The organism is Flavobacterium gossypii, from assembly GCF_014138495.1.
Lineage (GTDB): Bacteria > Bacteroidota > Bacteroidia > Flavobacteriales > Flavobacteriaceae > Flavobacterium > Flavobacterium endophyticum.
This window is the reverse complement of sequence record NZ_JACJIS010000001.1, coordinates 1,257,879-1,315,549: the sequence shown is the minus strand read 5'-3', so window position 1 is coordinate 1,315,549 and position 57,671 is coordinate 1,257,879. Positions and strand designations below refer to the sequence as shown.

The 57,671-nt window shown below is 41.8% G+C and carries 54 protein-coding genes (1 of these 54 only partly in view); 24 read left to right on the top strand and 30 right to left on the bottom strand.

All coding sequences use genetic code 11. The annotated features are described in order from the left end of the window. The 4 genes from GGR22_RS06160 to GGR22_RS06145 all read right to left on the bottom strand — a co-directional run. Positions 1-973, bottom strand: partial view of a PKD domain-containing protein gene (locus GGR22_RS06160; RefSeq protein WP_182492954.1) — the 5' end (the start) only. It extends 1,040 nt beyond the left edge of the window; the window shows 973 of its 2,013 coding nt (coding positions 1-973); the start codon lies at positions 971-973; the stop codon falls past the left edge of the window. A gap of 81 nt (positions 974-1,054) precedes the next feature. Next, positions 1,055-2,020, bottom strand: a complete 966-nt coding sequence (locus GGR22_RS06155) for a hypothetical protein (RefSeq protein WP_182492953.1) — start codon at positions 2,018-2,020, stop codon at positions 1,055-1,057. A gap of 63 nt (positions 2,021-2,083) precedes the next feature. Beyond that, positions 2,084-2,683, bottom strand: coding sequence for a hypothetical protein (locus GGR22_RS06150; protein ID WP_182492952.1), 600 nt, complete (start codon positions 2,681-2,683; stop codon positions 2,084-2,086). Between the two features lie 51 nt (positions 2,684-2,734). Beyond that, complete coding sequence (locus tag GGR22_RS06145) at positions 2,735-3,175, bottom strand: hypothetical protein (RefSeq protein ID WP_182492951.1); 441 nt, start codon at positions 3,173-3,175, stop codon at positions 2,735-2,737. 194 nt (positions 3,176-3,369) lie between these two features. Here GGR22_RS06145 and GGR22_RS06140 point away from each other — a divergent pair, with 194 nt between their 5' ends. Further along, positions 3,370-3,951, top strand: coding sequence for an RNA polymerase sigma factor (locus tag GGR22_RS06140; RefSeq protein ID WP_182492950.1), 582 nt, complete (start codon positions 3,370-3,372; stop codon positions 3,949-3,951). A gap of 4 nt (positions 3,952-3,955) precedes the next feature. Then, a complete protein-coding gene (locus GGR22_RS06135) occupies positions 3,956-4,678 on the top strand; it encodes a tetratricopeptide repeat protein (RefSeq protein ID WP_182492949.1) in 723 nt (240 codons plus the stop codon). 35 nt (positions 4,679-4,713) lie between these two features. Here the strand turns inward: GGR22_RS06135 and GGR22_RS06130 are convergent, their stop codons facing one another. Then, complete coding sequence (locus GGR22_RS06130) at positions 4,714-6,615, bottom strand: S9 family peptidase (RefSeq protein ID WP_182492948.1); 1,902 nt, start codon at positions 6,613-6,615, stop codon at positions 4,714-4,716. Positions 6,616-6,730: 115 nt separating this feature from the next. Then, a complete protein-coding gene (locus tag GGR22_RS06125) occupies positions 6,731-10,339 on the bottom strand; it encodes a reprolysin-like metallopeptidase (protein ID WP_182492947.1) in 3,609 nt (1,202 codons plus the stop codon). 258 nt (positions 10,340-10,597) lie between these two features. Here GGR22_RS06125 and GGR22_RS06120 point away from each other — a divergent pair, with 258 nt between their 5' ends. The 6 genes from GGR22_RS06120 to GGR22_RS06095 are packed head-to-tail and all read left to right on the top strand — an operon-like array spanning position 10,598 to position 15,731. Continuing rightward, on the top strand, positions 10,598-11,848 hold the full coding sequence (locus GGR22_RS06120; RefSeq protein ID WP_182492946.1) for a dicarboxylate/amino acid:cation symporter: 1,251 nt from the start codon (positions 10,598-10,600) through the stop codon (positions 11,846-11,848). Positions 11,849-11,850: 2 nt separating this feature from the next. After that, a complete protein-coding gene (locus GGR22_RS06115) occupies positions 11,851-12,549 on the top strand; it encodes a DedA family protein (protein WP_121375464.1) in 699 nt (232 codons plus the stop codon). Positions 12,550-12,586: 37 nt separating this feature from the next. After that, entirely contained in the window at positions 12,587-13,711 is a 1,125-nt protein-coding gene (locus GGR22_RS06110) for an NAD(P)/FAD-dependent oxidoreductase (protein ID WP_182492945.1), read from the top strand. Between the two features lie 30 nt (positions 13,712-13,741). After that, the gene (gene mtgA, locus GGR22_RS06105) at positions 13,742-14,419 is read left to right on the top strand and encodes a monofunctional biosynthetic peptidoglycan transglycosylase (RefSeq protein WP_121375462.1); all 678 of its coding nucleotides are present in this window, start codon (positions 13,742-13,744) and stop codon (positions 14,417-14,419) included. A 2-nt stretch (positions 14,420-14,421) separates the two neighbouring features. Next, on the top strand, positions 14,422-15,372 hold the full coding sequence (locus GGR22_RS06100) for a lipid A deacylase LpxR family protein (RefSeq protein WP_182492944.1): 951 nt from the start codon (positions 14,422-14,424) through the stop codon (positions 15,370-15,372). Positions 15,373-15,428: 56 nt separating this feature from the next. After that, the gene (locus tag GGR22_RS06095; RefSeq protein ID WP_182492943.1) at positions 15,429-15,731 is read left to right on the top strand and encodes a hypothetical protein; all 303 of its coding nucleotides are present in this window, start codon (positions 15,429-15,431) and stop codon (positions 15,729-15,731) included. 71 nt (positions 15,732-15,802) lie between these two features. Here GGR22_RS06095 and GGR22_RS06090 read toward each other — a convergent pair whose 3' ends face one another. Then, a complete protein-coding gene (locus tag GGR22_RS06090; RefSeq protein ID WP_182492942.1) occupies positions 15,803-17,194 on the bottom strand; it encodes an RCC1 domain-containing protein in 1,392 nt (463 codons plus the stop codon). Between the two features lie 268 nt (positions 17,195-17,462). Between GGR22_RS06090 and GGR22_RS06085 the strand changes: the two genes are divergently transcribed. Continuing rightward, entirely contained in the window at positions 17,463-18,068 is a 606-nt protein-coding gene (locus tag GGR22_RS06085; RefSeq protein WP_182492941.1) for a hypothetical protein, read from the top strand. 71 nt (positions 18,069-18,139) lie between these two features. Here the strand turns inward: GGR22_RS06085 and GGR22_RS06080 are convergent, their stop codons facing one another. From GGR22_RS06080 to GGR22_RS06040, 9 genes are all read right to left on the bottom strand, one after another. Beyond that, a complete protein-coding gene (locus tag GGR22_RS06080) occupies positions 18,140-20,263 on the bottom strand; it encodes a prolyl oligopeptidase family serine peptidase (protein ID WP_182492940.1) in 2,124 nt (707 codons plus the stop codon). 48 nt (positions 20,264-20,311) lie between these two features. Continuing rightward, on the bottom strand, positions 20,312-20,692 hold the full coding sequence (locus GGR22_RS06075) for a DoxX protein (protein WP_121375456.1): 381 nt from the start codon (positions 20,690-20,692) through the stop codon (positions 20,312-20,314). A 297-nt stretch (positions 20,693-20,989) separates the two neighbouring features. Then, positions 20,990-21,559, bottom strand: a complete 570-nt coding sequence (locus GGR22_RS06070) for a type 1 periplasmic binding fold superfamily protein (protein ID WP_182492939.1) — start codon at positions 21,557-21,559, stop codon at positions 20,990-20,992. 20 nt (positions 21,560-21,579) lie between these two features. Continuing rightward, complete coding sequence (locus GGR22_RS06065) at positions 21,580-23,967, bottom strand: TonB-dependent receptor (protein ID WP_182492938.1); 2,388 nt, start codon at positions 23,965-23,967, stop codon at positions 21,580-21,582. 80 nt (positions 23,968-24,047) lie between these two features. Then, a complete protein-coding gene (locus GGR22_RS06060; protein WP_182492937.1) occupies positions 24,048-24,392 on the bottom strand; it encodes a hypothetical protein in 345 nt (114 codons plus the stop codon). A 104-nt stretch (positions 24,393-24,496) separates the two neighbouring features. After that, positions 24,497-25,486: an aspartate-semialdehyde dehydrogenase gene (locus tag GGR22_RS06055; RefSeq protein ID WP_182492936.1), complete on the bottom strand. Its 990-nt coding sequence runs from the start codon at positions 25,484-25,486 to the stop codon at positions 24,497-24,499. 183 nt (positions 25,487-25,669) lie between these two features. Further along, complete coding sequence (gene mscL, locus GGR22_RS06050; protein ID WP_121375451.1) at positions 25,670-26,053, bottom strand: large conductance mechanosensitive channel protein MscL; 384 nt, start codon at positions 26,051-26,053, stop codon at positions 25,670-25,672. A gap of 101 nt (positions 26,054-26,154) precedes the next feature. Then, positions 26,155-28,596, bottom strand: coding sequence for a bifunctional UDP-N-acetylmuramoyl-tripeptide:D-alanyl-D-alanine ligase/alanine racemase (locus GGR22_RS06045; RefSeq protein ID WP_182492935.1), 2,442 nt, complete (start codon positions 28,594-28,596; stop codon positions 26,155-26,157). A gap of 138 nt (positions 28,597-28,734) precedes the next feature. Further along, entirely contained in the window at positions 28,735-29,361 is a 627-nt protein-coding gene (locus GGR22_RS06040; RefSeq protein WP_121375449.1) for a thymidine kinase, read from the bottom strand. 101 nt (positions 29,362-29,462) lie between these two features. Between GGR22_RS06040 and GGR22_RS06035 the strand changes: the two genes are divergently transcribed. The 5 genes from GGR22_RS06035 to GGR22_RS06015 all read left to right on the top strand — a co-directional run bounded on the left by GGR22_RS06035 (position 29,463) and on the right by GGR22_RS06015 (position 33,865). Beyond that, positions 29,463-30,527: a hypothetical protein gene (locus GGR22_RS06035; RefSeq protein WP_182492934.1), complete on the top strand. Its 1,065-nt coding sequence runs from the start codon at positions 29,463-29,465 to the stop codon at positions 30,525-30,527. Between the two features lie 5 nt (positions 30,528-30,532). Continuing rightward, entirely contained in the window at positions 30,533-31,210 is a 678-nt protein-coding gene (gene rsmI / locus GGR22_RS06030; RefSeq protein ID WP_182492933.1) for a 16S rRNA (cytidine(1402)-2'-O)-methyltransferase, read from the top strand. A 19-nt stretch (positions 31,211-31,229) separates the two neighbouring features. Next, positions 31,230-31,652, top strand: a complete 423-nt coding sequence (locus tag GGR22_RS06025; protein ID WP_182492932.1) for an OsmC family protein — start codon at positions 31,230-31,232, stop codon at positions 31,650-31,652. A gap of 75 nt (positions 31,653-31,727) precedes the next feature. Further along, positions 31,728-33,425, top strand: a complete 1,698-nt coding sequence (gene recJ, locus GGR22_RS06020) for a single-stranded-DNA-specific exonuclease RecJ (protein WP_182492931.1) — start codon at positions 31,728-31,730, stop codon at positions 33,423-33,425. 86 nt (positions 33,426-33,511) lie between these two features. After that, positions 33,512-33,865 (top strand): hypothetical protein, encoded by a 354-nt coding sequence (locus GGR22_RS06015; RefSeq protein ID WP_121375444.1) that lies wholly within the window; start codon positions 33,512-33,514, stop codon positions 33,863-33,865. Here GGR22_RS06015 and GGR22_RS06010 read toward each other — a convergent pair. Together GGR22_RS06010 and GGR22_RS06005 are read right to left on the bottom strand one after the other, a co-directional pair. Beyond that, a complete protein-coding gene (locus GGR22_RS06010) occupies positions 33,862-34,611 on the bottom strand; it encodes a UDP-2,3-diacylglucosamine diphosphatase (protein WP_379730390.1) in 750 nt (249 codons plus the stop codon). The two genes, GGR22_RS06015 and GGR22_RS06010, sit on opposite strands and share 4 nt — an antisense overlap. Positions 34,612-34,679: 68 nt before the next feature. After that, positions 34,680-35,273, bottom strand: a complete 594-nt coding sequence (locus GGR22_RS06005) for a HupE/UreJ family protein (RefSeq protein ID WP_182492930.1) — start codon at positions 35,271-35,273, stop codon at positions 34,680-34,682. A gap of 130 nt (positions 35,274-35,403) precedes the next feature. Here GGR22_RS06005 and GGR22_RS06000 point away from each other — a divergent pair, with 130 nt between their 5' ends. Further along, positions 35,404-35,835 carry a tellurite resistance TerB family protein gene (locus tag GGR22_RS06000; protein WP_121375441.1) on the top strand — a complete coding sequence of 144 codons (432 nt, stop codon included), beginning with the start codon at positions 35,404-35,406 and terminating at the stop codon, positions 35,833-35,835. A 30-nt stretch (positions 35,836-35,865) separates the two neighbouring features. Here the strand turns inward: GGR22_RS06000 and fbp are convergent, their stop codons facing one another. Next, the gene (fbp, locus tag GGR22_RS05995) at positions 35,866-36,876 is read right to left on the bottom strand and encodes a class 1 fructose-bisphosphatase (protein WP_121375440.1); all 1,011 of its coding nucleotides are present in this window, start codon (positions 36,874-36,876) and stop codon (positions 35,866-35,868) included. Between the two features lie 230 nt (positions 36,877-37,106). On the opposite strand from fbp, the gene GGR22_RS05990 reads away from it, so the two are divergent. From GGR22_RS05990 to GGR22_RS05975, 4 genes are all read left to right on the top strand, one after another. Next, a complete protein-coding gene (locus GGR22_RS05990) occupies positions 37,107-37,613 on the top strand; it encodes a GNAT family N-acetyltransferase (protein WP_182492929.1) in 507 nt (168 codons plus the stop codon). A 35-nt stretch (positions 37,614-37,648) separates the two neighbouring features. Further along, entirely contained in the window at positions 37,649-38,911 is a 1,263-nt protein-coding gene (locus GGR22_RS05985; protein WP_121375438.1) for an aspartate kinase, read from the top strand. A 134-nt stretch (positions 38,912-39,045) separates the two neighbouring features. Next, the gene (locus GGR22_RS05980) at positions 39,046-42,453 is read left to right on the top strand and encodes a hypothetical protein (protein WP_182492928.1); all 3,408 of its coding nucleotides are present in this window, start codon (positions 39,046-39,048) and stop codon (positions 42,451-42,453) included. 55 nt (positions 42,454-42,508) lie between these two features. Next, positions 42,509-42,982 carry a hypothetical protein gene (locus tag GGR22_RS05975; RefSeq protein WP_182492927.1) on the top strand — a complete coding sequence of 158 codons (474 nt, stop codon included), beginning with the start codon at positions 42,509-42,511 and terminating at the stop codon, positions 42,980-42,982. Positions 42,983-43,048: 66 nt separating this feature from the next. Here the strand turns inward: GGR22_RS05975 and GGR22_RS05970 are convergent, their stop codons facing one another. From GGR22_RS05970 to GGR22_RS05950, 5 genes are all read right to left on the bottom strand, one after another. Further along, positions 43,049-43,342, bottom strand: a complete 294-nt coding sequence (locus tag GGR22_RS05970) for a hypothetical protein (protein WP_182492926.1) — start codon at positions 43,340-43,342, stop codon at positions 43,049-43,051. Positions 43,343-43,438: 96 nt separating this feature from the next. Next, a complete protein-coding gene (locus GGR22_RS05965) occupies positions 43,439-44,035 on the bottom strand; it encodes a Crp/Fnr family transcriptional regulator (protein WP_182492925.1) in 597 nt (198 codons plus the stop codon). An 85-nt stretch (positions 44,036-44,120) separates the two neighbouring features. After that, positions 44,121-45,104, bottom strand: coding sequence for an aldo/keto reductase (locus tag GGR22_RS05960; RefSeq protein ID WP_182492924.1), 984 nt, complete (start codon positions 45,102-45,104; stop codon positions 44,121-44,123). After that, a complete protein-coding gene (locus GGR22_RS05955; RefSeq protein ID WP_182492923.1) occupies positions 45,104-45,394 on the bottom strand; it encodes a putative quinol monooxygenase in 291 nt (96 codons plus the stop codon). Before GGR22_RS05955 ends, GGR22_RS05960 begins: the two co-directional genes overlap by 1 nt. 2 nt (positions 45,395-45,396) lie before the next feature. Further along, entirely contained in the window at positions 45,397-45,990 is a 594-nt protein-coding gene (locus tag GGR22_RS05950) for an NAD(P)H-dependent oxidoreductase (RefSeq protein ID WP_182492922.1), read from the bottom strand. Positions 45,991-46,090: 100 nt separating this feature from the next. Here GGR22_RS05950 and GGR22_RS05945 point away from each other — a divergent pair, with 100 nt between their 5' ends. Next, positions 46,091-46,987, top strand: coding sequence for a LysR family transcriptional regulator (locus tag GGR22_RS05945; protein WP_182492921.1), 897 nt, complete (start codon positions 46,091-46,093; stop codon positions 46,985-46,987). A gap of 5 nt (positions 46,988-46,992) precedes the next feature. On the opposite strand, the gene GGR22_RS05940 is transcribed toward GGR22_RS05945, so the two are convergent. The 3 genes from GGR22_RS05940 to GGR22_RS05930 are packed head-to-tail and all read right to left on the bottom strand — an operon-like array spanning position 46,993 to position 49,773. Continuing rightward, positions 46,993-47,985 (bottom strand): hypothetical protein, encoded by a 993-nt coding sequence (locus GGR22_RS05940; protein ID WP_182492920.1) that lies wholly within the window; start codon positions 47,983-47,985, stop codon positions 46,993-46,995. A 22-nt stretch (positions 47,986-48,007) separates the two neighbouring features. Continuing rightward, entirely contained in the window at positions 48,008-48,733 is a 726-nt protein-coding gene (locus GGR22_RS05935; RefSeq protein WP_182492919.1) for a LytR/AlgR family response regulator transcription factor, read from the bottom strand. Continuing rightward, positions 48,730-49,773 carry a sensor histidine kinase gene (locus GGR22_RS05930; protein WP_182492918.1) on the bottom strand — a complete coding sequence of 348 codons (1,044 nt, stop codon included), beginning with the start codon at positions 49,771-49,773 and terminating at the stop codon, positions 48,730-48,732. Before GGR22_RS05930 ends, GGR22_RS05935 begins: the two co-directional genes overlap by 4 nt. Positions 49,774-50,019: 246 nt before the next feature. Between GGR22_RS05930 and GGR22_RS05925 the strand changes: the two genes are divergently transcribed. After that, positions 50,020-50,772: a hypothetical protein gene (locus GGR22_RS05925; protein ID WP_182492917.1), complete on the top strand. Its 753-nt coding sequence runs from the start codon at positions 50,020-50,022 to the stop codon at positions 50,770-50,772. Positions 50,773-50,865: 93 nt separating this feature from the next. Beyond that, positions 50,866-51,054 (top strand): hypothetical protein, encoded by a 189-nt coding sequence (locus GGR22_RS05920; protein WP_182492916.1) that lies wholly within the window; start codon positions 50,866-50,868, stop codon positions 51,052-51,054. On the opposite strand, the gene cysK is transcribed toward GGR22_RS05920, so the two are convergent. The 3 genes from cysK to GGR22_RS05905 form a co-directional block, all read right to left on the bottom strand. Continuing rightward, entirely contained in the window at positions 51,035-51,946 is a 912-nt protein-coding gene (cysK, locus tag GGR22_RS05915) for a cysteine synthase A (RefSeq protein WP_182492915.1), read from the bottom strand. The two genes, GGR22_RS05920 and cysK, sit on opposite strands and share 20 nt — an antisense overlap. A gap of 36 nt (positions 51,947-51,982) precedes the next feature. Continuing rightward, positions 51,983-52,846, bottom strand: coding sequence for a serine O-acetyltransferase EpsC (epsC, locus tag GGR22_RS05910; protein ID WP_246336916.1), 864 nt, complete (start codon positions 52,844-52,846; stop codon positions 51,983-51,985). Positions 52,847-53,375: 529 nt separating this feature from the next. Next, positions 53,376-54,290 (bottom strand): T9SS type A sorting domain-containing protein, encoded by a 915-nt coding sequence (locus GGR22_RS05905; protein WP_182492914.1) that lies wholly within the window; start codon positions 54,288-54,290, stop codon positions 53,376-53,378. Positions 54,291-54,684: 394 nt separating this feature from the next. On the opposite strand from GGR22_RS05905, the gene GGR22_RS05900 reads away from it, so the two are divergent. Beyond that, positions 54,685-57,288 carry a hybrid sensor histidine kinase/response regulator transcription factor gene (locus tag GGR22_RS05900; protein ID WP_182492913.1) on the top strand — a complete coding sequence of 868 codons (2,604 nt, stop codon included), beginning with the start codon at positions 54,685-54,687 and terminating at the stop codon, positions 57,286-57,288. Positions 57,289-57,403: 115 nt separating this feature from the next. After that, positions 57,404-57,671 (top strand): hypothetical protein (locus tag GGR22_RS05895; protein ID WP_182492912.1); only part of this gene is annotated, 268 nt, incomplete at its 3' end.

Sequence of the window (57,671 nt, the reverse complement as noted above, 5' to 3'; positions counted from 1 at the left end):
CGAGCCTATAATTCATGAAAATACCATTCGAAGACATCTTGTTCGGATCATGAGAAGTCACAATTTCCATCTCAAGATTTTTTACCTTATGGTTTTTATAATTTCTGTCAGGGACAAAAACACCCCTGATGGTCAGCGTGGCGCTGGTGTCCTTGATCATTTCGGGAGTTGTCTTGAACGTAAAAAATAAATTTCTTGTTTGTTTTGGCGAAAGGCTGTCGAATTCAAAAACCTTTGAGTTTCGGTAAAGTGCTTTTGACTGCTCAAGTGTTTGTTCTAAATTTTCAAGGTCTTCTATAATTTTATTGTTCTTGATTGCTAGACTTTCTGTACTTGCGAGATATGTTTCATGTCTATCATAATCATCAACGAATGCGTAGTTTTCTTCTAATTTTTCTTTTTCGTTTTCATGTACCCTGGTTTCTACTGTTCCAAAGTTGTCATTTTTGAATTGCTTGTCGTTATAAAAAAGATAGAGCTTCCCGTTGGTAGAATAGTCTTTCAGGTTTTGATAGCTCATGACTACCACGATTTCCTCGTCGGGCATCGGTTCCCTGTTTTTCTGCAACAGGAAGCCGTCGTACTGTTCTATGGAAGCAATATCTTGATAATCTGTTTCTGATAATTCTGTGACAGCAATCGTTTTTGGACGGGTTGCTGGCGGTTTTCCATTATCATAATTGTTGGTCACGGCGAGCCTTACGGTAGCATTGCCTTTCTTTTTGTAGGTATGTTTGGGTTCTTTTTCCTTGCTGTAATGACCGTCGCCAAATTCCCAGAAATAACTATAACTGGCAGGCGGCGCTCCAGCGATTTGGATAAGCGGTGGGGTCTGGGGCTTGAAAGAAACTTTATTTCCCTTTTGGTCAAGGCCGATTACGGCTCTTCGGGTTATCGTGTCTTTTGTTTTTGTTTGCGAAAAGCAAAAAGAAATTCCCGAAAATAAAACGGTTATGAGGATTAATTTCTTCATAATCAAGGGGTGTTTGTTACTATAAATGTAAACAAAAGTGATGAAGTTGTCATCACTTTTGTTAAGATTATAGTAATTATTTTATGGAAGGGCGTTAATCGCTGCGATTAACTGAGCTTCTGTTCCGACTGTTGTTTCAGCTAGCGTAAATACATACACATCATTTGCGGCAATAGTAACGGATTTGATAGCGTATCTCCACTGGCCATTATCTTCGGTCACAAAAATCACGTGGCATTCAAGACCGACAGGGATTTGTCCGTAGTGCTCAGAAAACTGATTTGTTGTCGGGTTGAAGGTATCTAATTTTGCCAAAGAGCTTCCTTCGCCATCATAGTGCAGGTAGATAGCACTGTTTTCAAAATTATATCCCGTTGGAGCTTCTGCCAAAATGGTTGTTTTCGGTCTTGGATCGCTATAAAAACGGTCGACATTGGTCCATCCGAAGCTGCTGAAATACGCATAATAGTTTGGGCCTTCTACAAAAACACCATTTTCTCCATTCGCACGATCTTGCTCATCCCATTCCAAGTTGCCGTCTTCATCGATTGTTCCATCCCATAAAGACATTCCGGTATCAGCACCTCCAGTCAGGTTTGCAGGAATGATAACTTGCATTGGACAAGAAATAGCAAGCTGTTGTCCGTTTTTTGTCGCATTGATGTAGAATTCTCCTCCCGAAATCAATAGAGACATGTCGCCGTTTGGCATTCTTCCCATGGTTGGCTTGTTAGTCACCAGCATTGTTCCAGGATTAAATAATTCAGCATATTCGACTACGACTTGTCCTGTTATGGGATTTCCGTTTTGTGTCAGGCAGTTTCCGTTTATGGTAAATTGTACGCCATTTGCCGTTGTGAAAGTTGTAGCGCCATCTTCAGCGTTAAATGTAAAAGTCTGTGTGTCTAGGGCTTCTTCTCTTAAAGCTGCGAAGGCAGAAGCTGATGGCACGTAATCTGGCGTATCGCCGTCGTCATTTTTGCTGCAGCTCGCTACAAGTATTCCTAGTATAAACAATTGTCCGATTTTTTTAAAATTTGTTTTCATGATTTCTAATATTTTATGTGTTAGTTATTGTTATATCAATTCTGGTTTTAGATTGTTACCCTTTTATTGAAAAATAATATCGATATACGGAATTCCGAAATCTGGGACAGGACCTCCCGTACCATAGAAATCCGAAGAAGTGATCGTGATTGCGGCATTTGATACTGGATAAGGACTCGGTCCGTTGAATCGCAAAAGCCTGCCGACTGTATTCCCAATGTTTCCTAGATAATTTGTCACCGTTCTTCTTAACGTATACGAAGTTCCGGCTGTGAGGTTAGTTGGCGTTATCGACACATATTCTGTTTGGGCAGAATCGAAAACATGGTTACCGCTGTAGATAGTCAAATTGGTAGTGTTGTCTACAATTTCAATCAGATAAGGAATGCTGGCGGCATAAAGATTTGCATTTCCTTGGTAGCCAATAGAGCAGACGGTCTCGTTGGTGTTTACTTCAAAAGTGTATTCGTGTGTCAGAAGATCCATTGTTGTCACATCAGTAAACGAGGAATTGCTTGCTAATGTGGCCGCATAAAGCTGGCTGAATTCTGAATTGGCCGTGCTGCAGCCTCCGCCTTGGTTTTGGTTGTCGTCATTGTTGCAGCTTAGTGTTGCAATTACGGCTACTAATAGGAGTCCGATTTTTTTGATGTGTGTTTTCATGATTAAGTGTTTTTTGTTGTTTTAGTTACTGCGTAAAGCTGTTATCATAAATTATCGTTCAAATTCTGCACTTCGGATAATCTTGTAGGTAAGAATTTCGCTGGTGCTGACAAGCTGGATCATTTTTAAGGCATGTCCTTCGGAACTTGAAAATCCTTTTGCGGTACCATTGGTGGTTTCCACTTCCCAGAAATACAATCGCAAGGTTGGGCTCGAAATTTCTTCGGCTAATTGGTAATAGCTTTCGATTTTTTTGTCGAGGATGATTTCACCGGCAGCCACCAAGGCAATCCTGTTTTCTGCTTTTTCTAGCGATAGGGCAGTACCTGAATAACTTCCTTGGTCTGTTTTTACGCTCCAGTCGTAAACGGTTACGATTCTGTCTTTTGTAATTTCTGTTGCATTTTTTGTTCTTGCAGCAGTTTTTACTTCAGTAGCATTTGCGCTTATCGATAATGCTATCATTGCTAATGTTAAGATGGACTTTTTCATGATTTCTAAATTTTTAATGTTGTGTTTAAATTTCGATTTATACCGTTATATCAAAATGCTTTTTAAATTGTTACCCTTGATTGGGAATTTTTAAAACAGTATTTGATGAACTTTATATTCCTATATACTCATTGCTGAAAATTTGTTACCCTTGTGTTTTTATTTTTTCTACATTAGCAGTAAATAAGGCAGTTATGACCGAAAAGAATACTCATTCTGACCAGTTCTACATAGAGGGTTTGCTGCAAAACGATTCGGCAGTCATCCAGTCTATCTATAAAAAGTTTGCGCCAAAAGTCAAGAACTACATCCGGACGAATAGTGGCGATGATGACGCTGCAGCTGATGTAATCCAGGAAGTTTTAATAGCTATTTATAACCAAGCAAAAACTAAGGGACTTCAGCTCACGTGTCCGTTTGATGCGTATTTTTTCTTGCTTTGCAAAAGACGCTGGCTAAATGAATTGAAAAAATCTTCAAACAAAGGGGTAACAATCAAAGACGATACTCTATCTATAAGCGAATCAGTTCACGAGCTGATCCTGCAAGCAGAAGCTTTTGATGAAAAACAGTCCTTGTTTGACGAAATGTTCCAAAAGCTCGGAGAAAAGTGCCAAGAGGTTCTCAAGCTTAGTTTTGTCTTAAAAACTATGGAAGAAGTAGCCCAGCGGCTAAACGTGACGTACGGTTATGTGAGGAAGAAAAAATCACTCTGCACAGGACAGCTTACAGAAATGATTCAGCAGTCGAATAGGTATAAATCGCTAAAAAAATAACGCCATGAACGAAGAGGCATACAATAGCTTTGAAAGCTATCTGAATAACGAAATGTCGACAGAAGAGCGATTGGATTTTGAATCAAAGCTTCAGGATGATTCTCAATTCAGAGAAAGCTTTGAACTGTATAAAGAAACATCAGCTTTTTTAGAACATAAATTTTCTGCCGAAACCCAAGATTTCAAAAAGAATTTGGCGTCGGTTTCGAAAGATTATTTTTCGGAAGAGGAGGAAGGAACTAAAGTTATTTCCTTCAAGCCTTGGTATTATGCGGCAGCGGCTTCGGTAGTGATTCTTTTGGGGACTTGGATTTTTATGAAAGGCCCAACTCCGGAATACGGCGATTATGACCAGCATGAAAATGCGTCTTTTGTTGAAAGAGGCGATGCTGACGAAAACTTGAAAAACGCCCAGGATTTTTTTAATAAAAAAGAATACAGAAAAGCAGTAGTTTCTTTTCAGAAAATACAGAATCTGGACAATCCAGAACATCAATATTTTTATGCTATTGCTTTGATTGAAACGGATAATTACGTGAAAGCAGAAATGCTTCTGAATGAAATCCAGCATGGTACTTCTATCTATAAAAATAAGGCAATCTGGTATTCTGCTTTGTCTGAATTAAAACAGAAAAATGTGGAGGAATGCAAATCGTTATTACGACAAATTCCAGAAGATTCCGAAGATTATGATAAGGCTCAGGAATTATTAAAAGAATTAGATTAGATAAAAAAATCCCCGCGAAGAGCGGGGATTTTTTGTTATAAAGTTTCTTTCAACCATCTAAAAAATTCTTTCTGCCAAACTTGTGCATTCTGAGGTTTTAGTACCCAGTGATTTTCATCAGGAAACAGAATGAACCTGCTCTTGATGCCTTGCAATTGAGCGGCTTGGAAAGCTTCCTGTCCTTGCCCGATCGGCACTCTATAATCTTTTCCTCCTTGGAAAATTAAAATAGGAGTATCCCATTTGCTCACGTTATTGATCGGGTTGAATTGAGAATACGTCTTTTGCGCCGCTGCGTTGTTTGCTTCCCAATAAGCACCGCCAGAATCCCAGTTCGTGAAAAATACTTCTTCCGTGGTTCCGTACATGCTTTGCAGGTTGAAAACGCCACAGTGTGCTATTAAAGTTTTGAATCTTTTTTTGTGAATTCCAGCTAAATAGAACACAGAATAGCCTCCGTAGCTTGCCCCAATAGCCCCCAGCCTTGCTTTGTCAACATAGCTTTCTTTTGAAACATCGTCGATAGCAGAAAGGTAGTCGTCCATTACTTGGCCGCCCCAGTCTTTGCTGATCTGCTCGTTCCAGGCAACGCCATGACCTTGCATTCCTCTTCGGTTTGGTGCTACGACAATATAACCTTGCGCCGCCATAACCTGAAAGTTCCATCTAAAAGAATAAAATTGTGTCAATGCAGATTGCGGTCCGCCTTGGCAATATAAAAGTGTCGGATATTTTTTGTTCTTGTCAAAATTGGGAGGAAGCACTACCCAAACCAGCATTTTCTTTCCGTCAGTTGTCGTAACATAACGTTTTTCGAATTTGCTCAAGGCTATTTTCGAATAAGCAGCATCGTTTACTTTCGTAATTTGGTTCCATGTTTTTTTCTTCAAATCGTAAGAAAAGATTTCTGCTGCATGATTGAAGTCGGTTCTTGCCACGATAGCCTTATCTCCAGAAAAACCTACAATATCGGTCACGTCAAAATCACCATCGGTAAGCTGTCTTACGGTTATAGCAATTCGAGTCAATCCCGGAAAATTTACCTCAAATAATTGTTTGGTACCGTTGATTGGTGCTAAAAAATATACTTTTTTCCCATCAGCACTCCAAGTAAAGCTGTCAACAGTTCCATCCCAGCCCGAAGTCAGGTTGATGTCCATGCCTTTAAAACGTACAATAATATCATTTTTGTCGGCTTCATAACCATCGCGTTTCATCTGCAACCACGTCAAGTCGCCATTCGGAGAAAATTGCGGAGCGGTATCATAACCCGGATTGCTTTCCGTTAGGTTTTTGGTTGTTTTTGTAGCTAAATCGTATTGGTACAAGTTTGTATTTGTAGAAGTAGCATACGCGGTTCCTTCTAGTTTTTTCGAAACATACACAATGCTTTTTCCGTCGCGGGACCAAGTATAATCTTCATCGCCACCAAATGGTTTTTGAGGTGAATCATAAGGCTCGTCCTTCATGATATCGGTGAAGTTTTCTTTATCATTTACAGGAGAAAAAACCACATGATTGTGCGTGCCGTCATTCCAAGTGTCCCAATGACGATAATCCAATCCATCATAAACTTGTACTTCAGATTTTTCTAAAGCAGGATAATAATCTTTTCCTAAGACTTTCCCGACTTTTACTTCTTTGCTTGCCAATAAAAGCTTGCCGTCAGGAGACATGTTTTTGTCATTTAGTAACGAGGCATATTCTGCAACTTCGGTGGCATTGCCACCTGAAACGGGTATGCTGTAAAATTTAGAATTTGATTTATTTTCTTCTACCGAAGGAATTGAAACTTTGTAGATGATGTTTTTTCCGTCTTTTGAGATGCCAAGCGGACTGACTCTTCCGAGCTGCCAAAGCAATTCTGGCGTCATTACGTTTTGTGCGGCTGCATTTAATCCGATCATACTAATGGTTAAAAAAAGAATTTTTTTCATTTGCGAATGCTGTTAAAAATAAAGGCTTAAAGGTAATCATTTATCCAAATACAGCGGATGTTTCAATAAAAAAGGCCGTCTGAAAAGACGGCCTTTTGCTAAAATGAAAAATGAATTACTTTTTGATGAAACGTTTTACAGTCACATTTTCGTTATCATTAATCTCAACGATATAATTTCCGTCAGTCAAAGAAGAAACAGCGATAGTTCCATCTTGGATTTTTCCTCTCATAACTTCTTGTCCTAACATGTTTACGATTCTGAAGCTCGCTTTTTCAGAAACCGAAGTTAGGTTGATTGCCGAAGAAGCAGGATTTGGATATAATTTGATCTCCGCCTGTGCGATGCTTTCTTCTCTTCCTGTAGACACGATGTTTACCGTATAATCTTCTACTTGGCCATACGAAAAGGCTTCACAGGCAGTCGGCACGGCATTGTATTTCATAGAAACTCTCATGCGGGTTGCGCCTAAAGTGGCACTAGCAGGAATTGTAAAGCTGCCGCTCACAGGTGTTGTTGTCGAAGCCGTTTTTGTCCAAACTTGTTCTCCAGCATCGGTGAAATCGCCGTCTTTGTTATAATCAATCCAAACAGAATACCCTTCGCTGTAAACAGAACTTGTCCATGATGGCGTGATGGTAATCGTATACGAAGTTCCTCTAGTCGCATTAGTAGAAATCGAAGTGAAATCAGTATATCCCGTTCCTCCAGTCGAAGTATTGTCGATGGTTCCAAATTGCACACGCCCGATTTTTTCGTCAGCTACGCTGTTTCCTTGCGAAGCGCAATACGAAACCGAAGTCGATAAGGTAGTTACGTTCACGCTATTGCTTGAAGCCGAACTGTTTCCTGCCGCGTCTTTTGCTTTTATAGAAAAAGTGTATGTAGTTGCCGCTGTCAATCCGGTTACGGCATAGGATGTTGTGGTTACGGTAGTTCTTAAAACACCATCTTGATAGACTTCATATCCAGTGACGGCAACATTGTCGGTTGAAGCTGTCCAAGATAAGTTCGTGGCTGTCTGTGTGGTTCCCGAAGCCGCTAAACTTGTAGGTACTGTTGGAGCTGTAGTATCGGCAGATCCAGCCTGAATGTTTACGGTATAATCTTCTACTTCTCCATAAGAGAAAGCCTCACACGCAGTTGGTACTGCATTGTATTTCAAGGAAACTCTCATTCGCGTTGCGCCTGTTGCAGCTGTTGCTGGAACCGTAAACGAACCGCTTGCTGGAGTTACTGTAGAAGCAGCTCTGCTCCAGACTAATTCTCCTGTGTCGTCAAAATCGCTGTCGCCATTATAGTCAATCCAAACAGCAACACCTTCCGCGTAAGTTGTTCCCGTCCAAGTTGGCGTTACGGTAATTGTATAGGCTGTTCCTTTGCTCAAATTGGTAGAAATAGACGTAAAGTCAGAATAACCTGTTCCTCCTGTCGAAGCATTGTTGATGGTTCCTAACTGTACTCTTCCAATGTATTCGTCAGCAACGCTATTTCCTTTTGAAGCACAATAGGTTGCGGTTCCAGCCAAAGTAGTCACATTTACCGTGTTGCTAGAAGCTGATAAGTTGCCAGCCGCATCTTTAGCTTTTACATAAAAAGTATAAGCTGTAGATGGCGTCAATCCGGTTACGGCATAGGTCGTTGTAGTTACGGTAGTTTTCAGTACGCCATTTTGGTATACCTCATAACCTGTAACGGCAACATTATCGGTAGAAGCTGTCCAAGACAAGTTGGTTCCTGTTTGAGTCGTTCCAGAAGCGGCTAAGCTTGTAGGCGCTGTCGGAGCTGTTACATCTCCCGATCCGGTAGTAATTGTAAAATTGGTATTGGAAATGTCAAAGAAGATATGGTTGGATCCTTTGACCATGATTCTATTTTGCGTGCCAGGATTATTCGGAACGGTAATCGCTTGAGTTCCGTCATTTGGAGTTCCTGCTAACAAAGTGATAGGGTAGGTATTTCCGCCATCGGTCGATAGCAAGATGTCCACGTTTGCTGCATTTACGCCATTTGCAGTTGTTCCTGCAACGTTCCATGTCACGGTTTGGGAGGTTCCAGATGCCCAAGATACGGCTGTGTTTGGTGCTGTAAGGACAAAAGGCCCTGCTGTTCCGTTTACGGTAACAATCATATCGTCGCTATTGTTTGCAGGACCGCCCGCTCTATTGTCTCTAACTGTTAATCTGAAATTTAGAGTTCTTGCTACGTTTGGAACGGCTTCCCATTGCCAAGTTGTCGCGCCAGTTTTAATGGTTTCTAGTCTTGGAAAATAGCGTGTGCCTGATGTTGAAGGTACAAAAGAGCGGAAAGCTGGTCCCGAAGTGGCTGTCGCACTCGGATAAGTGGTGCTTGAAGTTCCTGAATTCATCTGCTCCCAGCAATACGTCAAAGTATCGCCGTTAGCATCCGTTCCAGAACCGGTCAATAAGAAAGGAGTTCCTTTTGGAACTGTATAATCTGCTCCTGCATTGGCTGTCGGTACTGAATTTCCGGTTGCCGTATTGGTCTGACAAGAAGTTGTTTTTACGTAATTGGTTACTTGTTGGATACTTACGGCATGAAAGAACGGATCGCTATGTGGCTGTACATCTGTAGCGCCTGTAATTCCAGCATATCCCATGATTGTGGTTCCGCTTCCAGGTTCGTTTTGTACGCCAGTTCCCTCATTACTGAAAGTAAACGTATGGTTGGCTCCAAACTGATGTCCCATTTCGTGGGCCACAAAGTCGATATCGAAATTATCGCCAATTGGGACTGTGCTTGTCGTAAAGCCGCTGCCTTTCCCAGAAGCACATACGCAGCCGATACAGCCTGCATTTCCATTGTTTCCAATGGCTGACATCAAGTGTCCGATATCATAATTCGCGTTTCCGATTACACTAGTCAAAGTGGATTGAAGCTGTGAATTGTAATTGGCATCGGTGCTGCCATAAGGATCGGTCGAAGCGTTGGTATAGATTACCGCGTCTGTATTGGAAATGAGTACCATTCGGACTCCGAAATCTTTTTCAAATACGCCGTTGACACGTGTCATGGTATTATTGATAGCCGCTAGAGCAAGGGCTTTGGTGCCTCCATGATAGGCCGTGTATTCTCCGGTAACCGACATGGCCAGCCTGTAAGTCCTCAATGTACTATCGTCTGCATTAGGACGTAAGGCAAGGTCAGAATCCATCTGGCCTTTTACATGATCCATGACTTCACATTCAAATTTGGTGAAGGCCATTCTCTTGTCCGTTCTTTTGTAGACTGAGTAAGTACTGAGGTCTTTGGAATACGGCTCGATAAACTCAGCCGGTTTGTCTGCCGCTAATTTCATTCCTTGGAAGCCAAGCGGCGAGACGCTGAAATAGATTGTCGCAGTCGGGTCATCGATTCCTTGTCCTGCATAGGATTTGATTTCTGGATAGCGTGCTGCCAGTTCCGGATCCATGATAGGCAGATCGTAGATTCGGAATCGCTCTGATGCACCGTCGGCTGTTGGAATAGCGATAATAACATTTGAAGTCTGTTTGTAACTGTTCCGAAGCGGTGCCTTTGTCAGTTGGTTTTTTAAAGAAGACAAATCCAGTTCAAATAAATTTTTTGTGGGAAGTGGCATCCGGTTTTCAAAAATGGCAAGATCGCTTTTTGGAGCTGATGCTTTCCAGAGTGATTTTCCATTCTGCGCAAACGAAAAACCAGTCATAGCCAAGAAGGCTACTGATAGTAGAGCGTGTTTCATAAATTAGTAGGTTGGTTAAATTTGGTTATATCAAATGTATGATAATTTTATTTATATTGTGATTTTTAATCAAAAAAAAGATTAAAAAGATATAAATATAACTGTAAAGTGTTGTTATTGTTGAATTATTTGTAATTGAAAATAACGAGATTTTAGTCGCGTAGGAAGCTTTTGTGTTCTAAAAAATTAAGATTTTATTCACTATTCAAATAGGAGTCAAAAAATATAACTATTTTCACGAACTAAAATAATTACGGTTTGAAAAACAACAATAGACTATTTGCAGCAATCATCATTGCTTTGGTTCTCGGAGTTGCTTTGGGCGCTTATGTCCATTATCAATATCCAGAAGGAAAAGCAGATTTTGCAAAAAATATAAAACTTCTAGGAACGATTTTTATCAGGCTCGTCCAGATGATTATTGCTCCCTTGGTATTTTCGACTTTAGTGGTTGGAATTGCTAAAATGGGCGATATGAAAATGGTCGGAAGAGTAGGAGCCAAAGCCATGGCATGGTTTATCACCGCATCATTAGTGTCGCTATCCGTAGGTTTGGTGCTTGTGAACTGGCTAAAGCCTGGCAAAGGAACTTCAATAAAAATGGATGACCTTTCTACAGCTGACGACCTGCTAAAAAACACCAAGTCTTTTTCTTTAGAACAATTCGTTACCCATGTCGTGCCAAAGAGTGTCATCGAGGCCATGGCGACCAACGAAATATTGCAAATCGTAATCTTCGCGATTCTTTTTGGAGTTGCGCTTTCATCAATGGGCAAGCTCGGTAATCCGATTATCAAATCGCTCGACATTGTTTCGCATGTCATCCTAAAAATGGTAACCTACATCATGTGGGTAGCTCCGTTAGGAGTTTTTGGCGCTGTTGCCGCTGCCGTTGCAAATTACGGTTTTGAAATTTTCAGCCTATATGCCAAATATTTGGTCGATTTTGCTATCGGAATTCTAGTCCTTTGGGCATTGCTCCTTTTGGTCGGCTATTTTATCCTTGGCAACCGACTTTGGACATTGCTCAAGAGAATCAAAAGCCCTTTGCTTATTGCTTTTTCTACCACTTCCAGCGAAGCCGTTTTTCCAAAATTAGTGGAAGAATTAGAGCGTTTCGGTTGCAAGAGCAAGATCGTTTCTTTTACGCTGCCTTTAGGCTATTCCTTCAACCTTGACGGAAGCATGATGTATATGACTTTCGCCAGTATTTTTATCGCTCAAGTCTACGGAGTGGATATGTCTCTAGGAGAACAACTGACGATGCTTTTAGTACTGATGCTGACAAGTAAAGGAGTTGCAGGCGTGCCTCGTGCCTCGTTGATCGTCGTTGTAGCAACCTGTGCCATGTTTGGAATTCCGCCAGAAGGAATCGCCTTGATTTTGCCAATTGACCATTTCTGCGATATGGCAAGAAGCATGACAAACGTGCTGGGCAATGCATTGGCAACAACTGCTGTAGACAAATGGGAATCTGAGCCAGAAACAATAACACAAGAAATAGCATAACCATGGAAAGCTTTGAATGGACGCAATTATTGAATCCTGAATTTTATATCAACCTAAAAGTCAGCGGCGTTCCGATTGGAATCTACGTTGTCTTGTTTATCGTATTTGCTGAAACGGGACTCTTTGCAGGGTTCTTTCTTCCAGGCGACAGCTTGCTGTTTCTTGCCGGAATTTACAGTACTGAGCTGACTTCAACACTTTTTACGATCGAAAGTGATTTTATAAACCTAGTCGTTTTGTCAACCATGATTGCTGCGGCAGGAATCATCGGCAATACTTTTGGATATTGGTTCGGCTCTAAAAGCGGCTATTACCTTTACAACAAAAAAGACACCTTCTGGTTCAAGAAAAAATATTTGATCGAATCCAGGATCTTTTTTGAAAAGCACGGCGGGCGGGCCATCATCTTTGCGCGTTTCGTTCCTATCATCAGGACTTTTGCACCGATCGTGGCAGGAATCGTGTCGATGGAAAAGAAGAAATTCATGTTCTATAATATTGTCAGTTCATTCCTATGGGCATTTACGCTCATCTTTGCAGGGCATTATCTTTACGATCTCTTCCTTACCAAATTTGGAATCGACCTGAAAGCGCACATCGAATTTATTGTCTTAGGCATCGTCGCCATAACAACCGTTCCGCTCGTAATCAATTACCTAAAGAAAAGAACCGGACCAAAAGACGGTCAAGAAGAAGCATAGCTGTCTAGACGAAATACTATCCTTAAAAACCAAGGAAATGAAAGCGAATTTAAGCTACTGGGAGCTGAAAAACTGGTTTTCAAATGTAGACTTTACTATTGTCGGAAGTGGCATCGTAGGCCTACACGCTGCTTTACGGCTCCGCGAGAAATTCCCGGACAGCAAGATACTGGTCTTAGAAAAAGGATTTCTGCCTCAAGGAGCGAGTACCAAGAATGCCGGATTTGCTTGTTTTGGAAGTATTTCCGAAATTATTGACGACCTTCGCAACCATTCTGAAGAAGAAGTCATCCAGCTGATCCAGAAACGCTGGCAAGGACTGCAGCTTCTCAGAAAACGATTAGGCGATGCAGCCATCGACTACAAATTATATGGCGGTTACGAACTTTTTCTCAAAAATTCCGAAAGTCATTACAATGAATGCCTTCAAAAGATTCCTTTTATAAATGATGTGCTCAAACCGCTTTTCAAAGCCGATGTTTTTGCGAAAGAAATCGACCGATTCAATTTCGGTGGTATAGAAGAATACCTGATTTTTAATCCGTTTGAAGGTCAGATTGATACCGGAAATATGATGGAGGCATTGTTAAAACAAGCTATTGCAGCGGGTATTCTCATCCTGAATAAGCAAAATGTGACAGCCTATCATGAAACTTCAGAAGGTGTGCAAGTCAGTACCGACGATTTTGATTTCCGAACAAAAAAGCTGCTGTTTGCGACCAACGGATTTGCGGAAAAATTAACGCAAGGCGCGGTAAAACCTGCTAGAGCGCAAGTGCTGATTACAGAACCGATTCCGAATCTAGACATAAAAGGAACTTTCCACATCGACAGAGGCTATTATTATTTCCGAAACTTTGGTGACCGAATCTTGTTTGGCGGTGCGAGAAACCTTGATATTGAAGGAGAAACGACTTCCGAATTCGGACAGACAGATTTAATACAAAATAAACTCGAAGAAATTTTAAAAGAAGTAATTTTGCCTGACCGTGATTTCAAGATCGAACATCGCTGGAGCGGCATTATGGGAATGGGTTCGAGCAAAAAACCGATTGTCGAAAAACTGTCGCAGCATGTGAGTTGCGGCGTGCGACTTGGCGGAATGGGTGTAGCCATCGGAAGCTTGATCGGACAAGAATTGGCTGATCTTGCTACAGAATAATTTAAAATTTATAAGATTCTTTTTTAGACTATGTTGAAAAAAATATTCAGGTTTTTGTGGAAATGCGCGCTTTGGTTCTTCGGAATTTCCATCTTTTTTGTCATTCTTTTCAAATTTGTACCTGTTCCATTCACACCTTTGATGGCCATTCGTGCCCTAGAGCAAAAACAAGCCGGAAAGGAAATGACTTGCAGCCACGACTGGGTGCCGCTTGAAGATATTTCTATAAATTACCAAAAAGCCGTAATTGCTAGTGAAGACGGAACGTTCTTAAGTCATAATGGCTTTGATTTCAAAGCATTGCAGAAAGCCTATAAAAACAATTCCAAAGGAAGAAAACTAAAAGGCGGAAGTACTATCTCACAGCAGACCGCAAAAAATGTTTTCCTCTGGCAAGGAAGAAGCTATTTGAGAAAAGGGCTCGAAGCTTATTTTACCGTATTGATTGAAATCTTCTGGGGCAAAGAGCGTATCATGGAAGTATATCTCAACAGCATTGAAATGGGCGATGGCGTTTATGGCGTACAGGCTGCGTCGCAGCATTGGTACCGAAAAGATGCTTCGCAGGTATCAAAAAGAGAAGCTGCCGGAATCGCCGCCATTCTTCCCAACCCGAGAAAATTTAAAGCGACCAACTCCTCATCGTATACAGAAAGAAGAAAAGGCAGAATCATGAAGCACATGAACTATGTCAAATTAGACTATTGATTATGCGCCAAAAATTTCCCCTGTTTTTGTTCCTGATTTTTACGTTGCCGCTTTTTGCGCAAGAGCATTCTGGGGAAATAGGTCTCGTTATTGATAACGATTTGTTCACATCTACCGTCAACGATCAATATTATACCAACGGAATCGAAATTTTCTACCGATACCTGAATGCGAATGAAAATCCCAAGATAAATAAAAGAACTACCGAGTTCCGAATCGGGCAATACATTTATAATCCGCACACCGTTGAAGCCGCTTCGATTTCAAAACACGACCGTCCGTTTGCGGGCTATCTTTTTGCCGAAGCCGGATTTGCAAAATTCTATCAAAGCGAATCTGTATTAAAATTCAGCACGCAGTTGGGCGTTATCGGTCCGAATTCGCAAGCAGAAGGTTTTCAGAAATTATTCCATAAAGCTTTTGGCTATAAAGATGTACAAGGATGGAACTACCAAATCCATAATGGAATAGCTGTACAAGGTGGCCTGTTCTATTCTAAAAAGTTAGGCACGAAGCCAGCTAACAAAATTGATTTTCATGTGCAAGGCGAAGCAAATTTAGGGACGGTTTTTACTGGAATTTCTGTAGGGCCGTTGGCACGAATCAGCTTCAAAAAGAAGTTGCTTCCTATTTATGATTCGGGATTGTACGGTGCTTCGCTAAATTCCGACAAAGCAAAATATAAAGAACAGTCAGAGTTTTATTTTTACATCAACCCAAGCTTGAATCTCCAAGTTTATGATGCTACAATACAAGGGAAACTTTTCAATGACAACAGTCCAGTTACGTTTGATCTCGTACCGCTGCGTTTTAATGGCGTGGCCGGTTTTCGATACCGAAAAGACCACTGGAATCTTCATTATCTGTTTGTATTCCGAAGCAAGGAACTGCGTAATGACAGGATAGAAAATTATTTTTATGGATCTATTGGCGCGACTTATTTGCTGTATTAATTCTAGGCATCGATATTTTTCCTAACTTTAAGAACACAACCAAAACTTTTTTTCCAATGAGTGTTAAATACAAATACGCTACAGTCCTTGAGGCCATAAAACAGCTCCGCGATGCAGGATTTATGGTCGATTTTAATATAGAAGGCAGCTTCTTGAGTGCCAATTCGAGCAAATACCACACCGACGATTTTGAGATTACCGAAATCTACCGCTACGAAGGCGATACCAATCCCGATGAAGAATCTACGGTTTATGGTATCGAATCGAAAGATGGTGTAAAAGGTATTTTAGTTACTTCTTACGGAATGTATATCGATGATGTTTCGGAAGAACTGCTGCAGAAGCTTTCGCTGCAATAGACAGTCTTTTACCTAAAACATAAAAAGCCACCTTTTTGGGTGGCTTTTATAATATCGTGAGAATCGAGTTGCTATTCCTTGACTACTTTTAAGGTTTTTACTTGATTGTCGGCATACACTTTTACCAAATAAGTTCCGCTCGACAAAGTAGTCATGTCGATTTGATTTTCGGTCGAATTGACCTTTTGGAAAAGCACCTGCTGTCCGAGCAAATTAAATAGGGCCACATCAGAGATAACTCCGATTGAAGATAAATTTATCTTGTCTTTTGTTGGGTTTGGATAGATGCTTATGTCAGGTTTAATTTCCTTTTCGGTAGCGGATAAGAAATTGCAGCTTACTGGTGTGGGTACCGTAGTAGGAACTGCTGTCAATGCTCCATTTCCTTGCTGACCGTATTCGTTTGCACCCCATGACCAAAGACTGCCATCTATTTTTTGTGCTAAGGAATGTCGGGATCCTGCCGATACGATTTTCCAATTTGTATCGGTTCCGACTTGTGTAGGTGTAATAATATTAGAATGCTCAGCGGGCGCTCCCATTCCTAATTGTCCGTGTATTTTGTTGCCCCAAGCCCATAGAGTGCCATCGCCTTTTAGCGCTAAAGAATGACTTCCTCCAGCACTAACGGCTACCCAATTGGTGTCGGTTCCGATTTGTATTATCGTATTTTTATTATTATAAGTTCCGTCTCCTAATTGTCCAACTAGGTTATATCCGGCCGCCCATAATGTTCCGTCGTTTTTGACCGCTAGCATAAAAGAATTGCCCACAGAAACCATCCGCCAATCGGTATCATTGCCTACTTGCGCAGGAGTATTTCTATTACTGCCTGTTGAACCATCTCCTAATACGCCATAATTGTTAGCACCCCAAGTCCATAATGTTCCATTGGTCTTAATTGCTGCCGTACTTTTATATCCAGCCGAAACGGATTGCCAATTGCTTTCGGAGCCGATTATGGTTGGTATTGTCTTGTTGATATTGGTACCGTCGCCTAACTGACCTTCCGTATTTTCGCCCCATGCCCATAAAGTACCGTTGTTTTTAATGGCGAGAGTATGGGTGAGGTCGGTAGATTTATGGGTTGACACCGTTTTCCAATTAGTGTCAGTTCCTATTTGTGTCAGGGTGTTTTTGTTTGTCATCGTTCCATCTCCTAATTGTCCAGCAGTATTCATCCCCGCCGCCCATAAGGTTCCGTCAGTTTTAATAGCAAATGTTACCATGCCTCCAGCAACAATAGATTGCCATCCTGATGTGCTTCCCGATGCCGTCGGAACATTTCTCTCGATATTTGTACCGTCGCCTATTTCGCCATAATAGTTGCTGCCCCATGCCCAGATTGTGCCGTTAGAAGCTATTGTGGCAGTATGAGAGCTGCCAGCACTAACGGTCTGCCAGCATTGAGCATATAGCTGGCTGCCAAAAAGAGAGACTGCAAGAAGTAATGCTTTTTTCATAGTAAGAGAATTAAGCTGTTATTTTTCTTTTCAAAGTTATCTATTTTTTTTAATAGTATTAATTTTCAACAATTTAAATACAAATGTAACAGAGGCCAAAGCCTGCTCCTATACCTGATATCAGGTAATTTTCAATAATAAAATCCAATATCTTCTACAAAATAGCCTAAGGTTAGTAATTTTATCTTCCGAAGTAAAGGATTGATTTCCTTAATACGGAAGTCTTTTTTATTTATAAAACAAGTATAAATTAAAAAACCCTAATGTTATGAATCTTAAGTTTCTATATTTCGTAATCTTTATGCTATGCCTTGGACAAAATCTTCGGGCGCAATATGTAGAGAAAGAAGAAGAAGAAAAAATCACGACCCTTTATCCAGAAGCGGTTTTCGATTCCATACAAGCTAAAAAAGCCTTGGCTTTGGGAAAAGGGAAAATTACAGGAGTTGCTTTTACTAAAACGGCACCTTTGGCACCGAGAATCTATGCCGATAACATGAAGATTATGTTGTTTCCTGTAACGCCCTATTTTGAAGCATGGTATAAGCTGCGAAACAGCAAGGAAAACTTAAGAAAGAGACGCTATGTTTATATGTCGGATGCAGCTTTCCGATACAGGCTTGAAGCCATATCCAACAGCGTCGGAAAGTTTACGTTTCCGGATATGAAACCTGGGAAGTATTTCCTGACCGGCAATATGAGCTGGAGTAGTACAGGTTCTTACAACGAGCATACCGGAACCAGCTACGGCAGTTATGGTACCCAAGCAGATCATTATGAAAAGAGGTATTATACCCAAAATCACGAAGAACGTTTGGAGAAATTTGTAGAAGTAAAAACCGACGGTGAAATAGTAGAAGTTAAGTTGAAATAAATTTTGAAACCCTTTAAGACGAAAAAAGCATCCATAATTGGATGCTTTTTTTATGCGATAAATTGGGCAGCTTATTTTTTAAACTCTCGGATTCCCATGTTGTATAGGGTAAACGATAGGATATCTGCTGCTTCTTCGATAGTCTTAGAAACCGGTTTTCCTGCACCATGTCCTGCATTAGTTTCAATGCGGATTAATACCGGATTGTCGCCTTTTTGTTTTGCCTGCAATTCTGCCACAAACTTAAAGCTGTGTGCCGGAACCACCCTGTCGTCATGGTCGCCAGTAGTGATTAAGGTTGCCGGATAGCTTGTGCCTTCTTTCACGTTGTGTACTGGAGAATATTTTTTCAGGTAGTCGAACATTTCTTTAGAATCTTCTGCCGTTCCGTAATCATACGCCCATCCTGCACCTGCAGTAAACATATGGTAGCGAAGCATGTCTAGAACGCCCACTGCCGGAAGCGCTACTTTCATCAAGTCTGGACGCTGTGTCATGGTAGCTCCTACTAGAAGTCCCCCGTTAGAGCCTCCGCGGATAGCCAAGAAGTCAGACGAAGTATATTTCTGTGCGATTAAGTATTCTGCCGCCGCGATAAAATCGTCGAACACGTTTTGCTTTTTCAGCTGCGTGCCGCCGTCGTGCCATTTTTTGCCGTATTCACCGCCGCCGCGAAGGTTCGGAACCGCGTAAACGCCTCCTTGTTCCATCCAAACTGCATTGCTGATGCTGAAAGCTGGTGTAAGGCTTACGTTAAAACCGCCATATCCGTAAAGGATCGTTGGATTCTTTCCGTCAAGCTTCAAGCCTTTTTTGTGCGTGATGATCATCGGTATCTTTGTGCCGTCTTTTGACGTGTAGAATACCTGCTTGCTTTCGTAATCGGCAGAGTTGAAATCTACTTTTGGCTTTTCGTATACAGATGATACTCCTGCTTTTGGCTCAAAAGCATAGATAGTTCCAGGAGTCGTATAGTTTGTGAACGAGTAGTACAATTCTTTGTCTTCTCTCTTACCGCCAAAACCTCCGGCAGAACCGATGCCTGGCAATTTGATCTCACGCAACATTTTTCCCTCATAATCATACTGTTTTACTTGAGAAACGGCATCTTTCATATAGTTGGCAAAGATGAATCCAGAACCTGTCGAAACCGAAAGTACGTTTTCTGTTTCTGCAATAAAGTCTTTCCAGTTCGCTGGTTTCGGGTTGGCCGCATCCACAGTCACTACTCTTTGGTTTGGAGCATTCAGGTTGGTTACGATATACAACTTAGTGCCTACGTTGTCTAAGATGTAGTTGTCGCTGTCAAAATTATCAACCACGTTTACAATCTTGCTGTTCGGAACGCTAAGGTCTTTGAAATACAATTCGTTTCCAGAAGTTGACGTCGAAGCCGAAATGACAAGATATTTGTCGTCTTCTGTAACGCTGGCGCCCACATATCTTCTTTTTTCATTCAAGCCGAAGATAACTTTGTCTTCTTTTTGCGCCGTGCCCAATTTGTGGAAATACAATTTGTGCTGGTCGGTTTTGGCAGAAAGCTGGCTTCCTTTTGGCTTGTCGTAGCTGGAGTAGTAGAATCCTTCGTTGCCGATCCAGGCAATACCGCTGAATTTTACGTCTACCAATTCAGCTTCTAGTTTTTTCTTGCTAGCGGCATCTAAAATGATGATCTTGTTCCAGTCGCTTCCTGCTTCTGAGATTGAATAGGCTACTAAAGAACCGTCTTTTGAGAATTCTACAGAAGACAGCGATGTAGTCCCGTCAGAAGAAAAAGTATTTGGGTCAAGAAAGACTTCTTCCTTGCCGCTTTTGTCTTTTCGGTACATCACCGACTGGTTTTGCAATCCGTTGTTCTTGAAATAATAGGTGTAATCTCCTTCCTGCGTAGGGGCAGAAATCTTCTCATAATTCCAAAGTTTTTCGAGACGGTCTTTCATCTCTTTCCTGAAAGGGATTTTTTCCAAATAGCCGAAGGTAACTTCGTTTTCAGCTTTTACCCAAGCGGCAGTCTCGGCAGACTTGTCGTCTTCGAGCCAGCGGTATGGGTCTTTTACTTCGGTTCCGAAATAAGTGTTGACTGTGTCAACTTGCTTGGTTACAGGATATTTAAGCACTATAGCTTCTTCTTTTGTTTCTTCCTTGCAGGAAATGAGGGCAGATGCTGCAATCATCGTGACGAGTACTTTTTTCATTAAAATGTTTTTTGATTCTTACAAAAATAGGGAATCGTTAGTTATTAATTAGTTAAAAAGTGGCCTGTATTGCGGCCAATGTTTGTAGATAAGGATGCCGTTGAGGACAGCAACCAAAATGGCGCCCCCGATGCTCGGAAGGTCCAAGAAAAGATGGAAAAGCAAAATGTTTAGGGAGATAGGAGCCAGTACGATCAGCGCAAAGGCAATCCAGTTTTTTGTAAAAAGAAGCAGGGCGATGAAAATTTCCAAGATTCCGATAATTGGCAGCACATAGCCTGTGGCGGCTAGCGAGCCCATAAAACTTGCGGCGTCTTCTGGCAGCTGTGGTACCGGAATAAAGGGCAGTGTGTAAAATTTGTTCAATCCAAAAACTAAAAGAACGAGTCCAAGAAGCACTCTGACAATGGAGGTAAATTTCGAATTCATAAGTATCTACAATTTTTTGGTTACTAAACGTTCATTGAAATTCCTAAATTACTAAAAAAACAGCAATCAAATGGATTGTATGTAAAAAAAGCAGAATCTAATTAACAGAATTTCAATTTATAACACGAAAAAGAGGCTTTTGCACTTATCATCCTGAGTTGACGCTTTCGCCACGTAGTTGCCTCTTTCCCCTTCCGGAAAGCCTTAACTAATCGGCGGAAAGGATTGGCGTATCTCGAAAATAAACAAAAACCGCCTTTTTGAGGCGGTTTTTTATAGAGCAGTAAATAAAAATATTTATTGTGCGGCTACTGTTATCGGGAAGCTTACCTGAATATCGGTTTCTCCTCCGGCATTGGCGATGTTGCCAGCTGCAACGCCTTCGGCATTTTTGTTCGGTTGATGGCGTAATATAATCGTAAAAGTACCTGTCCCAGTTACAGTCCCTGTAGTCAACGTAAAGTTAAGTCCTACCGGCTTTCCGTTTTCGTCATTTGGAACGGCATAGGCTGTTGTTGCCAGCGCATTCGAAATGGTAAAGAAAAATTGGTGGTCGTGTGCCTCTTCCAAGATTTCCTCGGTAATGCTTTCGGCAGGCGTAGCCGCCTCGTTCAGCAAGTCAAGCGACCCGGTATAGGTAGTGCTTGGCGCAAGATTTCCAGAAACTGTTACTACTGGAGCATTTGGTCCTTCAGCACCATCAAGATCTCTTGACGTTAAGGTAACCGTACGTCCGCCGCCTGTCAAGGTAGCTGTCAAGGTCGTGATTACTTCTTCTTCGTTCACGGGATTGCTGTCGTCATTGCTGCAAGAAGAACAAAGCGCTATGGCTGCCAAGCCCATTGATAAAAATTTAAATACGTTCATAAGAATAATGGTTTAAAAAATTAATAATTTAGTTTTAGTTGAATCCTGAAATTCCTGCCCAGATCATCTGCATAAAAGCGCGTCCTGTTGAGGTAATCCCTGTAATTCGTGTTTAAAAGATTTTGGATATTGAATCCGAGGGTCATTTTAGATTTTTTCAAGACATCAAAACTCATCTCTGAGCTAAAATGCAACAGGCTGTATCCCTTTGGCGGCTTGCTGATCTGCACCAAAGTGCTGACAGGTTCTCCAGAATCTGTAACGTCTATATAAAAATCATTGTTAGGATAGCGCTGCTGCGTAAAGACGGTTTCGTTTTTTAAAGCAAGCACCAGATGATTCCAATTTTCCTTTTTAAAGCTCAAGGTATTGTTCAGATTCAGCGGAGGCATGTCGATCAGCGGCCTGTCGTTGGTCGCATCTTCGCCATATACAAAAGCGGCGGTCGAATGCCAGTTGAGGTTTTTGGCAAAGTCATAATCGGCCGTGAGGTCGATCCCGAACATCCTCGCATCTACCTGACGGTATTCCCAGACCGGAAAAGGGCCTCGGTTCGACAAGATGATGGTGGTTGGAACTAGGATCTTGAAATCGGAAACTGTATTAAAATAAGGATTGATTTCAAAGGCAAAGCCCTCTGCAGCATAATTAAGTGCGGTCGACATCTTGAGCGCTACTTCGCGCTGCAGCCTCAAGTCGCCCAATTCGATCTGTCCGGTAGCATGGTGCAGCCCGTCGCTAAACAATTCTGCGGGATTAGGGTTCCTGCTGGCCACGCCGATGTTGGCAAACCAATGCAGCTTGTCGTTGATCTCGTATTTGGCGCCGAGACTTCCGGAAAAATTATGGTAGGTGAACACCGGATTGGTATACCACTGCTGTCCTTCTTCTCCGATAATGATATCGCTGAAATCGCGGTCATAACCGCGTTCTGTCCATCTAGATTTTAGATAATATTTCTTGGCATCGATGTGGCTGAAATCATAGCGGAAGCCTGTTTCCAGCACCAGCTTTTCATTGGCTTGATAGCTGGCAATAGCGTAGAGACCCGCATCGAATTTGTTATAATTCGGAATCAGGGCACGTACCTCTGTAGCGCCTGTGTTCGCTGCATTGTTCTGGTAAGCACCGCTGATTCCAGCCTTATATTTCATCTTATCCGAAAAATTAGCTTCATAATCGGCATTGAAGGAGTGAGTCATCAAGTCCAGGTCAACAGATGCCTTGTTGCGGTCATCGCCCCTCCTGAGGTCAAACTCTAGGCGGTTGTTGAACTGGAAGGCGTATTGGAGCGACAGCTTACTGGCATCGGAAAAATAGGTGTAATAGTTAATTTTTCCGAGATGATGCTGTAGTTCCTGCTTGGGCGCATTGATATCATAAGTGAAATCTCTAATGACCTGAGGCTGTCCGCTGTTGATGGCGCGGATCAGGTCGGAGATGCCGCTGATGTGCGAGGCTCTCAGGATTCCGATCTCGGCATTAAAGTAGCTGTAAAAAAAGCTGTAGCCGTGATTTTCTCCCTTGTAGCCTAAGCTGGCAGACAGGTTGCGCTCGCGGTTTCCGGTATTAGAAAGTACATAATCTGGCGCTTCGAAATCGCCAAAGTATTTGAACGTTCCCTGAAGATTCCAGTTCCAGCCGTTTTCATAGCCTTTGGAGAGCGAAGACGAAATGCTGCCTCCGCGTCCGTTTGATGCGCCGTTGATAATGGTCTTTCCAAAAATCGTGTCTTTTACAGGAATGTGTGCGGGTTCTATAATGACGGTGCCGCCTATGGCATCGCCGCCATACTGTAATCCGGATGCGCCCTTGATGACCGAAATTTTCCCGGCGGTATTGACATCCATGTTCGGTGCGTGTTCGGTGCCCCACTGCTGGTCTTCGAGGCGCACGTTGTTATTGACGATCAGCACGCGGCTGCTATGCAGTCCGTTGATAATCGGCTTTACGATCGTACTTCCGGTCTTTAATGACGATACGCCGCTGATTTCCTTTAGGGCATCGCCCAGGCTCTCGCTGCTATAGTTTTCGAGCACGTTAGCTTTGATTTCTTGTGTCGAAGCATTTTTCTCGGAAAGGGTCTTTTTAAGGACAACTTCTGACAGCTGCGAGACTTCTGGCTTCAGGGAAATGTCCAATACGACATCTTTCTGGACAGCGATTACGGTATCTAGGGTCTTATAGCCCAGATATTCGATGGTCACGGCCAAGTTGCCGTTTGGGATGCCACTTATTGAAAAGCTCCCGTCGGCTGCAGCATTCGCAAAAAAAGTTCCGGCATGGATGTGGCTCCCCGCCAAAGGTTGTTTTTTCTCGTTGGTAATCTTCCCGCTCACCGTGTGTTGAGAATATACGAGGGTTTGGTTTCCTGCCAAGAGGAAAACAAAAAATAGGATATAGCGCATTTTGAAAAAATCTAAAATGATAATTAAGGCATGCTTCTAAAAGAAACAGCCCGAAAGAAGAGCAAGGCTCTTTTCGTTAATTAACAGCTAGATGGCGGTCCGCGGTGCGAAAACAGGCTGCCTGCAAAGAATTCTGTTGTTTCTGCAGCAGGAAAGTTGTAGGCTACAGCCTTGAAAGGGACCTGAAGGTTGAATGTGAAGGTTTCTGTCGCGATAAAACTGCTTAGGGTAAATTCGCAGACAAAACATTTTTCGTGATTGTGGTCGAGGGTCTGGATTTTGGTACTGCCGTCATCGTCTGATTGGCTAACAGTAGCAACGTTTCCGTCTAAGAAGTGCTCATAGGAATGGACTGATTGAAACAGTATCGAGAACAATACTGCAATCATCAATGAGAGGTTTATTATGGCGAACTTCTTCTTCATCCAATTGCAAATGTATGAAAGTGTAAAAGAAAACCGCCTGTTTTAACAAATTTTATGGTTTGTCAAAACAGGCGGTTGTGGCATGTGCTGGTCAGCTATGGGTCTTATACCAAGCCGTTAGCGACTAGATATTCTGCAATTTGTATGGTGTTTGTAGCGGCTCCTTTTCTAAGGTTGTCGGCAACAATCCACATGTTCAAAGTGTTTGGCTGCGACTCGTCGCGGCGAATTCTTCCCACAAAAACATCGTCTTTGCCATGCGCATACAGGGGCATAGGGTAAGTGAAGGTGTCTGTATTGTCTTGAACAACAATTCCAGGCGTTTCGTGAAGAATCTTTCGTACATCGTTTACGTCGAAATCAGTAGAGAACTCTACGTTTACGGCTTCGCTGTGTCCGCCTACTATAGGCACTCGCACGGCAGTGGCTGTTACGGCAATGGTCTTATCGCTTAAGATTTTTTGCGTCTCGCGCACCAGTTTCATCTCTTCTTTGGTGTATCCGTTGTCCTCGAAAACGTCGCATTGTGGGATAGCGTTTCTGTGAATCTGGTATTTGTAAGCCATTTCGCCTTTAGTTCCAGCATATTCGTTTTCCAATTGCTGTACGGCTTTGACTCCGGTTCCGGTAATGGATTGATAAGTCGAAACGATAATTCTCTTGATGTTGTATTTTTTATGCAAAGGTGCCAATGCCAAAACCATTTGTATGGTCGAGCAGTTTGGGTTGGCAATAATCTTGTCTTCTTTGGTCAGTTCTGAAGCGTTGATTTCAGGAACAATCAGTTTTTTGTCAGCGTGCATTCTCCAAGCGGATGAGTTGTCGATTACGGTAGTACCGGCTTCCGCAAATTTTGGCGCCCAGGCTAGAGAAGTTTCTCCGCCAGCAGAAAACAAGGCGATTTCTGGCTTCATTGAAACGGCTGTTTCTAATCCAACAACGCTATACTTTTTTCCTTTGAATTCGATTTCCTTGCCTACTGATTTCTCTGAAGCTACGGGAATTAATTCCGTTACAGGAAAATTTCTTTCTGCCAAAACTTGAAGCATTACTTCGCCAACCATTCCGGTTGCACCAACAACAGCAACTTTCATATTCTATTTTTTAAAGTGGTTAAAAACTGATTTTCTGAATGCAAAAGTAGCTAATAAAGTTATTGAAAAAACGAATTATAAAAATATAACATATTGTTATGAAAATAAATAATTAAAAGAAAAACCGCCCTGTTTTGTGAGCGGTTTAGTTAGAATATATAATGCAGCGGTACTATTTCGGGATTATTTATTTCTTAGTGCATCGCGGATTTCCATCAATAATTTTTCTTCATTGGTAGGAGCTGGCGGTGCAGCAGGAGCTTCTGCTTCTTTTTTTCTGGCAGAATTGATTCCTTTAACAACAATGAAAAGCACAAAAGCAACGATAAGGAAATTGATTACAGCTGAAAGAAATAGGCCGTATTTGACCGATCCGAACATGACCAAGTCTTCAATTTTTGAAAGATTTGCGGCTTCAAGAGCTGGCTTGAGCAGTAATGGCGTGATTACGTCTTCAATAAATGAACTTACGATTTTTCCGAAAGCGGCGCCTATGATGACCCCGATAGCTAAGTCTACGACATTGCCTTTTAATGCAAAGGCCTTAAATTCAGATACCATTCCCATAATTAGTTGATTTTAGGATTATTATATAAAAATTGGTTTTAGTTACTAGCTAAAGTAGTTAAATATTTTAACATTTCTGCACCGAATTTTTAAAATTTGTGCTATTCTCTGTAAAAAACACGCTTAACACGGTGGGAAATGCCGGTTAAAATCTCGTAAGGAATTGTCCCGAGTTTTTCTGCAATGTAGGTAACGTTTGGGTTTTCTCCGAAAATAATAACCGGATCGCCTTCGAGACAGTCGATGGTCGAAACGTCTACCATCAGCATGTCCATGCAGACGCTTCCTACAATACTTGCTTTTTGATTCTTGATCATAACATAACCGAGCTGGTTGCCCCAGCTTCTTGGAATTCCGTCGGCATAACCGATTGGGATGGTCGCAATTTTGGTTTCTTTTGAAGCCATAAACCTTCTGCCATAACCCACGCTTTCGCCGGACTGAATGGTCCTGATCTGGGAAATTATCGATTTCAATGTGCCTACGTTTTCTAAATATTTGGTCTCCGACGGATCGTTAGAAACACCATAAAGTCCGATGCCGAGGCGCACCATATCGTATTGCGCTTCCGGATAATTGCTGATTCCAGACGTATTAAGGATGTGACGTATTGGGTTTATAGAAAGCTCTTGCATGAGCCTTGCAGACAGTTTTTCAAACAAAGCAATCTGCGACTTCGCAAATTCATGGTGCGTCAGGTCATCGCTCGTAGCCATGTGCGAAAGGATACTTTTTACTTTGATAGAAGGCGTATTTTTTAAGGTTGCTATCAGTTCGTCCAAATCATTTTCTTGAAAACCCAAGCGATGCATTCCGGTGTCCAGCTTGATATGGACAGGAAATTGCTCGAGGTTTTTCTGTTCGGCAATCTTTAGAAAAGCTCTCAATCCTTTGATGGAATAGATTTCAGGCTCGAGATTGTGCTCAATGATGGCGCTAAAGCTTGTGTTTTCTGGATTCAGGACCATGATAGGCAGGGTGATTCCGGCACTTTTCAGCGCAATTCCTTCATCGGCAAAAGCAACGCCCAAATAGTCAGCTTTGTGATATTCCAAAAGTTTTGCAATCTCAAAACCGCCGCTTCCATAGCCGAAAGCTTTGACCATCACCATAAGCTTGGTTTGCGGTTTTAGCTTCGATTTGAAGAAATTCAGGTTGTGGCTGATGGCGTTGAGGTTGATTTCTAAAACCGTTTCATGGGTCTTTTCTTCCAGCAAGGAGGCAATTTTTTCGAATTGGAAAATTCGTGCTCCTTTGATCAATATGGTTTCGTTTTCAAAATTCAGGTTTTTGAAATCCGAGATAAGATCGTCTGTGTTTTTGTAGGTGATGATGTTTTTAAAACTGTTAGAGTAAGTCCCGATTTCTTCACCTACGCCAATAACACGGTCTATTTTGTTGGAGGTAACGAGTTCTGAAACCTTTTTGTACAATTCGTCCGTCGGCAATCCGCTTTGGATGATGTCCGAAAGGATGATGGTCTTTTTCTTGTATTGTTTCTGCTGCTCCAGAAAGTCCAATGCAATTTTTAGCGATTGGTAGTCGGAACTGTAGCTGTCGTCGACAATTGCCGTATTATTGATTCCGTTTTTGACTTTCAGGCGCATTTCAACGGAATACAACAACTGCATCCTTTCTTGGATGATTTCTGGCAGATAGCCGAGATAAAGCAAGGCCATCAGGCAGCTTATGGCGTTTTCGATGGAAGCCTTGTCCTGAAAAGGAATGATAGCGTTGAAAGAAATCGTATCGTAGGAAATGCTTAGCTGTGTTTTTTCAGAAAGTTGCTTTTGCGTTATAAAGACATTCGCATTTTTGTCGTTGAAACTCCACGAAAAAGTTTTTGTAGTAGCATCTATAAGCGAATCGACTAGCGGGTTTTTTTGGTAAATCAGGACTTCGGAATGTTCAAAAAGACGGAGTTTTTCCGAAATTTTTTCTTCTAGATTCTGAAAGCCTTCGTCATGAGCGGAACCAATATTGGTTAAGATCCCGATAGTCGGCTGGATAATTTTTTCCAGCTTTTCCATTTCATGAACGGTCGAAATTCCGGCCTCAAAAATTCCAAGATTGTGCTTTTCGTTTATTGAAATTACCGAAAGCGGCACGCCGACTTGCGAGTTATAGCTCTTCGGGCTTCGGATGATGTTGTAGTCTGGGCTCAGCAGAAAATTCAGCCATTCTTTTACGATGGTCTTCCCGTTGCTTCCCGTGATTCCGATAATCGGAAAATGAAAAGATTTTCGGTAGTAGGAAGCAAAATCCTGCAAAGCTTGCAAGGTGTTTTCTACGAGGAGAAAATTGGCTTTACTTTCTAAATCTTTTGGAATATGATTAACGACAAAATTCTGAACGCCTTTGGCAATCAGGTCGGGAATGTATTGATGGGCATCATTATTCAGTCCCGTCAAAGCAAAAAACAACGTTTGTGAATTGTTTTGCAATGAACGGCTGTCGATAGAAACGGTGTCGATTTCAGTATCTGGATTTCCAGAGAAACGGGCGTGAATCTCAGGAATGATATGTTGGATTTTCAGGCTCAATTTATTTTCTTTTTAAAGCTATGTAAAAATAACTAATTTTTTGATGGGAATTGTGGTTCTGTCACGCAGGTATACGACGCAATAGCCTTCTTGTTATGCTTGCGCTCTAATTTATTGTGTGAATTTGGAAGTCTTGGCTTACGGAGTTTTCTTGTTCTTTGAAAAAAAGCTTTCTTCTTTTTCCTGAAGCTCTTTCATCGCATTGAAATATGCGGCGCGGCTCAACGGTTCGTATTCTTCCGTTTCTCCCAGCATAACCAGATTATTGTTGTTGGCTTTACGGAAACTGTAATTGGCAAGATTTCCTGTTCGGGTACAGACGGCATGGACTTTCGTCACATATTCTGCCGTAGCCATAAGTGCAGGCATCGGGCCGAAAGGATTTCCCTTGAAATCCATATCCAATCCGGCAACAATAACGCGGATTCCAGAGTTGGCCAAGTCATTACAGACCGAAACAATCTCGTCATCAAAAAATTGGGCTTCATCGATACCGATAACTTCACAGCCTTGCGCTAAGATGCGTATGTTGGCAGCGGCAGGAACAGGAGTAGAGCGTATTTCGTTAGAATCGTGTGAAACCACCATCTCGTCATGGTAGCGTGTGTCGATGGCAGGCTTGAAAATTTCTACTTTCTGCTTGGCAAATTGAGCCCTTTTCAAACGGCGGATAAGCTCTTCGGTCTTTCCCGAAAACATCGAACCGCAGATTACTTCAATCCAGCCAAATTGTTCTTTATGATTTACTGTATTTTCGAGAAACATTTTGTATTTTTCAGCCTTAAAAAGGATTAGTTTTTTTTACTTTGTGATGAAAACAAATTTATTAAAAAACCATTGCTTTACTCAATATAATATCAAAAGTTATGAAGAAAAAATTAGAAGCCGAATTAATCAGTATTGCGCACAGAATCTTGAAGCTGAAAAATAAATCAGAACTGATTCAGCTGCATCAGGAAAGCCAAAAACTGTATGAAAAATTGTCTGTTTTGTTGTTTGTAGAAGAGAATTTTACAGGCGCACAGCCGACAATTGGAAGATCTGAGGCGTATGAAGTGCTGGAAACGGCTTTTGATGAAAATGAAGTTCCAGGCAAAGTTGAGATGGACGTGCAGGAGGAAATTGCCTTAGAAGCAGAAAAAGCTGTGGAAGAAACGCCGAAAGAAGAAGAAACGGGAACTGTTGAAACGGCAGAAGAAATCAAAGTGGCGGAAGAAGAAGCTGAAACACAACCCGAATCAGAACAAGAAAAAGTAGTTGTTGGAGAAATCGAGCTTTCTGATGAAGAACTGGAAGAAGAAACCGTAGCTGCTGAAAATGAAGAAGAGGGTGTCGTTGAAGAGTCTGAAGAAGAGGAAGAAAGCGTTACTGCAGAAGAAGAAAAAGCATCAGAAGAAACGAAAGAAGAAGTAATAGAACCTGCATTTGAACTGGCTTTCGACAAAAAAGAAGACGTCGAAGAAGTCGCAAAAGAGTCTGGACATCAGATTATCTTTGAAGATTTCTTGGGCTCCGATTACAAAGACTTAGAATTCGTGAAAGCTGAAATCGAAGAAAAACACAAACACGACCACGATGAAGAGCTTGCAAAAGAGGAAGTGAAAGAAGAAATTGAAGAAGAGGTCAAAGCAATAGAGCCAGAACCTGAGCCTATACAAGAACCTGTTGCCGAAGCGCCAAAACCAGCCGTTGAAAAAGTAACCAAAGGAATCACGATCGGTCTGAACGACAGAGTCGGTTTTGTAAACCATCTTTTTGGAGGCAGCAACGAAGATTTCAACAGAGTCCTGTCGCAATTGAATACTTTTGATACTTTCCAAGACGCGAAAAATTTCATTGAAGATTTGGTAAAGCCAGATTACAACGAATGGAAAGGCAAGGAAGATTATGCAGAACGCTTTTTGGAGGTAGTGGAAAACAAGTTTAAATAAGCTAGATGTCAAAATTATATTTAGTTCCAACACCTATCGGGAATCTTGAAGACATGACCTTTAGGGCGGTAAAAGTCCTGAAAGAAGTGGATTTGATTCTGGCAGAAGACACTCGAAACAGCGGCAAGCTGCTGAAACATTTTGAGATTGGAACGCATATGCAGAGCCACCACATGCACAACGAGCACAAAACGGTGGAAAATCTGATTGCACGATTGAAATCGGGTGAAACCATTGCCTTGATATCGGATGCCGGAACGCCGGCTATTTCCGATCCAGGGTTTTTGCTGACGCGTGCCTGCGTAGAAAACAATATTGCCGTAGAATGCCTTCCGGGTGCTACCGCTTTTGTTCCTGCGTTGGTCAACAGCGGCTTGCCGAATGACAAATTTGTCTTTGAAGGTTTTCTCCCAGACAAAAAAGGAAGGCAGACACGTTATCTGGCTTTGGCTGAGGAAACCCGAACCATGATTTTATACGTTTCGCCCCATAAATTGGTCAAGACGTTAGCAGAGTTTATCCAATATTTTGGAGAAGATAGGTCGGTTTCTGTTTCTAGGGAATTGTCTAAACTGCATGAAGAAACCGTTCGAGGAACCGCTTCGGAAGTCTTGAAACATTTTGAAGCGAAACCTCCAAAAGGCGAGATTGTGGTGATTGTTGGAGGAAAAAGCAGCAAGTAAAATCTTATACAATATAGTCATGGCGACACATCACGTAACTACAAAATGGCTTGGAGATATGGCTTTTGAAGCCACGAATCCAGGTGGAAAAATAAAAATGGATTCCGATCCAGAATATGGCGGGCACGATGATGGACTTCGTCCTAAATCCATGATGCTCGCTTCATTGGCGGGCTGTACTGGAATTGATATCGCATCTTTAATTAAAAAGATGAAGGTTGATATTGATACTTTTTCAATTGAAGTAGAAGGCGACCTGACTGAAGAACACCCAAAATATTATCACACGGTTCGTGTAGATTATCATTTTTACGGATTGAACCTTGACGAAACAAAACTTCAAAAAATTGTTGATTTGTCCGTAGAAAAATATTGCGGCGTGATGGAAATGTTCCGTCATTTTGCCAAAGTCGAAGTCCGAATACTATATCATCCTAATTAAGGTACTGAGTTACTAAGGAGCCTTAAAACCTTAGCACCTCAGAGCCTTAGCACCTTAACTTAAAATCCATACAAAATGCGCTGGAACCTTAAACCTAAACCCGATTCAGAAAAAGTAAAAAGCCTACAAAATTCCTTAAGCGTTGACGAACTTACGGCAACATTGCTTGTGCAACGAGGCATCGAGACTTTTGAAGAAGCCCGACAATTTTTCCGACCTAAACTAGAAGACCTGCATGATCCGTACCTGATGAAAGATATGGACAAGGCTGTTGCTCGGATTGAAAAAGCCATCAAACAGCAAGAAAATATTTTAGTCTTTGGCGATTATGACGTCGATGGAACTACAGCAGTTTCTTTGGTTTCCTCTTATCTAAGAACTTATTATCCTAACGTCGATACCTATATTCCGGACCGTTATGACGAAGGCTACGGAGTTTCTTTTAAAGGAATCGATTATGCAGAAGACAACGGAATTACATTAATAATTGCGTTGGACTGCGGTATAAAATCAATCGACCATGTCGCTTATGCAGCTGAAAAAGGTATTGATTTTATAATCTGTGACCACCATAGGCCAGGAAATTCGCTTCCCGAAGCCGTGGCCATTCTAGATCCAAAACGCGACGATTGCAACTATCCGTATGATGAACTATGCGGTTGTGGCATCGGCTTCAAATTGCTTCAGGCTTTGGCTCAAAACAGAAATCATACGATTGAAGATTTGATTCCGTATCTGGATTTGGTTGCAACAGCAATTGGGGCTGACATTGTTCCTATGACTGGAGAGAACAGAATTTTGGCCAAATTTGGTTTGGAGGTTATCAACGCTGATCCTCGTCCCGGTTTTAAGGCGATTACTCAAAATCTAAAGAAAAAACAGCTTACGATCAGTGATGTCGTTTTTATCATTGCCCCAAGAATAAATGCGGCCGGACGGATTAAACACGGAAATTATGCCGTGCAACTGCTGACGGAATTTGGAATCGAGGAAGCCGAAGCTTTTGCTAAAGAAATCGAAGTTTTTAATGCCGACAGGAAAGATCTGGACAAACAGATTACCTTGCAAGCCTTGACACAGATTATAGACAATCAGGAAGAAAATCGATTTTCGACAGTAGTATATCAGGAAGATTGGCATAAAGGAGTTATCGGGATTGTGGCTTCACGCTTGATAGAAACCTATTATCGTCCGACTTTGGTGTTTACCAAAAGCGGCGATAAGCTGGCGGCTTCGGCACGTTCTGTGAAGGATTTTGATGTGTATAATGCATTGGAAGCCTGTTCTGAATATTTGCTGCAATTTGGCGGACATATGTATGCGGCAGGACTTACATTAGAAGAAACTCAGTTCGAAAATTTTAAAAATCAATTTGAAAAAGTAGTATCCGAGACGATTGCCGAAGAACTACGGACTCCTGAAATTCTGATTGATGCTGAAATCGACTTAATCGATATCAACGAAAAGTTTATCCGAATACTAAAGCAATTTGAACCTTTCGGGCCGATGAACATGACGCCTATTTTCTTGACTAAAGACCTTATCGATACGGGCTATGCAAAAAAGATAGGCAACGATGAGGAGCACCTGCGTCTTTTTGTGAAACAAGAGAATTCGGAAGGGTTTGGCGCTATCGGATTTAAAATGGGGAATAAGTTTGACATAGCGAAAGAACGTCAGCTTTTTGACGCCGTCTATTCGATAGAAGAAAATGAATTCAACGGAAATGTGAGCCTGCAATTACGACTTCGTGATATTAAAGGAAAGGAGTAAGATGCAAAAAGTTTTCTAAATTTTAAGATAATTTAATTTAGAATGATTTTAAATAATTCCTATATTTGTTCGAAATAATTCAGGTTATGAAAGAAATTGAGCAAATCTATTTTAATGATTTTGGTGTCGCTTTTCATTGGAAAAAAGAGCAAAAAGTGCTGAAAAGCAAGGTGCAACTGGTTTTTAAAGAAACAGGTTTTTACCTTTCAAAAGAAGAACTCAATATCTTTGCCGATACTATTGATGCTGCCTGCGGTGATGCTCATTGCAATGGCTGCGAGTTTAAAAGGAAATGTCACAAGTTCTTGCTGAAAACACCGTTACAGCAAATTGATTTGGCCGTTTCGGTAAACGAATTGATGCAGATAAAGGATTTGGTAGAAGGAACGATCTTCCAGATCCAGCTAAAAGAATATCTAGATGAAATCTGTCAGAATTAGTTTTTGTATTCTTTCAGTTCGAACGTTTTTCCATCAAAAACACCGTACGTAAAATAGCCAATCCAGTCGCCTAAATTTACGTAGCTTGAATTTTCTCCCACTTTTATAGTCATAGGCAGATGCCTGTGGCCAAACACGAAATAATCGTAGTGCTTGGTTTCCAACTTTCGTTTCGAATATTGCACCAACCATTCATTTTCTTCTCCTAAAAAACGTACATCCTCGTCTCCAGAAATCAATTTGTTTTTGACAGAAAGATATTGCGCCAATCGTACGCCCAAATCCGGATGCAGCCATCTGAAAAGCCATTTCGAAAAGGGGTTAGTAAACACTTTTTTCATCCTTTTGTAGCCTTTGTCGCCTGGACCGAGACCATCGCCATGACCGATCAAAAATGATTTGCCGTCAAAGGTGAATTCTTGCGTAGTATGATAGACAGGAATATTTAATTCTTTTTGAAAATAATCGTGCATCCACAAATCGTGATTGCCCACAAAAAAATAAACAGGAATACCGCTGTCACGGATTTCGGCTAATTTGCCTAAAACACGGACAAATCCTTTTGGGACGACAGTCTTGTATTCAAACCAAAAATCGAATAAGTCGCCCAATAAGAATAATGCGGTTGCATCTTTTTTGATTTCATCCAACCAAGCTACAAATTTTTGTTCCCTTGGAAAGCTGAGTTCGGGTGTAGGAGCTCCAAAATGCTGGTCTGAAGCAAAATATATCTTAGTGTCTGCCACGTGTATTCAATTAAAATCCAAAGATAGGAAAGATTGCGCACTTATTTAGAGTAGCATCGGTATCTTCTCTAGCGCCCCCAGATTTCACTCTCAATAACCATCGGGATGACCACGCCGATTACAAAAGACGACATGACGAGCGTCCAGTCGCGTTTTGAAAAACGAAAGACGGTCTGTACGATATACGATAATATCAATACAATAAGGACGACGATAACCTGTGCGGCTTCAATTCCCAAAGCAAATTCTAACAAAGGAATCAGCTTGGCGGAAGCATTTCCAGGTAAAATCGTATTAAAATAATTGGAGAATCCGAGTCCGTGGATGATTCCGAAAAATAAGGTGACGATAGCAATAAAGCTGATGCTTTCCTTCTTGTTGTTTTTCCCAGCTGTAAAAAGATGAAAGAAAGCCGTAATTAAAATGGTTATTGGAATCAAGAATTCAACAAGATTCACTTTTATCTGAACGAATCCATATACAGAAAGCAATAATGCCATGGTATGTCCCACCGTAAAAAGAGTGACTAAAAGCAAAACCCTTTGCCAATCCTTAAAAGCATAAGGAATAGTAAGAGCGATTAAAAATAAGACATGGTCGTAGGCGTGAATGTCTAAAACGTGACGCAATCCTGTGTTGAAGTAGATCCAAAACTCAGACATATATTGAAAATTTTGATTGGGATTCCAAACTTACGATATATTTTGGAAAGAGTTTATTTCTGTTAAGAAAAGTCGGCATTTTGTGCCGTTAAAATAGAAATAGGATTATATTTGCAAAAAATATATAATTATGTCAATTTCAGATTTATTTGATAGCGGATTTAAAAATAGAAATAAAGGACATTTCTCTTCTATCGTGAGAGTTGCAATGGAAAACGGGCATTTGAGCGAAGAAGAAAGACATTTCTTGGACAAGCTGGCCATGCAATTGGAAATCTCTTCTGAAGAGTATGCCGAAATTCTTGCAAATCCAACGAAATACCCGATCAATCCTCCGTATTTGCACACGCAAAGACTAGAGCGTTTGTACGATCTGTCAAGAATGGTATATGCTGATCACGTCTTAGGACCAAAGCAAAAAGAAATCCTTACACGATTTGCTTTAGCATTAGGATTTACTCCTGGAAACGTGCACTATATTGTTGACAAAGCTTTATCATTGCTTGTGTTAGGCGTAGACTTAGACACTTTCCTTTTCGAAATGACTCACATGAATAAATAAAAAAAGCTCCAATCGGAGCTTTTTTTATATCTAATTACTTGCCTTTTTCATAAATTCTTCGGCCTTTTCGACCATATTTTGGCTGCCACAAAAGAACGGTACGCGTTGGTGCAGTTCTGTCGGCTGGATTTCCATGATTCTTCCAAAACCATCTGATGCTTTTCCGCCCGCTTGTTCTGCCAGAAAAGCCATCGGGTTGCATTCGTATAGCAGGCGTAGCTTGCCGCTTGGCGCTTTTGAGCTTGTTGGATAAATATAAATCCCTCCTTTGATCATGTTTCTGTGAATGTCAGAAACCAAGCTTCCGATGTAGCGTGAAGTATAAGGTCTGTCGCCTTCTTCCAGCTGGCAGTATTTGATATAATCTTTTACGCCTTGCGGAAAATGAACATAGTTTCCTTCGTTTATCGAATAAATAGTTCCGTCTTTAGGGAATTGCATGTTCGGGTGCGAAAGATAAAATGTTCCGATAGCTGGGTTTAATGTAAAACCGTTCACGCCGCGGCCAGTCGTATAGACAAGCATCGTCGAGGTACCGTAAATTACATAACCTGCCGCTACCTGATTCACGCCCGGCTGCAAGAAATCTTCTAAAGTTACCGGAGTTCCGATCGGCGTGATTCTTCGATAGACAGAAAAAATCGTTCCTACAGAAACGTTCACGTCAATATTTGAAGAACCGTCTAGCGGATCCATCAGCACCACATATTTGTTGTTATGGCTTTCGTCTTGGCCTTTGATGACGATGAAATCATCGCTTTCTTCCGAAGCAATACCGCAGACAATCTCACGATTGATAAGCGTCTGTATAAAAGTGTCGTTTGCAAAGACATCTAATTTTTGTTGGTCTTCTCCCTGCACATTCTGGGCACCTGCAGCGCCCACGATGTCTACTAGCCCAGCTTTATTTACCTTGTAGTTTACGACTTTGGCAGCCAGTCGGATGGAGTTGATTAACCTTGATAATTCTCCCGAAGAATATTGAAAATCTTCTTGTTTTTCAATAATAAATTCCCCTAATGTTTTATTGCGTTCCTCCATTACTATAACGTTGTAGTTGTGGGTGCAAATATCGTTTATAAATTGCTATAATTTTAAAATGCCATCAAAAAAATATTTATCAAAAAATGTTACAAATATAAATAATTGTTATTTTTGTGTTTTTTAAATTGATGTGCTGATTTCGAAAAGAAATACCGATAATTGTGCAGTTGCATCAGCTTTTAATATATTCGCTGTGAAAAGCGAAAGCTGAAATACATAGAGGAAAAATGATAATCAGGAAAGGTACTGAAAACGACATGCCTGCTGTTTTAGGACTAATTAAAGAACTGGCCGTTTTGGAGAAAGAGCCAGACGCAGTCGTTATTACAAAAGAAGATCTGGTTCGCGATGGTTTTGGAACGCAACCGCTGTTCCATACTTTTGTGGCAGAATTAGGTAATCAAATTATCGGAATGGCGTTATTCTATTACCGATTTTCAACGTGGAAAGGAAAGACCATTCATCTTGAAGATTTGATTGTTACCGAAAAGATGAGAGGAACTGGAGCCGGAATGGCGCTCTATTCTGAAATTATAAAAGAAGGAGAAAAAGAAAACGTACGCCGTATCGAATGGAACGTGCTCGACTGGAATACACCAGCGATTAAATTTTATGAGAAATCCGGAGCAAAGGTTTTATCCGATTGGCGCGTGGTCCACATGGACGAACAAGGAATTAATGATTTTTTAAAAAATAATTTACCTATTTCAGACAGCAATCGAGTAATTGGCTAGGTCTAAATCTGAAATCTAAAATCTGAAATCAAATAATGAGAGTATTTAAATTTGGAGGTGCTTCAGTCAAAGATGCTGAAGGCATTAAAAACGTATACGACGTTTTGCAGCAGGTGGGTTTTGATGATGTTTTGCTCGTAGTTTCGGCTATGGGAAAAACAACAAATGCCTTAGAAGTAGTGATAAAGAACTATTTCGAAAAATCGGCAGAATTGCAATCTTCTGTACAAGATGTCAAGAAGTACCATAACCAGATTTTGCTAGATTTATTTGAAGACGACAAAAATGCGGTTTTTGGCGCTATCAACCAGCTTTTTTCTGATTTAGAAAGCTTTTTGAAAAACAACAAATCCCCGAATTACAACTTTGTCTACGACCAGATTGTCAGTTTCGGGGAAATAATCTCGACAACCATCATCAGCCACTATTTTAATTACAAAGGATTAAAAAACCAATGGCTTGACGTCCGTAATTTTATAAAAACCGATACGACTTATCGCGATGCCATCGTAGATTGGGACCAAACTCAGACGCTCATTTCTAAAAATGTAAAGAAAAAAGTACTGAACATCACCCAAGGATTTTTAGGCTCCGACGAAAATAATTTCACGACAACGCTTGGCCGCGAAGGTTCCGATTATACCGCCGCCATTTTTGCCTATTGCCTGAACGCCGAAAGCGTTACGATTTGGAAAGACGTTCCGGGTGTGATGAATGCTGATCCGAGGTATTTTGAAAATGCCACGCTCTTGAACCAAATTTCCTACCGTGAGGCTATCGAATTAGCTTTTTATGGCGCGACAGTCATCCATCCGAAAACATTGCAGCCGCTACAGCGAAAAGAAATTCCATTGTTTGTGAAATCGTTCCTCAATCCTTCTTTGCCAGGAACAAGCGTGAGCAAAGGAGCTGATTTAGAGCCGCACCTGCCCTGTTATATCGTAAAAAAAGGACAGTTGCTGATTTCGCTTTCTTCTATAGATTTTTCTTTTATCATGGAAGAAAACATTAGCGAGATTTTTGGGCTTTTCCATCAATACAAGATGAAGGTCAGCCTGATTCAGAACTCGGCTATCAGTTTTTCAGTGTGTATTGAAGACAAATTCGGCAATTTTAACGACTTGAAAAACGTGCTGTCTAAGAAATTTAAAGTTGCGTACAATGATAATGTTTCGCTTTATACGATTCGCCACTTTAATGAAAAAGCCGCAGAAATGGTCGAAAAAGACAAACAAGTGTTGCTCAAGCAAGTCAGCAGAGAAACCATGCAGATTGTTACAAAAGAAGCCATTAGCTAGAAAATAATGAATCGGGAGCCTCAAATTTTTGAAACTCCCGATTTTTTTATGGCAGCTTGGTTTTTAAGCGAAAGCAGCTATTGAAATTTTAATTTTATAAATACTACTTTTGAGCTTTCAGAGTTATAGTATTTATGTTGAAAAAATTGCTCTTTCTGTTTTTAATAGGCTTTGTTTCTGAGCTTTCTGCTCAGGAAGTCAAAACGCCGTATAAAAATAGGAAGATTACCGCTTCAAAAGATACGATCCAAATTGACAGCGTGAGCATCAGCAGCTCTTTCTTTAAGCTTCAGGACAAGCTCGGGAATGATATCGATACGACCTATTATAAAGTAGATTTCCAAAAAAGCATCCTTGTTTTTAAGAATAATTACGCGTCTGAAGATACGCTAACACTGCGCTATTTCAGCTATCCCGAATACCTTACAAAAAAATACAGCATTTACGACGACAGCCGCGTCGTGAGCAACGAAGCAGGAAAAGGCAATCTCTATAAAGTTTCCCGCGATCCGATAAGCACCTTCAAGCCTTTTGACGGATTGAATACTTCGGGAAGCATTACGCGAGGAATTACCATAGGAAATAACCAAAATTCAGTTGTCAATTCAAATCTCGATTTGCAGATAACCGGAAAGATTTCAGACAAAGTAAGCCTTCGGGCATCCATCCAAGACAGCAATATTCCGCTGCAAGAAGGCGGCTATTCGCAAAAACTGGATGAATTCGACCAGATTTTTATCGAGCTTTTCAGCGACAAATGGAACATACGGGCAGGGGATTTATTCTTAGAAAACAGACAATCGCGATTCCTGAATTTTAATAAAAAAGTACAAGGACTGTCCGCTAATTTTACTTTCGGAACTCCCGAAAAAAAGACCAATGTCTTTGCTTCAGCGGCTTTGGTAAGAGGACAATATGCGCGAAGCAGCTTTACGGGACAGGAGGGCAACCAAGGCCCATACAAGCTTCAAGGCCCGAATGGCGAATTGTATATCTTGGTGATTTCAGGCTCCGAAAGAGTTTTTGTCAACGGAATTTTACTGACACGAGGCGAAAACAACGATTATACCATCGATTACAATGCGGGAGAAATTATCTTCACATCCCTGTTTCCGATTACCTCCGAAATGAGGATCAATGTCGAATACCAATATTCCGATAGAAATTATACGCGATTTGTGACGTATGCGGGAGCGACGCACGAGCAGGAAAAATGGAGTATCGGCGGTTTTTTATATTCAGAAAACGACGTGAAGAACCAGCCTTTGCAGCAAAATCTTTCTCCAGAACAAGTAAACGTGCTGAAAGAAGCGGGAGATAATCCTTCGCAAATGACGGCGCCTTCTGCGTATGTCGACAGTTATTCTGAAAATAAAATCCTTTATAAAAAAGTAATCATTGGCGGCGTTGAGGTCTTTGAGTTTTCAAATAATCCAGAAGACGAGCTTTACAACGTACGCTTCTCCTTGGTTGGCAATAATCAAGGGAATTATAGAATTTCAAATACGGCAGCAGTCGGTAGAATCTATGAATATGTCCCGCCCGTGAGCGGAATTCCGCAAGGTAATTTTGAACCGATTATCCGATTGGTCGCTCCGACAAAAATCCAGATTGCTACCGTGTTGGGAAAATACAAGCCCAGCGAAAAGACATTGGTCGATTTTGAGATTGGCGTAAGCAACAACGACCTGAACCTATTTTCGTCTAAAGATGACGGCGACAACCAAGGCCTTGCCGGGAAAATCTATGCCAAGCAGCGGCTGTTTTCAAAGAAATGGCTGGTAGATGCTTTTGTTAATTATCAGTTCGTGCAGAAAGAATTCAAGACCATCGAGCGTCTATTCACGATTGAATTTGACCGCGATTGGAATCTGACGAATCCTTTGGGCAACCAGAGCCTGTTAATTTCGGGCGTAAATTTCACGCTTCCGAACAAAGGAAGCGCAAGATACCAGTTGGAAAAGCTTGATTTCTCCGAAAGTTTCTCAGGAACTAGGCATGTGGTCGACGGCTCTTTCCGATTTAAGAATTTTACCATCCAGAACAACGGAAGTGTCTTAAAAAGCGACAGCGATTATTCCGAATCTAAATTCATCAGGCATCAGACACAGGCCAGATACCATTTCGGCAAGAATTGGGTTGGCGGAACGTTCAGGCTGGAAGATAACGAAGAAAAAATCAAGGAAACGAATCAGTTTTCGGCCTTGAGCCAAAGATTTAACGAGTTTGGTCTTTTTACAGGACGCGGCGATAGCACTAAGGTGTATGTGGAATTAGGCTATCTGCAGCGTTCTAATGACAGTTTGGTCAACGGATTTGTGAGAAAGGTAAATACGTCCAATTCCTATTACCTCAAGTCACGATTGATGAAGACCGAAAAGAGCGATCTTTCCTTGTTCGTGAATTACAGGAACTTAAAATTTGAAGACCCAACCCGTAAAAACGAGCCTTCGCTAAATTCCAGGTTGCTTTATAACGACCGTTATTTCAACCAGCTGGTTCAAGTCACGACTACCTATGAAACCACGTCGGGAACCATACCGCAACAGGAATTTACGTATCTGAAAGTAGAACCGGGGCAGGGTGTCTACACTTGGATTGATTACAACGGCAACGGAATCCAAGAGCTCGAAGAATTTGAAATCGCAAAGTTTTCCGACCAGGCAGAATACGTCAGGATTTTTCTCCCGAATCAGATTTTTATCAAGACCCACCAAAACAAGTTCTCGCAATCGGTTATCTTGAACGCCAATCAATGGCAGAACGAAAAAGGGCTTAAGAAATTCTTGTCCTATTTTTACAACCAGACCTCTTTTTTGATCGACCGAAAGATCGTACGCGACAGCGACAATTTCGACTTGAATCCGTTTTCTACAAGCGATAAAGACCTTTTGGGACTTAATTCTAGTTTCAGGAACAGCTTTTTTTACAACAGAGGTAAGCAAGACCATTCCGTAACGTATACCTATTTGAGAAACCGTGCCAAAACGCTGCTCTCGGTCGGATCTCAGGAAAACAACAACCGTTCGCACCAGCTGCAATATGCCCATCTGATCCAGAAAAGCTGGCTGTTAGGCTTTTTGGGAAAGACCATCGAATCAGAACTTTTTTCAGAAAACTATTCCAGCAAGAATTTCGAGCTGAAAGGCTATCAGCTGGCGCCTAAGATTTCCTATCTTTTTTCAAGAAATGCAAGCTGGGATCTGTTCTATGAATACCAAGACAAAGAGAACAAGATCAATGATATGGAAAAGCTGCAGCAGCATCGCTTCGGAACCTCTTTTACCTATGCTTCGGAAAAGAAATTCACGATGAACGGCGAATTCTCTCTCTACCAAAATGATTTTACTGGCGATGCTTTGTCTCCAGTTGCTTACCAGATGCTTGAAGGACTGCAGGCAGGACAGAATATGACTTGGCGACTGCTATTGCAAAAGAACCTGACACAGTTTCTAGATATCAATATAAATTATGAAGGAAGGAAAAGCGAAGAAAGCAAAGCAATCCACACAGGAAGCGTGCAGTTAAGAGCTTATTTTTAACATAGATAATCATCTGAAACGCTTATATTTGAATTCTTAATTTAAAAAACTAACAATGAAAACAAAAATAATAGCTGGCTCGCTTTTGGCAGTTTCACTGTTCATGACTTCATGTAAAAAAGAATTAGAGCCTCAAGAAAGTGCAGCGCCAGCAGAAGCTGTTGCAGCAGATCCGGCAGCTGCTCCTGCAGACGGACAAGTTCCGGTTACTGCTCAGCCGCAAACGGTACAAGCACAGCCACAGCAGATCCAGCCACAGGCTACAGCTACGGCTCCGGGCATGAATCCGCCACACGGACAGCCAGGACACAGATGCGATATTCCTGTAGGGGCTCCGTTAAATTCGCCTCCAGGACAAAAACCAGCGGCACAGCCGCAACCAACACAGCCGACAGCAACTGCCGCTCCAACTACAGTAACACCTGTGAACAATGCAAATGTCGTTACTGCTCCAGGTATGAATCCACCACACGGACAGCCAGGTCACAGATGCGATGTTGCTGTCGGACAGCCATTACCAAAAGTATAAACAGCTACATTTCCAATAAAAAAGCCTCCAAGATAATTGGAGGCTTTTCTGTTTTAGTATAGCGCATTACCCTATTAAAGAAATCAGGTTTGCGATTGAAAAGACAATACTAAGCGTGACGCTGATGATAAGGGTTGCGAATACAAATTTTGGTTTTTGCTGAGACAAGACCGCTCCGTTAAATCCCATACAGAAGATGGTGACAAAAAATAGCTGTACCATTTGTCCGACTGAAGTTCCTCCCATAAGAATAAGCATTGCGGCAATAGAACCTAGACAGCTTTGGGCAAGAATGCTCAATGTAGCAAAACCGATAAGACCTCGTTTGTAACCTTCCAGATAATTATGATATGTTTTCATGATAAAAGTGCTTTAGAATTATAGTAACAAAGTTAGCTACACATCCCGCCAGCATTTTATGACTTAAATCATATTAGGTGAAATAATTGCAAAAAATTATCGAAAAACTTTTCGGTTCTCGATCAAAAGCAGTCCCTTTTTTTCGAGTGATTTTATGGAGCGGATTACGGTTTCCACCCTCAGTCCGGTCAGGTCTGCAATCTGCTGGCGGGTGAGGTCTACTCTGTATTTTTCATCGGGTTGTATTTGGCTGATAGACTCCTTAAAATAATCAATCAGCTTTAAAATGCGGTGTTCTGGTTCTTGGGAAGAAATTTCGGAAGCCATGACCGATTTGTAATAAAGACGCTGGGCAAGATTGACCGTCATGTTCAGGTGCGCTTCGGGATTTGAATACAGCAATTTGAAAAACGATTCTTTTGAGATGGCATAAATTTCAGAATCTACAATAGCAACAGCATTAGCAGGATAAGGCTTGTCGATAAACAAAGGCGGCTCGCCAAAACAGTTTCCTTCGCCAAAAATGCTTTGGATAAATTCCTTGCCTTCGTCGTTGAAATTGTTCATCTTGATTTCTCCAGAATGTACCTGGAAAAAATATTTCGCAGCAGCACCTTCCTCAAAAAGCATTTCTCCTTTTTTGAGTACGATTGTATGGGCGCCGAACGCCAACAGAAGTTGTTCTTCAATCATGTTTTTGTAAACTAAAATACCCAGCCCTTTTCGAATAGAGCTGGGTAAATTTACTAAAAAAGCAGATTGCTATTGGAGCCCATCCTTACATTTCTAGTATCGCATCATTAATAAATTTCATTTCGTCGGCAGTGATGGAAACTGCTGCGGCTTTTGCGTTTTCGATAGCCTGTGTCGCATTTCTTGCGCCTGCCAGCACTACGCTGATTCCCGGCTGCAAGCTTGTCCATCGCAAGACCAGTTGCGACAAAGAAGCGTTCTTGCTTTGCGCAATCGGCTCGATCTTGTCTAAAAGCGCTTTGACACTTTCGGCAGAAAACTGTCCGAAGTAGCCGTTTCTATGATCGTCAGACTGTAGCTTGGCCTCCTTAAAATATTTTCCGGTCAGCAGTCCTCTTTCCATAGGGCTGTAGGCGATGATGCCCATGTTTTTCTCAACAGCATAAGGCACGATGTCTTTTTCAATAGCCCTGTTTAGCATGCTGTACGAAACTTGGTTCGAAGCCAGCTGTATTGTTTTTTCTGCTTCTTTCAATTGCGATAGGTCGTAGTTGCAGACGCCTGCAGCGCGAATTTTTCCTTGCTCAATCAAAAGATTTAAAGTTTCCATCGTCTCGTCAATCGGCGTAGTCGAGTCGGGCCAGTGAATCTGCAACAGGTCGATATAATCGGTACCGAGGCGTTTCAAGCTTTCTTCCAGTTCTTTGATGATATTCGCTTTTGAAGCATATTTATAGACTGGAAATGTTTTTCCGTCTGCAGAAGCATCAAAGAAATAATCTCCCTTTCCCTTATTGCTTCCGTCCCATACGAGGCCGAATTTTGTAAGCAGCTGTAGCTTGTCGCGGCTTTTCCCTTTGATGGCTTCCCCAATCAATTCTTCGCTCAGTCCCATGCCGTAGAAAGGAGCCGTATCTAGTGAAGTAACGCCGTGGTCCAGCGAAGCATGTACCGCAGCAATAGAATCCTGCTTTTCGTTGCCGCCCCACATGTTGCCGCCAATGGCAAAAGCTCCGTAAGTGATAGCCGATAATTCCAAATCCGAACTTCCTAATTTTCGATAGTCCATTATCCTATTTTTTGTGTTTTATAAATAATTACGTTTTGTTCCAGAAGCGCTTCCGAGGCCTTTACGAAATCTTGAATGTACGGCTTTGCATTATGCTCTTCCAGTCCTTTTGCATCTTTCCAGATTTCATGGAACACAAAAATGTTCGGCTCCTCATTATTCTGGTGCAGGTCGTATTGAAGGCAGGCTTCTTCTTTTTTAGAATGTAGCGCCATGTTCAACAGGTAGGTTTTTACCTCTTCCGTATGCTCGGGCCTGCTTTTGATTATTGCGGTCAAATGTATAGCCATGATTAGTTTATGAAGATTTTGCTCAAGTGCTCGTTATACAATTTCAAGTCTCTGGCGACGTCGGCATTTTTCTCAATATCATGAAAATGCATGCTTTCTAGAGGCGTCATTCCTGTAAAAGCATTCATGCGATGGAAGCCAAACAAAGGTCCTTCGTCGACGCTTTTTTGCGAAAAGAATTCTCCCGGAAGCGTAAAGGCTTCTTTCGGAGCGTTCCATGAAGTCGTCAGCATGTATTTTCTGCCGTGCAGCATGCCTCCAGTTCCGTAATTGATAGCAGGGTTTTGAGAAGAACGGCCGTCGCTGTTGTAAATTCCAGTTGCATGCCCTTCCGTAAAGACCACGTCTATATATTTCTTGAAGTCATGCGGCACTTGGAACCACCAGATTGGCGTATGGTAGATGATAACATCGGCCCAGACAAACTTCTGTACTTCTTCGGCAGGGTCGTAGTCGTGGTTGATATCGGTCAGCTTCACTTCAAAGTTGGGATTGTTTTTAAAAAAATTCAAAGTTTCTTGCGAGATGGTTTCGTTGAACCTTCCGCCCGAATGGCCAAATTTTTGACCTCCATTAATGATAAATATTTTTTTCATAAGTCTTCTATCTAATTAATGATGCAAATTTACGGCGGCATTATCTATTATTAAAATAACTTAATTCATACCTTTGCATCAGAATTATAATAGTTTAATCATGGTAAATCTAGAATGGTACCGGACATTTAAGGCGGTCTACAAATCGGGAACGCTAACGGGAGCTGCGGAAGTATTGTTTATTTCCCAGCCAGGAGTGAGCTTGCACTTGAGCTCGCTGGAAAATTATGTGGGCTATAAATTGTTTGACCGCACGGGCCGCAAGATGGTGCCAACGGAAAGAGGAAAGGTACTTTATAATTTTATCATCGAAGCCATGACCAAGCTGGAAGAAGCCGAAAAAAATTTCCAGCGGAGTACCGAAAAACATACGCCCACTATCAGCGTAGGAATGTGCTTTGAGACTTTCCAGATTACGCTTGAGCAGTATATTTCTACATTGCCATTCAACGTCATCATCCAGTTCGGGGAATATCCGGAAATGGTAGAGAACTTAGAAAAAGGCATTCTTGATATTATCATCACGCCGCAGATGGTTCCGAAAAGCAGCATCGACTACCAGCCGTTTTCGTCAGAAACCATCGTATTGGTGGGAGGCAACGATATTGATGACGCTACATTTGACGCCTTAGAAAAAGCATGCGACATAGAAGGAATCGAGGCTTGGCTGAAAGAGCAGAAATGGTACGGTACGACGGGTGATATGGAACATCTGAGACGGTTCTGGCAGCTGAACTTTAACAAATACCCCGACTTCCGTCCCAATTATATCGTCCCGAACTTGAATTCTATCGTGCGTTGCCTGAGCAGCGGACAGGGACTGGCGGTAATTCCTGATTTCTTGTGCAAAAAAGAAATCGAGAGCGGGCTGATCAAGATGGTCTGGAAAGGGAAGACGCCGCTAGAGAATACGCTCCATTTTGCCACACGAAAAAAGACAATCTACGCGGACGAGATTGCCTTGATTAAAAAGATATTTATAGAAGTGATGGGATAATAGCCTTATTCTTTTTTCTTCTTGAAATTAGGCATAAAAGAAATTCCGAGACTGAAATAGCCTGTAGGATCCTGGTTGGTCGAAAAGATATAATCGTTGGTGTTTTCGCCTCTTTCGGATAATCTCGAATTAAACACATTCGACAGGCCTGTCTTGAACGTAGCAATAATCGTAGTATTGATGCGATGTTCGTACGTAATTCCGGAACGCAGTTCTAAAACGCGGTAATCATAAACATCGGCAAAACCTGGCGCCTTGTTGTAGACATAGAATCCGTCGCCGCTCAATTCGGTTCCCAAAGAAAGCTTTCCGTTTTCAAATAGCGGCCTGTGGAACAAAAGGCGCTGCGGAAGGATTAAATCCATGACCCAAGGCGAGTTTTTGAACTTATGTTCCATGATAAAGGTAGGAGCGACCGGAACCGGTGAAGCAGGGTCGATAAAAATAATGGCACCCACGCCAATCATCGTTCTTTCTGTTTTTTTCAAGATGATAGAAGCACCCACAAAACCTTTTAATCGCTCTACATCTTTTTCAGAACCGTCTGCCGTAAAGCTGGCATTGTAGATAAACGGCTTGTTAAACAGCCTGGCAAAATACGTAAAGCTCAACGTGGCAGAAAGGTAGTGGAAATCTACATTTTTGTTGTAAGGAGCAATCGCATCACCGGCAACATTTTCTACATCATTAAGCTCAAAAGCTTCATATTTATAGTTGAGCGAAGTCGTGATGTTCCATCTTGGCTTGGAGAAGATGGTAAAATTAGTATTAGCATTCAGTCGGTAATGGCTCTTGATTTCTCCTTCTTCAAAGGCCCTGTCAAACAGTTCCGAGTCAAAATCGGTTGGGAGATATTGCTGGTACTGGATGTCCAGAAAGCGCGTCGTAGGAAATCGATCCGTGACGGCTTCCTTTACTTTTTCCTTCAATTCTTCGTTTTCTTGGGCATTCACAAATGCGCAAAAGAATACTGCCAATGGCAAAAACTTTAATTTCATAGCTTGTTTATAAAAAGGTTTGTTATAATCGGTCGGAAATATTCTTTCCTAAATACTGCTCCAGGAATTTTTTTCGGAAAACATCTCCGATCGGAATTTCTGAGGTTTTTATATGGATTGTGTGGTTGTCAAAAGAATCAATGTGCTGCACGTTGACCATATACGATTTGCTGACCCTTATGAATTGGGCTTCCGGCAAATGCTGCGATATGGTCTTGAGGTTCATGGCCGTGATGATCTTGCTGTCGTTGGCATAAATCACGACATAATCTTTCAGTCCCTCGATATAGAGCACGTCGCGAAAAAGAATCTTGTGAAATTTTCGATCCGATTTGATGAGCATAAAATCTTGTTCCAGGCTTTCGAGCGTGCTTTTTCCTTCCTTGTTGGCCAAAAGCTCTTTATAAGCAAAAGCTTTTTTTATGGATTTGTCCAAGCGGCTCTTGATGATCGGCTTGACCAGATAATCTATGGCATCGACCTCATAGCTTTTCAGGGCATATTGCGAGAAGGCCGTGGTAAAAATAATCAAGGTGTTTTCAGAAATCGATTCGGCAAATTCCAGTCCGTTGATGCCAGGCATCTGTATGTCCAGAAAAATCAGGTCGACGGAGTTCTCTTGCATGAATTCGCGCGCTTTCTTGGCACCATTGAAGCACCCGATTACATTCAGGTCCGGAATGTCTTGCAGCAGCAGCAGCATTCCTTCTCTCGCCAACGGTTCGTCATCAACGATTATGCAGTTCATATAGGTAAGGTTAAGGTTGCTGTATAGTTGGTGTCATTATTTTCGATCTCGAGCTTGAAATCCTTGCCATAAAGAAGTTCCAGCCTGCGCTTGATGTTGGCCAGTCCGAGGCCTCCCTTTTTGTCGCTATCGATAGGCTCTGCGGGTTTTGTGTTGGAACAGACAAAGCGCAGTTCTTTTTTATAAATCGTAAAGCTAACGTCTACTTTAGAAGGACTGTCGGCATCGGCACTGTGCTTGATCGCGTTTTCAATAAACGTGATGAACAAGTTGGGCGGAAGCACAAGCTGCGAAATCATATTTTCGTTAGGGCTTTCGTTCTGTATGCTGAGGTTGAAATTAAAATCATCGCGGCGGATTTTCTCCAGTTCCATAAAATCGTTCAAGAATTGAATTTCCGACAGCAGCAGTACCGAATGCTGGTTGTTGTCATACAGCTGGTATCTCAAGAAATCCGAAAGTTTCATGATAATCGTAGACGCCTTGTCTGGATTTTTTTTGACGAGCACATTCACGTTGTTCAGCATATTGAAAAGAAAATGCGGATTGATCTGGTTCTTTAATTCCCGCAGTTCGATCTGGAGCGAATTTCTTTCCAGCTCGTTAATCCTGTCGCTGTCTCTTGCCCACCGCTGGAACAGCTTGATGGATGTAGAAGCAAAGACCATTAAGGTGAGGATGTGTATGGTTACGAAAAAATTCTCGAACGAATTGTTTTCCTGCTCTTCCTTGACAAAATCATAGCCTTTCATGAACGTGGCCGTTATTCCTGTTACTATCAAGTAGCCGCTGATAATCAAAGCAATGAGGCTGAGAAGATAGGTAAGGTACTTTCCTTTATAGAGAAAAGCAGGCATGAGGACATACATGTTTAGGTAGAACATAGAAAGGAAGTAGAAATTCCAAATAATACTTTTCAAGTAATGATGATGTACAGCTTCTCCTGTGTGTTCATCAGAGATTACAAAAAAAGGAATTGTATAAATAAAAACCAGCAGGTGTCTGTATAGCCTGTATTTTGGAGCGATAAGAAACTCCATGAACCAGTTTTTGTTACAATTTTTGTCAAACATAGTTTTTGCTTGCTGTTGATTTTGATGCGAAGTAACTTAAAAACTGCTTAACAAGGTATTATATTATACAAAACCTGAATTAAATTATACAAAACCCTATCCGAAGCTTTTTAGCACCCCAATTAAGGATTTAGTATAAAATAAAAGGCGGTTCGTATAAAAAAGCCAGCCAGCTTTGGTGTTCGCTCTATTTTTGAATAAAAAAAGATGAAGATGATTCAAGCAATAGAAAACTGGATGGATGCCATAGAAAGCTCAAAGCAGAAAAAAAGGGTGAAAGAGCAAGAAATCAAAGCAATTGTTGATTTGTGGAAATTTGCTGAGTCGTATGACGGCGAGGCCATCATTTCGCAAAAAGGAGAGCTCATCATCGGGGGCTCCCAAGGCCCAGAGAAGATTAACGTGCAGTGCGCAGACCTGCTCTTGAACCAGAAAAAAAACGCCATCTCAAAAATCCTTTTAGAAATCGAAATCGAATTGACAGCTTTAGGTTCCCGATATACCGGACTCTATAATGTAGAATTCAGGAAGCCGAATGCTAATTTTGATGCTGGAGAAATGCAGAACCTGAAAAACGAAATTATTTCGGGCATCAAAGGCGAGGTCATCTTATATAAATATGTAGAACGCATCCGCAAGCTGCCTTCTTCGGAACTCAAAATTGTCAACCGCGACTTCAAGATTGTCGAGTGCAGCAGCAGCGCTATTGCAGGAATCATTGCCAAGAGCCAGCCGATTCAAGCGGTGCCCGAAAAACAATGGCTCGTCTTGATATTAAGCTCTATCGACCATTGCTGCAAGTCGTTCTTGATTGACGAGGCGATACAGGCCAAGACCTTCGAATCGGATTTTGACAAGATCTTTATTTTTGATTTCTATACCTCAGAAATTATCGAATTGAATGTCACATTTGGCGTTCAGAACCCCGCGGATGGCGTTCCATCACCCGCGAATGGCGTTGCCTGACGCCAAAACACACGTTCCGAACGCCAAATTTGACGTTCCGAACGCCAAAATTGGCGTAGGGTAACGCCAATTTATACGTCGCGAACCCCACGAATGGCGTTCCGAACGCCATCGGCGGGGTTCCGAGGGCCGTGCGCGGGTGATGGAACGCCATTTACGGCTCTTTTTGCCTCAAAAAAGCATCAATTATACCCTTCTGCGCAGTCTGTTGCACTCTTCTGGGCTGCAATTGATAAAAACACGCACCCTACCGAGGCCGAGTCTAGAAAAGGCCTTCGATAGAAAGGTAGCGTTCCCCCGTATCATAATTAAAAGTCAGTATTCGCGCATCGTCTGGCAGTGAAGCTATTTTTTTTGCGACAGCGGCCAAAGAAGCTCCTGTAGAAATTCCTGCCAAGATGCCCTCTTTTTTTGCGATAGCCCTCGCATAGTCAAAAGCATCTTCCTTGCTTACCTGAATGATTTCATCAATTGCATCGTCATGGTAGTTCTGCGGCACAAAACCAGCGCCGATTCCTTGGATAGGATGGGGCGACGGGCTTCCGCCGCTTAATACTGGCGACAGTTCGGGTTCGACGGCAATAACTTTCAGGTTAGGGAACTTTTCCTTCAGGACTTCGGCTACGCCCGTGATATGTCCGCCGGTGCCCACACCTGTGATGATATAATCCAGTCCGTCCGGAAAATCCTCTAGTATTTCTTGAGCCGTAGTGTTTTTATGCACTTCGACGTTCGCAGGATTCTCAAACTGTTTCGGCGACCAAGCATTTGGCGTTTCGGCTACCAGTTCATTGGCTCTTTCGATAGCCCCTTTCATTCCTTTCTCGCGCGGCGTCAGCTCGAACTCGGCGCCGTAAATTTCCATCAGCTTTCGGCGCTCCACGCTCATGGATTCTGGCATGACTAAAATGACCTTATAGCCTTTGACTGCCCCCACGAGCGCCAGTCCGATTCCGGTATTGCCCGATGTCGGCTCAATAATCACGCTGCCCGGCTTGAGCAGTCCTTTTGCCTCAGCATCTTCGATCATGGCCAAGGCGATACGGTCTTTGATACTGTTTCCGGGATTGTTTCTTTCTAGTTTTATCCAGATGTTCTTGGTCTCGCCAAACAATCGGTTAATTTTCACCACGGGCGTTTTGCCGATGGTTTCTAAAATACTATTTGCTTTCATGTTCTTTCTATTTTTTAAATTAGGGATGCTTTTTATTTAGATGCTAAAATTGAGCGCTTCTGGAAATACCTGCTTGCTCTTGATGATGATTTCGCTTTTGTGGAAGACGAGCGATTCTGCCGGAATGGAATTGGTAATCCAGACGTTGCCTCCGATGACAGCTCCTTTTCCGACGACCGTGCTGCCGCCCAAAATGGTCGCGTTGGAATAGATAATCACGCCGTCTTCGATGGTCGGATGCCGTTTTTCTTCGGCCTTGTCTTTGCTCACGCTTAGGGCACCTAGGGTAACGCCTTGGTAAATTTTCACGTCGTTTCCTATACTAGTTGTCTCGCCGATAACGGCTCCCGTTCCGTGGTCGATAAAAAACCGTTCGCCGATAACCGCTCCCGGATGGATATCTATTCCGGTGGCGCTGTGGGCATATTCCGAAACCAGTCGGGCCAAGGTAAGCGCCTTTTCCTGCCATAGTATATGAGCGGTGCGGTAGACTGTGACCGCAAAGAATCCAGGATAGGCGAGGATGACTTCGTTTCTTGATTTGGCCGCAGGGTCAAATTCCAGCACGGCTTTTAAGTCTTCCGATAGCAGCTTGTGCAGCGAGGCTGCGTTCTCAAAAAAGGCTTCGGATAGTTGCGAGGCGTCTTTTTCTGCAAACGATTCGGCTTCTAAAAGTTCTTTCAGTAGCAGTTTCAGTTCAAATTCCTTCTTTTCGAAAAAGCTAAAATCAATATATTCTTTCTGGCTGCAGAAAAGCCAGGATGCTAGTTCGGTAATCCAATAGCTCGCTTTTTTCTTGTCCAGAAAAATCTTTTTCTCCGAAAAATTAGACTGGTACAGCGATTTGTTTTTTGACTTCTCGGGCATGGCAAGAGGGATTCGTTTTTTTAAGTTTGACATTCGTTTGTTCTGTGATATAAAAAAAGCCTGTTGAGAATTTCAAGAGGCTTTGGCGGGGCTAATTATATCGGGGCGTTATAAATAGGGCGGCTACCTCTGGACCACAAAAGCAGACAGCAGCACATTTCGTTTAAAAGTGATAAGTTTGAAACCATAGTTTATATAATGCTTTAAATAACAAAAACTCCCCAATTTCTTGAGGAGTTTTTGTTATGCTTGAATCGTTTTATAAATTGCTAAAGCTGACAAATCACTCCTCGTTTTTCGAGCAGCAGATGCAAGCCATACGCTTCATTATTAATGGATTGTTCATTAATTTCTTTCTAAATCAGTACAGTAAACTTATAAAGTTTTCTCCACTTTTCAAACTTTAAATCGGCTGTTAACACCGAAATCAGAAATTGTTTTTTTAAGGTTTAAAAAATTGAAGTATCGATTTTTTTGAGGCCCTATTCTGTTATAAAATCTAATAATTGTCAAGATTTGGGAAATTGAAATGTTAAAGAGGAGCCTTTCTTTTCTAGCACGATTATCTTTTTATAATCTTTTTAGCGAATGACGTTCCGTCTGTAGTACTACCTTTAAGAAAATACGTTCCGGCAGCCAGCGCGCTGATGTCGATATTCTCGCTTCGATTGGTCTGCAGCACCTTTTGTCCGGTAATTGTATAAAATGCCGCTTCCGCTAGTACTACATTGGAAGGCAATGCGATAGAAACAGTCGCTTGAACCGGATTTGGATATACTGCAAAAGAAGGATTCTTAACAGGAGTCGTGCCCAAGCTTCCGCTGGTGATTACAAAATTGTCATAATATGCATTGCCGCCATAATTATTGTGCAGCATAGTAAAGCCGGCAATTTCCAGATCGGTATAATTGTCGATGGTTTTTTCTAAGACATTGTTGACATAATACTTGATTGCATCTGCAGTAACCTCAATCTTGATGGCGACCCATTGGTTAGGAGTCCACTCGGCCTCGGCATAGAGAATGCCGTAATTTACATCTTTAATCAAGTAGATATACCCTCTGTTTTCGATGCCGACTCCGGCAACAGGCACATATTCTTCGTTGCCGTCTATGGCAAAGAGCGTGAATTCAAAGTCAGAGCCCTGCTGTTCTGTAGCCAATACATCATAAGTGATGGTGAAATTAGCAAACCCCTGAGGCACATCGAAAATTTTTGAAGCCCCGAATATCGGTAAAAACTGGTCATTAAAGCTAGGCTCGAAAGCATTTTTAAAAGAAAAACTGCCAGCAGAAGCCTTTTCATTGCTTACGACCTGATTGAGGAGAAAGCCGCCAGAGCCTTCCGTCACTTCCCAGCCATTTTGCTGGTTTAAGGTTCCGGGCTGATAGCCTTCTGAGGTTTCGAAAGAAATGGTCTGCTGGGCAAAGGCTGCGGCTGACGTGAACGCAAGAAATAAGGTGTAGATCGTTTTCATAGTTATCTGGTTTTAATGTTATCTAAATTTAATCCGCAGAAAACAGGGCGCAGGACAATTCCTGACAAGTTTTCGCTTGCGAAATGTTGTTACTGTTGCTCTAAATAGCTTGACTGCGGCCCTAGAAATAAAGGCCGTCAGTTTTTTTTGGGAATCCTATCGCCGGGCGGGAATAACCGGCAGTTTACAGAGAAGCGAAAATAAGGCGTTATTTTATCTTGAACTTTCACGGCAATTAAAAACTTATTAACAATTTGTCGGAGAAAGCAGATTTTTGCAACATATTTTGGGCGTAAAAGCAGTGTTTGCATTTCGGCAGAATAGGAATTGTAAAGAATTTTAATAGTTTTGTAAACAATTCAGAAGCATATACCACAGTCCCCCTATAAAACCTATGGCAAATTTTGTTTTTTACCTGACGCTATTTTTTTGTGTTCTTTTACCCCAACAGTCGCATTCCCAAAATACGGCAGATTCGCTGCAGACACTCCTAAAAAAAGCAGACGAGCCTCGAAAAGGCGAGCTCAACTTGGAAATCGCAAGACATTTTTTGCCAACCCATCAAGATTCTTGTATCTACTACAGCCGCATTGCGCAAGCCATCGGGAAAAAAATAAACAATCAGACCGTAGTAATCCGTTCGTATGCGCTGATTGCAGAAGCCTATCAGAAACAAAACAAGATGAAGGAAGCCATTGCTTCTTACCTGAAAGGTATTGAGCTGGCTGAAAAGCACAACGAAAAATCCCTGGCGGGAACGCTATACAACGGCATAGGCACTTGCTATTTCTACCTGAACGATCCAAAGAAAGCAGAGTCCTATCTAAAACAGGCGGCACAGGCTAAGAAAGAGGCGAATGACTACCAATACTATTCCTTTATTGCCGCAAACCTTGCGGCTTTGCAGATCATGAACCAATCTTTTGATGAGGCCATAAAGACGCTGAAGGAAGCAGAAAAAACACTTCTAAAAAATAAGCAGGACAACTATCTGGCTACCGTATACAACTCTCTCGGGGCCGCCTATCAAGGAACAAAATCGGATTCTTGCGTGTACTATTATGAAAAAGGCCTTACGCTTTCTGAAAAGAACAAGGACTATCTCAATATGATGACTACCCATCAGAATTTGGGCGATTATTATCTCGAGAAGAAAAACTATTCCAAAGCAATCGAATACATGAAAAAAGCGATTGCTGTAAACGAATTGAGGCCAGAAGACCCCTATAAGCCAGCCTTGTTTGAAAGGATGAGTGTTTTATATGAGTCGATGGGAGACTTTAAAAATGCCCATCAGTATAAAAAGCTGGAAACCGAAACACGCCAGCGCCTGCTTGCAGCAACCAACAAAAAAGAAATCGAAGAGCTGGAAATCAAATACCAAACCGAAAAAAAGGAAAAAGAAATCCAGCGGCACAAGCATGAAATTGAAAAAGCCAAAAACCAGCAGATCTGGCTTTTATTCGGTGCTGTTTCGCTGTTCGTGATTGCCGGATTCATTACGTACCTGATTTTCCAGAGAAGAAAGATTACCCGGAAATTCGAGCAGGAAAAACTCAGGCTGTTTGAAAACATAGTACATGACATAAAAACGCCGCTCACGCTTATCGACGGTCCTATCCAGATGATGAAGCAGCACCCGGAGACTCCGCATCAGGAGCAGCTGGTCTTGATGGAACGCAATTCGAAAAAGCTGATGGGCTTGGTCAACGAACTGCTGGACGCGTCAAAACTCCGAAAAGGAAACTTTCAGTTGCATTACACGACCGGAAATCTTGATAGTTTTATTGAAAACAACATCGACAGTTTTGCAGGCGAAGCCAAGTCCAAAGACATACGCATTGTCCACACTAAGAATAATGCCGAAAAACACTATTCATTTCCTTCAAACGCTTTAGAAAAGATACTTTCCAATCTTATCGGGAATGCTGTAAAATATTGTCCTCCAACATCAGAAATCCAAGTCACGCCTATCCTAGAGGCTGGCAAGCTGATAATCCGCGTAAATGATAACGGTCCGGGAATTCCCAAGCAAGAACAGAAAAAAGTGTTCCAGCGTTTTTTCAGAGGAAAAGAAACGTCGGATGTCAATGGCACGGGCATAGGCTTGTCATTGGTCAAAGAATTGGTAGACTTGGCGCAAGGAACAATCGAGCTTCAAAGCAGTCCCGCGGGAACCACATTTGTCGTGTCTCTTCCGATACAAGAATTTACTGCTGCAGTTGATACAATGATTCAGAATGACGGCATCCCGTTACTCCTATTAGTAGAGGATGACGCCGATACAGCCGTTTTCAGTATGTCTGTACTCAAAGAAAACTTCCAGGTCCTGCATGCCAAAAACGGACAGGAAGCTATGGGCATGATCCGTGAAAATTTGCCAGATATTGTCCTTTCCGACATCATGATGCCAGAAAAAGACGGAATCGAATTGCTGCAGGAAATCCGAGCAGACGAATTGACAAGCCATCTGCCTGTTGTCTTGTTTTCTGCAAAAGCCTCGCTGGAAAGCCGTTTGAAAGGACTGCAGCACGGAGCCGATGCTTATATTTCGAAACCTTTTTCACCAGAAGAATTAAAGCTGACGGTACAGAACTTGTTTGCCACTGTCCAGCGAAATAAAGAAGCGTATAAAGACTCCATCCAATCCGAAAAAACATTCGAAGAACGGACCAAGAGTCAAAACGCATACGTCAATAAAGTTATCGCTAGCATCATCAGCAATATCGATAATCAAGACTATTCGGTTACAGAACTTTCTAATGACATGTCGGTCAGCCGAAGCCAGCTCCATCGAAAATTAACGGCACTCACAGGATTTTCTACAACCAATTTCATCAGCATGATCCGTCTTGAAAAAGCCAAAGATCTTTTGTCTGGCAACCAAGGAAACATCACCGAAATTGCGTATAAATGCGGCTTCAGCAGCCAATCCTATTTCACAAAATCCTTTACGGAATACTTTGGAAAATCACCAAGCCACTTTCTTAAAAAGTAATGATTTTCAGATAAATGCAACAATGATGCATAATCTGGCAACATGATTACATAGCTAATTGTGGCCAGAAATCTAAATTTACCGACGTAATCAACAATCAAATCAATAACTATTTATGACAAAACGTCTATTACTCTTTTTTGTCTTTTTTTGGCACATTACCTCCTATGCCAATGACGAATGCTCTAATGCAATACAATTAACTCCGAGCGCTAACTGTACTAACATAAGCGGAACATTTAATGGAATGACTATTAGCGGAGCTGCCCCTACCTGCGCGCCAAACGCCTCGCAGGACGTATGGTACAGGTTTACGGCTACCGAGCAGACGATGGCCATATCCGTTTCCAGGGCCACGACGGGCTGGACGATGTACTTTGCCA

Excerpts from the sequence above, each read along its gene's own strand:
- GGR22_RS06155 (WP_182492953.1), bottom strand. The coding sequence starts at position 2,020 with ATGAAAACAAATTTTAAAAAAATCGGACAATTGTTTATACTAGGAATA.
- GGR22_RS06150 (WP_182492952.1), bottom strand. The coding sequence starts at position 2,683 with ATGAAAACACACATCAAAAAAATCGGACTCCTATTAGTAGCCGTAATT.
- GGR22_RS06145 (WP_182492951.1), bottom strand. The coding sequence starts at position 3,175 with ATGAAAAAGTCCATCTTAACATTAGCAATGATAGCATTATCGATAAGC.
- GGR22_RS06140 (WP_182492950.1), top strand. The coding sequence starts at position 3,370 with ATGACCGAAAAGAATACTCATTCTGACCAGTTCTACATAGAGGGTTTG.
- GGR22_RS06135 (WP_182492949.1), top strand. The coding sequence starts at position 3,956 with ATGAACGAAGAGGCATACAATAGCTTTGAAAGCTATCTGAATAACGAA.
- GGR22_RS06130 (WP_182492948.1), bottom strand. The coding sequence starts at position 6,615 with ATGAAAAAAATTCTTTTTTTAACCATTAGTATGATCGGATTAAATGCA.
- GGR22_RS06125 (WP_182492947.1), bottom strand. The coding sequence starts at position 10,339 with ATGAAACACGCTCTACTATCAGTAGCCTTCTTGGCTATGACTGGTTTT.
- GGR22_RS06115 (WP_121375464.1), top strand. The coding sequence starts at position 11,851 with ATGGAAAGCTTTGAATGGACGCAATTATTGAATCCTGAATTTTATATC.
- GGR22_RS06110 (WP_182492945.1), top strand. The coding sequence starts at position 12,587 with ATGAAAGCGAATTTAAGCTACTGGGAGCTGAAAAACTGGTTTTCAAAT.
- mtgA (WP_121375462.1), top strand. The coding sequence starts at position 13,742 with ATGTTGAAAAAAATATTCAGGTTTTTGTGGAAATGCGCGCTTTGGTTC.
- GGR22_RS06100 (WP_182492944.1), top strand. The coding sequence starts at position 14,422 with ATGCGCCAAAAATTTCCCCTGTTTTTGTTCCTGATTTTTACGTTGCCG.
- GGR22_RS06095 (WP_182492943.1), top strand. The coding sequence starts at position 15,429 with ATGAGTGTTAAATACAAATACGCTACAGTCCTTGAGGCCATAAAACAG.
- GGR22_RS06090 (WP_182492942.1), bottom strand. The coding sequence starts at position 17,194 with ATGAAAAAAGCATTACTTCTTGCAGTCTCTCTTTTTGGCAGCCAGCTA.
- GGR22_RS06085 (WP_182492941.1), top strand. The coding sequence starts at position 17,463 with ATGAATCTTAAGTTTCTATATTTCGTAATCTTTATGCTATGCCTTGGA.
- GGR22_RS06080 (WP_182492940.1), bottom strand. The coding sequence starts at position 20,263 with ATGAAAAAAGTACTCGTCACGATGATTGCAGCATCTGCCCTCATTTCC.
- GGR22_RS06075 (WP_121375456.1), bottom strand. The coding sequence starts at position 20,692 with ATGAATTCGAAATTTACCTCCATTGTCAGAGTGCTTCTTGGACTCGTT.
- GGR22_RS06070 (WP_182492939.1), bottom strand. The coding sequence starts at position 21,559 with ATGAACGTATTTAAATTTTTATCAATGGGCTTGGCAGCCATAGCGCTT.
- GGR22_RS06065 (WP_182492938.1), bottom strand. The coding sequence starts at position 23,967 with ATGCGCTATATCCTATTTTTTGTTTTCCTCTTGGCAGGAAACCAAACC.
- GGR22_RS06060 (WP_182492937.1), bottom strand. The coding sequence starts at position 24,392 with ATGAAGAAGAAGTTCGCCATAATAAACCTCTCATTGATGATTGCAGTA.
- GGR22_RS06055 (WP_182492936.1), bottom strand. The coding sequence starts at position 25,486 with ATGAAAGTTGCTGTTGTTGGTGCAACCGGAATGGTTGGCGAAGTAATG.
- mscL (WP_121375451.1), bottom strand. The coding sequence starts at position 26,053 with ATGGGAATGGTATCTGAATTTAAGGCCTTTGCATTAAAAGGCAATGTC.
- GGR22_RS06040 (WP_121375449.1), bottom strand. The coding sequence starts at position 29,361 with ATGTTTCTCGAAAATACAGTAAATCATAAAGAACAATTTGGCTGGATT.
- GGR22_RS06035 (WP_182492934.1), top strand. The coding sequence starts at position 29,463 with ATGAAGAAAAAATTAGAAGCCGAATTAATCAGTATTGCGCACAGAATC.
- rsmI (WP_182492933.1), top strand. The coding sequence starts at position 30,533 with ATGTCAAAATTATATTTAGTTCCAACACCTATCGGGAATCTTGAAGAC.
- GGR22_RS06025 (WP_182492932.1), top strand. The coding sequence starts at position 31,230 with ATGGCGACACATCACGTAACTACAAAATGGCTTGGAGATATGGCTTTT.
- recJ (WP_182492931.1), top strand. The coding sequence starts at position 31,728 with ATGCGCTGGAACCTTAAACCTAAACCCGATTCAGAAAAAGTAAAAAGC.
- GGR22_RS06015 (WP_121375444.1), top strand. The coding sequence starts at position 33,512 with ATGAAAGAAATTGAGCAAATCTATTTTAATGATTTTGGTGTCGCTTTT.
- GGR22_RS06005 (WP_182492930.1), bottom strand. The coding sequence starts at position 35,273 with ATGTCTGAGTTTTGGATCTACTTCAACACAGGATTGCGTCACGTTTTA.
- GGR22_RS06000 (WP_121375441.1), top strand. The coding sequence starts at position 35,404 with ATGTCAATTTCAGATTTATTTGATAGCGGATTTAAAAATAGAAATAAA.
- fbp (WP_121375440.1), bottom strand. The coding sequence starts at position 36,876 with ATGGAGGAACGCAATAAAACATTAGGGGAATTTATTATTGAAAAACAA.
- GGR22_RS05990 (WP_182492929.1), top strand. The coding sequence starts at position 37,107 with ATGATAATCAGGAAAGGTACTGAAAACGACATGCCTGCTGTTTTAGGA.
- GGR22_RS05985 (WP_121375438.1), top strand. The coding sequence starts at position 37,649 with ATGAGAGTATTTAAATTTGGAGGTGCTTCAGTCAAAGATGCTGAAGGC.
- GGR22_RS05980 (WP_182492928.1), top strand. The coding sequence starts at position 39,046 with ATGTTGAAAAAATTGCTCTTTCTGTTTTTAATAGGCTTTGTTTCTGAG.
- GGR22_RS05975 (WP_182492927.1), top strand. The coding sequence starts at position 42,509 with ATGAAAACAAAAATAATAGCTGGCTCGCTTTTGGCAGTTTCACTGTTC.
- GGR22_RS05970 (WP_182492926.1), bottom strand. The coding sequence starts at position 43,342 with ATGAAAACATATCATAATTATCTGGAAGGTTACAAACGAGGTCTTATC.
- GGR22_RS05965 (WP_182492925.1), bottom strand. The coding sequence starts at position 44,035 with ATGATTGAAGAACAACTTCTGTTGGCGTTCGGCGCCCATACAATCGTA.
- GGR22_RS05960 (WP_182492924.1), bottom strand. The coding sequence starts at position 45,104 with ATGGACTATCGAAAATTAGGAAGTTCGGATTTGGAATTATCGGCTATC.
- GGR22_RS05955 (WP_182492923.1), bottom strand. The coding sequence starts at position 45,394 with ATGGCTATACATTTGACCGCAATAATCAAAAGCAGGCCCGAGCATACG.
- GGR22_RS05950 (WP_182492922.1), bottom strand. The coding sequence starts at position 45,990 with ATGAAAAAAATATTTATCATTAATGGAGGTCAAAAATTTGGCCATTCG.
- GGR22_RS05945 (WP_182492921.1), top strand. The coding sequence starts at position 46,091 with ATGGTAAATCTAGAATGGTACCGGACATTTAAGGCGGTCTACAAATCG.
- GGR22_RS05940 (WP_182492920.1), bottom strand. The coding sequence starts at position 47,985 with ATGAAATTAAAGTTTTTGCCATTGGCAGTATTCTTTTGCGCATTTGTG.
- GGR22_RS05935 (WP_182492919.1), bottom strand. The coding sequence starts at position 48,733 with ATGAACTGCATAATCGTTGATGACGAACCGTTGGCGAGAGAAGGAATG.
- GGR22_RS05930 (WP_182492918.1), bottom strand. The coding sequence starts at position 49,773 with ATGGAGTTTCTTATCGCTCCAAAATACAGGCTATACAGACACCTGCTG.
- GGR22_RS05925 (WP_182492917.1), top strand. The coding sequence starts at position 50,020 with ATGATTCAAGCAATAGAAAACTGGATGGATGCCATAGAAAGCTCAAAG.
- GGR22_RS05920 (WP_182492916.1), top strand. The coding sequence starts at position 50,866 with ATGGCGTTCCGAACGCCATCGGCGGGGTTCCGAGGGCCGTGCGCGGGT.
- cysK (WP_182492915.1), bottom strand. The coding sequence starts at position 51,946 with ATGAAAGCAAATAGTATTTTAGAAACCATCGGCAAAACGCCCGTGGTG.
- epsC (WP_246336916.1), bottom strand. The coding sequence starts at position 52,846 with ATGTCAAACTTAAAAAAACGAATCCCTCTTGCCATGCCCGAGAAGTCA.
- GGR22_RS05905 (WP_182492914.1), bottom strand. The coding sequence starts at position 54,290 with ATGAAAACGATCTACACCTTATTTCTTGCGTTCACGTCAGCCGCAGCC.
- GGR22_RS05900 (WP_182492913.1), top strand. The coding sequence starts at position 54,685 with ATGGCAAATTTTGTTTTTTACCTGACGCTATTTTTTTGTGTTCTTTTA.